The sequence below is a fragment of the Aeromonas sp. QDB11 genome, assembly GCF_027705265.1.
GTDB lineage: Bacteria > Pseudomonadota > Gammaproteobacteria > Enterobacterales > Aeromonadaceae > Aeromonas > Aeromonas allosaccharophila.
Genome location: NZ_JAPDBM010000009.1, coordinates 57,205 through 98,118, shown reverse-complemented (window position 1 = coordinate 98,118; position 40,914 = coordinate 57,205). Strand labels below are relative to the sequence as shown.

Sequence of the window (40,914 nt, the reverse complement as noted above, 5' to 3'; positions counted from 1 at the left end):
GGACCAATACGGATGGCATCATCTCGAGGAACCGGGTGTAACTGAGCAATTGAGGAAAATCCTGCATGTGATAGCGCTGGAGCAAACCGTTGTAGAAGTTTTTGAAATCCCGGTGGTGTGACATGTGGAAAGCAATGATGATGCACATTATCTCACTCGCGCTCATGCGCCCGGTACGCTGGCGTTGACGCTGACCGCTAACCAACAATTGCTGGTGCCATTGAGGCATAAATACGGCACAAAAATCATCAACATCACAGAAGAGTTCCAATAACTTGTCCATGCCCGTTCCTTTGTGGTCAGTGTCTTTGTCACTGCAGGATCAGATCTTGGAACGGGCATTGAGTTCATTTTTTACGCCGTTTTTTATCCCGAGTTCAGGTTTCTTACCTTCTTCTTTCACTGCTTCCTTGCGCGCCGCTGCTGGTGCCAGCACCTTTATTGCCGCGATGGCGGTAGGGAGCCTCGCTTTTTCTGCGGTTGCCGCCGATGCCCCCTTGCCGACCAAGCAGGAGATCGTGATTGGCACCACGGTGGGGGATTTTGCCGACATGGTGACCGACTCCATCAAGCCGCAGCTGGAGGCCAAGGGGTACAAAATCAAGCTGGTGGAGTTCACCGACTATGTGACCCCCAATATTGCTCTGGCTGACGGATCACTGGATGTGAACTGTTTCCAGCACAAACCCTATCTTGAGAGTTTTGCCAAAGACCGCGGCTTGTCGCTGGCGCCCATTACCCAGGTACCAACCGGCCCGATGGGACTCTACTCCGGCAAGCTGGCGGCGCTCGACAAGGTGCAAGAGGGAAGTACGGTGGCCATCCCCAACGATCCCACCAATCAGGCGCGGGCGCTGTTGATGCTGCAGGATCTCGGTTGGCTCACCCTCAAGGAGGGGATAAACCCGCTCAAGGCGAGCGAGTTTGATGTGGTGAACAATCCGCACAATCTCAAGCTGGTGTTGCTGGAAGCAGCACAATTGCCCCGTTCGCGGGAGGATGTGGACTTCTCGGTGATCAACGGTAACTTTGCCGCTTCCAACGGTATCCCGTTCAGTGAAGGACTGTTTCTGGAGCGCAGCTACGACTTCATCAACTCGGCGGCGTTCAAAGCCTATGCAGCCAAGCGTTTCGTCGGCTACAAGTACCCGCAAGGGTGGGGTGGCTAACAGTCGTGAACGTGGCCCGGCTATAAAACGAAAAACGCCCCGAATTCGGGGCGTTTTTTATGGTATCAAGCCATCAGCGGGGGCTTCATTGGTTGCGATAGAAGCGGTTCAGCTCGTTCATCACCTGGATCATGGCGCCCATATCTGGGGTACCGTGCTTGATGGGGCGATAACTGTTGCGCTCCAGCAGTTCGAAGTCACCCTGCTTGTTGAAGTGGGTGATGGTGTCGCCCTGATAGATGGCAAAATCGTTCTGATCCCCTGCCAGCAGCCAGTTACGGGGCGTGGTATCGAACAGATTGCGACCAATGCTGTAATCGCGCGCCGGATTGCGTACCCCCAGCATCCCTTGCATCAGGGTCGGGGCCAGATCGAGATGGCTGCTCGGCTGTTCCAGTACCTGGCTGTCGCGACCCGGCCAGGCAATCACCATGGGCACTTGTACCTGATAGGGGGAGTAGTTGCTGCCCGCACCCCAGCTGTTGCTACGGGTGTCGTTGAACTCCTGACCGTGGTTGGCGGTAATGACGACGACGGTATTGCTGTCCATCCCCTGCGACTGCAAGCTGGTCAGCATCTGCTCAAGCAGCTGGTCGGTATAGAAGACCGAGTTCTTGTAGCGGTTCTCCAGCTTTTGCAGGTTCTCCGCCCGATAGGCGGTCGCCGGGTTGAAGTTGGCCAGCTCCGGCTGGAACGGCCCCTTCATGGTCGCGGGCAACTGGTAGTCACCTAGGCTCGAGAGATAGACCAGCGAGAACCAGGGACGCTCCGGCGTGCGCTTGCCGAGCCACTGCTGCCAGTCGGTCAGCAGCTTGCCATCATCGATCTGTTCGGAGACAAACACCTGCTTGCGCAGGCCGGAGAGGATGCTCTTGCGATACTTCTGGGCATCTTCCATCGCGCCGAACAGCCCGAACTGGTAATCCTGACGCAGCATCTCGTCGAACAGCACCGGCGGACGCTTGTCGCTGCTGATGTCCTTGTAGTAGTGGCCGGGCAAGCCGTAGAAGAGGCTGAACATCCCCATCAGATCGTCGTTGCCACCACTCATGTGGTTGCGGAACGTCAGGTGCTGATCCGCATAGCGCTGCAGATTGGGCATGTTGATGTTGTTGAGCATGTCAAAGCGCAGGGAGTCGACCACCACAATCAGCAGATTGCTGTGGGTCAGCGGCGCATTGACGTTGAGCGGGCGCAGCGGATAGTGCATCCGGCTGTCGCTGTCATCACCCTGGGAGGCCGCCTGCTTCTCGTACTGATCCAGATCCAGCCAGCCATGTTTGGCCAGGAAGGAGCGGGCCGTCATGGGGTAGGAGAGGGGGAAGTTGGCTCTCTGCATGGTGATGGGCTGATAGAGGGTCGCATCCGCCCAGCTGTTGACCACGTGGGTCAGAATAAAGCAGACCAGCAGGGCCAGCCCAACCTGATTGCCGTATTGGCGGCGCTTGCGCTTGTTGATCTTGCGCCAGACATAGGCCGACAGCAGCAGTTGCAGCAGGAAGATGGTCGGCACGGCGACGAAGATAATGCTCCAGATTGAGCCCTCTTCGGTCTGTGCCTGATCCAGCAGCAACTGCCATACCTGACTGTTGAGGTGAAACTTGAACAGCCGGAATACCTGGGTGTCGATCAGCAACAGCACCAGCGCCAGGGTGGCGATGATGGCCGAGATGAATCGCAGCGGTTTCTCTTTGGGCAGCACGAAGCTGAGCGGAAAGACCGTCAACAGGTAGGTGACGAAGCTCAGAAACGAGAAGTGGCCAATCCAGCTTACAACGAGATAGATCACGCCAAGCGTGGTCGATGGCCAGCCGATGGCACCCAGATAGCGGGTAGCGATAAGCATGGCCAGGATAATGTTGAAGAAGGAGAACCAATGCCCCCAGGTGATCAGGCGAGAGACATTATCACGATAGGGGTTACCGGTTTCGACCATAGTGATCCATCTGCGTTGAGAAACGTCAAATCAACAGAGTCGCAGGACTCAGTGTGCGTCGTGGCGATTATCGACCGATGCGGTCAGGGCCTGGACAAACTTTTCAGTGATGGCCTGGCGCTGGGCCGGTGCCATACCGTTGATGATATTGGTGGTCAGATTGCCAAGCACCATAAGGCTGAGATCCACCGGCGCTTTATGCTTTTCCAGCGCGGTGATCAGGTCGTTCATCAGGGCGTCAAATTGCTCGTTATTGTACTTTGATACGATAGGCATAATCTTCAGTTCATCTCGGTTCAAAGCGCCTTATAATACTTCACCCTTTCGGCTAACACTATGGCTTTGTGACATGAGTCTCGATATCGACAAGATCATTCTTCACTCCTTGCGCCAGGGCGGCGATGGTCAACCCCACGCCGATACCCGCAGCCAGACCCTGCCTCCTGATGAGGCGGTACAGGGGCTGATGGCGGAACTGCATCGGATCTATAACGGCAAGGGTGGCAAGGGCTTTGGCTTCTTTGCCGACCCTGAAACGGCCGTCGCCGAGCTGGCGGCGGGGGAAGAGGCCCCCAAGCAGCCCTCACCCGCGTTTCGTATCGCCCTCGAACAACTGCTCAGTGAGCAGACCGAATTCGTTCCCTTCTCGGTCAATGTGACCCAGATGCTGGTCAAACAGCTGGTGGAGCACGCCCTCGATGAGCAAGGGGTGCTGCTGTTTGCCAAATACAACTATGTCGGGGTCGATTATCTGCTGATTGCCCTGCTGGAGGGCAAGGAGAGCGTCACCGTCAGCGAAGCGCTGGAATTGCGTCATATCCAGTATCTGGATATCGGCAAACTCAATCTGGTGGCCCGCATTGATTTGACCGAATGGAAAACTCAGGCCGATTCGCGCCGCTATATCACCTTCAGCAAGGGACGCATCGGTCGCAAACTGGGCGACTTCTTTATGGATCTGCTGGGTGCCCGTGAGGGCATGGATGCCAAGGTGCAAAATAAAGGCTTGCTGCAGGCGGTCGAAGATTATTGCGACAGTCGCCAGCTCGAATCGACCGAGCGCAACGATTACAAAAAGCAGGTCTTCAAATATTGCACCGAACAGGCGAGTGCCGGTGAAGAGATCGAAATCAAGGAGCTGTCAGCAGAACTCTCCGCAAAAGATGGCGGCGACGGTGATCTCGATTTTTACAGCTTTATCGGTCAGGAGTATGAGCTGGAAGATCGCTTCCCGGCGGATCGCTCTACCCTGCGCGGCCTGACCAAGTTTGTTGGCTCCGGTGGAGGGCTCACGTTGAGCTTTGAGCAAAAGCTGTTGAACAGCCGCATTTTTTACGATCCCCAGACCGACACCCTGACCATCAAGGGCGTGCCGCCCAATCTCAAGGATCAGCTGCTGCGTCAGTCGTAGTGGGATCAGTAGTGTGATCAAGTCGTCATTTCTGGCAAAAAGAGACTCCGCCCCGGCGGGGTCTCTTTTTTTATTGCGCCGCGGCATGCCTCGAAACCGCTGCGGTACTTTGTTAACAAATCAAACAAAATAAATCACCTGAAAGGGTTTTCATTGAGGTGAAAACCCTTTCATTCGTGAAATTTTATTTCATTTTGGTAATTAATATTCTGCCATTGTCCGTAATTAAGCCGATAAATGGCCTTAACCCCCTGAAATAAGAAAATGTTTTCAAAACTTTCTGGAAGGAAATACGTAATTGCATTTCAAAAATGCGAGTTGCGTCATGTGAGCCGTTTGCCGCTTGGGATAATATTCATCTCGCACACAATGCTCTTACAGCGCGGAACTAATACAAGGAAAGGCTCATGAAAAAGAAATTGCTGTCATCCCTGATCGGTCTGGCCACTCTTGGCGTCGCTTGCTCTGCTACTGCTGCCATCGATGAAGGCCAGCTGACCATCTGGATCAACGGTGACAAGGGATACAACGGTCTGGCTGAAGTGGGTAAGAAGTTTGAAGCAGAAACCGGCATCAAGGTTACTGTGGCCCACCCGGATCAGGTTGAAGTGAAATTCCAGCAAGCCGCCGCCACTGGCAACGGCCCTGACATCTTCTTCTGGGCTCACGACCGTTACGGTGAGTGGGTCAAAGCCGGTTTGCTGGTTCCGGTAACGCCGAACGCTGCCACCAAAGGCAAATTTGAACAGCTGGCATGGGATGCCATGACTGTTGACGGCAAAACCTATGGCTACCCGGTTGCCATGGAAGCGGTCAGCCTGATCTATAACAAAGACCTGCTGCCCGAGCCGCCGAAAACCTTCGAAGAGATCGCCAAGATTGACGAGACTCTGAAGAAAAACGGCAAGCGCGCCATCATGTGGGCTTATGACACCCCGTACTTCAGCTATCCGCTGGTGGCTGCCAACGGTGGTTACGCCTTCAAGAAAACCGCTACCGGTTATGACGTTAAAGATACCGGCGTGAACAACGCAGGTGCCAAGATGGGCGTGGGCTACATCTCCGAGATGATCAAGTCCGGTCACCTGGAAAAAGGCATCGACTACGGTGTGATGGACGCCAAGTTCAACAAGGGCGAAGTGGCCATGATGATCAACGGTCCCTGGGCCTGGAGCAACCTGGACAAGAGCGGCATCAAGTATGGCGTAGCGCCGCTGCCGACCCTGAACGGCAAGCCGGCCAAAGCCTTCGTTGGCGTACTGGGTGCCACCATCAACGCCGCCAGCCCGAACAAGGATCTGGCCATCGAGTTCCTGGAAAACTACCTGCTGACCGATGCCGGTCTGGCACCGGTTAACGCCGACAAGCCGCTGGGTGCCGTTGCGCTGAAATCCTTCCAGAAAACGCTGGAATCCGATCCGCACATCAAGGCAACCATGCTGAACGCCCAGGCTGGCGAGCCGATGCCATCCGTTCCCGAGATGAGCCGTTTCTGGTCCTCCTTCGAAACTGCCCTCAAGAACGTGACCTCCGGTCGTCAGGGTGTTGACGAAGCACTGGATACCGCTGCCAAGCGTATCGTTCAGTAAGCACGCACTACCCGGGAGGCCGTAATGGCCTCCCACTCTCTCAAATCTCTCTTGGCGTTATAAAGGTTAATTGGCATGGAAGTAGTACCTTCTGTTGAGTCCTATGCCGGTCCGAAGGATAAGCACACCTGGCTTAAGTGGACCATAGCGGCCCTGGTCGCCATCCTCAACGGCTACGCAGCCGTGATGATGTACGCCAGTGGCGAGTGGGTATTCGCGCTGCTGGATCTGGTGGTGGTTTCCGTCGGTCTGTATGTCTTCATGAACAAGAAGACCTATGCCCATCGCTACATCTTTCCGGGTGTTGCGGGCATGGTTGTGTTTATCATCTTCCCTCTTGCCTACACGATTGGCATCGCCTTCACCAACTATTCGGGGTCCAACTTGCTCTCCGTGGAGCAGGCACGGGACTACCACCTGAAGAAAACCTACAAGGTGGCGGGCGGTGAATTCGATTTTACCCTGCTGGGTGGCGACAATGGCCAGTTCCAGCTGCTGCTGACACAGGATGATCAATCCTTTATCAGTCAACCTGTTTCCCTGATGAACAACAAGGCCCGTGAGCTGGCGTCCCGCGAGGGCCGTGTGCAGAACACCCAGCAAGTGGTCGAGCTGCAGCCCGTGACTGGCGAAGCCGCCAGCAAGGCCGCGCCGATCCGCGCCATTGTTGAGCATCGTACTCACCTGAGTGACCTGGATCTGGTGCTGCCGGATGGCGGTACCCACCTGACCCTGAGCAGCCTGCGCAAGTTTGCCGCCCAGAAGCAGCAGTACACCCGGCTGATGGATGGCGCCGTGCTCAAGTCCGGCGTGGTGATCAAAGACAGCAACCTGCTGCGTGATACCCAGAATGGCCAGCTGATGCTGCCCAACGGTGACACCGGCTTCTATCAGTACATCGACGAACAGGGTCAGTTTGTCGGCAAGGGCGTGGCTCCCGGCTTCGTGGTCAGTGTGGGCTGGAAGAACTTCGCGCGCATCGTCACCGATCCGGGCATCCAGTCACCCTTCCTGCAGATCTTTATCTGGACCGTGATCTTCTCCAGTTGTTCCGTTGCCTTCACCCTGGCTATCGGCATGGTGCTGGCCTGTCTGGTGCAGTGGGAGTCGCTCAAGGGGCGCGGTTTCTATCGGGTCATGCTGATCCTGCCCTATGCGATCCCGGCGTTTATCTCCATCCTGGTGTTCAAGGGGTTGTTCAACCAGAACTTCGGTGAGATCAACATGTTCCTGGAAGCGGCGTTTGGCATCAAGCCGGACTGGTATACCAACCCCTTCCTGGCCAAGGTAATGATCCTGATCGTCAACACCTGGCTCGGCTACCCCTACATGATGATCCTCTGCATGGGCCTGCTCAAAGCCATTCCGGAAGATCTCTATGAAGCGTCCGCCATGGACGGTGCCGGTCCGGTGCAGAACTTCTTCAAGATCACCGTGCCGCTGTTGATGAAGCCGCTGACACCGCTGTTGATTGCCTCGTTCGCCTTCAACTTCAACAACTTCGTGCTTATCCAGTTGTTGACCAACGGTGCGCCCGACATCATCGGCGCCAGCACCCCGGCCGGTACCACCGACTTGCTGGTGAGTTATACCTACCGGATTGCGTTCCAGGGATCGGGTGGTCAGGACTACGGTCTGGCCAGTGCCATCGCCACAGCTATCTTCCTCATCGTAGGTGCGCTGGCGCTGCTCAACCTGAAATTGTCCAAAGCCGACAAGCAGCTGTAAGGAGGCTTCAACATGGCAATCGTACAACCCAAATCAGTCAAATACCGGGTGTGGGCAACCCACCTGGTCATGTGGAGCTTCCTGGCGCTGATCATCTTCCCGTTGATCATGGTTATCGCCATCTCGTTCCGTAACGGTAACTTCGCGGTAGGGGAGATCATCCCCTCCAATCCGACGCTGGATCACTGGAAGCTGGCGCTGGGCATGTCCATCACCAACGCCGACGGCAGCATCACGCCGCCGCCGTTCCCGGTGCTGACCTGGTTGTGGAACTCCATCAAGATCGCCGGCATCACTGCCCTGATGATCGTGACGCTCTCCACCACCTGTGCCTACGCCTTTGCCCGCCTGCGTTTTCGTGGCAAGTCCACCATCCTGCAGGGCATGCTGATTTTCCAGATGTTCCCCGCGGTACTGGCGCTGGTAGCCATCTACGCGCTCTTTAACAAGATTGGTGACTACATCCCCTGGCTCGGTCTCAACACCCACGGTGGCCTGATCCTGGCGTACATGGGCGGTATCGCCCTGCACGTCTGGACCATCAAGGGCTATTTCGAGACCATCGACTCCTCGCTGGAGGAGGCGGCGGCCATCGACGGTGCGACCCCGTGGCAGGCATTCCGTCTGATCCTGTTGCCCCTGTCGGTACCCATCCTGGCGGTAGTGTTTATTCTGGCCTTTATCGGTTCCATTACCGAGGTGCCCATGGCCTCCATCCTGTTGCAGGATGTGAACAATCTGACCCTGGCGGTCGGGGCCCAGCAGTACCTCTATCCGCAGAACTATCTGTGGGGTGATTTCGCGGCAGCCGCAGTGCTCTCCGGTTTCCCCATCACAGTGGTGTTCCTGCTGGCACAGCGCTGGTTGGTGGGCGGTCTGACTGCTGGCGGTGTGAAAGGTTAAGTTTATGGCCGGGGGAGCTGACTCCCCCCGCTATCACGATTTGCAAAGATTCAAGAGCGGAGCTCGTCATGGCTGAAGTAGTACTCAACAACGTTCGCAAAAATTACGATCCGGCTGTTCACAAGGACACCCTGCGCAACATCAACCTCTCCATCAAGGAAGGGGAGTTCATCGTCTTCGTCGGCCCGTCCGGCTGCGGTAAATCCACCCTGCTGCGGATGATCGCGGGTCTGGAAGACATCACCAGCGGTGAGCTGACCATCGGCGGTCGTTACATGAACGACGTGCCGCCAGTCGAGCGCAACGTCGGCATGGTGTTCCAGTCCTACGCCCTCTATCCCCACATGAACATCTACGAGAACATGGCCTTTGGCTTGAAGCTCAAGAAGATGGATAAAGAGAACATCCACAAGCGGGTGATGCGCGCCGCCGAGATCCTGGGTCTCGAGCCGCTGCTGGACCGCAAGCCCAAGGCGCTCTCCGGCGGTCAGCGTCAGCGGGTTGCCATCGGTCGTTCTATCGTGCAGCAGCCGCAGGTGTTCCTGTTTGACGAACCGCTCTCCAACCTGGATGCCGCGCTGCGGGTCAAGATGCGGATCGAGATCGCCAAGCTGCACAAAGAGCTCAACTCCACCATCATCTACGTGACCCACGATCAGGTGGAAGCGATGACCCTGGCCGACAAGATCGTGGTACTGAGCCCGCTCAAGGGCGAGGCGGAAACCAACCTGGAGCAGTTCGGTTCACCGCTGGATCTCTACCACAACCCGGACAACAAGTTCGTGGCGGGCTTTATCGGCTCTCCCAAGATGAACTTCCTGGCGGGCGAGTTGCTGGAGATTGGCGAGCAGGAGTGTGTGGTCAAGCTGACCTCCGGCGATACCGTGCGTGCCCGGGTCGATGCCCGCAGTGGCGCGGTGGGTGACAAGGTGGAGCTGGGTATTCGTCCCGAACACCTGATGCCGCTGGATCACCCCCATGCGCACAGCAAGGTGAGCGGGATCGTGCAGGTGGCCGAGCACCTGGGCGCCGAGTCCTTTGTCTATATGGATGTGGATGGTCACGACTTTACCGTCAAGGCCACCTCGGATGTGGATGTGGCGACCGGTCAGACCTACAGCGTGGGTATTCCGGCCGAGGCCTGCTACCTGTTCGATGCCAAGGAGCAGGCGTTCCCCCGTACCGCCAAATATATCCGTACCTGATTTTTTGTTGTGCTGGTTTTCCTTATTATTCAATGCCTTTTTGCCGGTCGTCAGACCGGCTTTTTATTGCCTGTAATTCTGACCTAGGGGAATTCAGGCTAGGTGACAGGGCTCAGGCTTCGAGGTCGGCGGTAATATCGGGAACAAAGGTCTGGCTGGTCAGGGGTGGGCGCTCATAGCCTTCGGTCTTGATGGGGGGGAGCTTGATAGGCTCGTAGTGGATCGCCTCGTAGGGCACCTTGCCCAGCAGATGGGCGATGCAGTTGAGGCGGGCACGGCGCTTGTCATCTGCCTCCACTACAAACCAGGGGCAATCCTCGGTGTCGGTGTAGGTGAACATGTCATCCTTGGCGCGGGAGTATTCGACCCAGCGCGAGCGAGACTGCAAGTCCATCGGGCTGAACTTCCAACGCTTGATGGGAGTATTTATCCGCTCCTTGAAGCGCTTCTCCTGCTCTTCGTCGCTGACCGAGAACCAGTATTTGATCACCGTGATGCCGGAGCGGATCAGCATCCGCTCGAACTCGGGGCAGGCGCGCAGAAACTCGCGATACTCGGCATCGCTGCAAAATCCCATCACCCGCTCGACTCCGGCCCGGTTGTACCAGGAGCGGTCAAACAGCACCATCTCACCGGCAGCGGGCAGGTGGGCGACATAACGCTGAAAATACCACTGGGAGCGCTCCCGATCCGAGGGGGCGGGCAGCGCCGTGACCCGGCAGACCCGGGGGTTGAGCGGTTCGGTGATCGCCTTGATGACGCCCCCCTTGCCAGCTGCATCCCGTCCCTCGAACAGTACCACCACCTTCAGCCCCTCCTGCTTGACCCACTCCTGCAGCTTGACCAGCTCCTCCTGCAGATGGGCGAGATGGTGCTCGTAGCACTGTTTGTCCAGACGCGGCCGTTTCTTGATCTTCTCCTTCGCCATGCACATCTCCTTTTGGCATCCTTTCATGGGTGACTTCTTTGAGTCACTTCCAGCTTGCACCAGGGAGGCGTCCCCTGCCAAGGGGGACGTGATACACTGCCCCCCCATCGCTGGCAACAGGAGATAACATGAAGCATTTTATGGAGATAGCGGGCCGCCGGATGGCCTATCTGGACGAAGGGCAGGGCCCGGTGCTGCTGTTTGGCCACAGCTATCTGTGGGACAGCGCCATGTGGGCGCAGCAAATCGCCGCGCTCAAGGGCAGCTATCGCTGCATCGTCCCCGAGCTGTGGGGCCACGGTGATTCCGACCTGCTCCCCGATGGTGGCTGCACCCTGGCGACTCTGGTGCGCGATCATCTGGCATTGCTCGATGCCCTCGGCATTGAGGAGTGCGTGCTGGTGGGTCTCTCCATCGGCGGCATGTGGGGCGTTGAGCTGGCGCACATGGCGCCAGACCGTATCAAGGGTCTGGTGCTGATGGACAGCTTTGTCGGCCTCGAGCCGCAGATCACCTGCGAACGCTACCTTGGCATGCTCGCTGCGATCGAGCAGCTTGGTTCCATTCCGGCGCCCATCATCGAACAAGTGGCGCCTATCTTCTTTGCCAACCAGCCCGATGCCGCCTTGCTGGCCGAGTTCAAGGCGCGACTGGCCGCCTGGCCAAGCGAGAAGATTGCCGCCATGGTGGCGGTGGGGCGCAGCTTTGTGACCCGCGAAGATCGCATCGAATGGCTGGAGGAGATCACCATTCCCGCGCTGGTGATGACCGGTTGCGAGGACAAGGCCCGTCCGGTGCTGGAGGGCTATCTGATGGCCGAGGTGCTGGGTTGCCCGTTCAAGGAGATCCCGGCGGCCGGTCACATCTCTTCCATGGAGAACCCCGCCTTCGTCAATCAGGCGCTGGCCGAGTTTCTGGCCACGCTGTAAGCCGAACGCAAATGATAAACAAGGGAGCCATTGGCTCCCTTGTTGCGTTTGGTGATTGGGCCGGAGCCTATCGCTAGCTGACCTGCGTTACCAGATATAACCCAGCGCAAAACCTGCATAGAGCTCGCCATCGTGCTGGACGATGGGACTGTTTTTGATGTCCCGATCATACCATTCGTAGTTCATGGCAAACATGCCAATCCAGTTGGGGCTGAAGCGGTAGCTGGTGATGAGCGCCGCCATCGGGGAGAGGGTGGTACCGGTATCCCAGGCGGGCCGCTGGGCGGTCGCCTCACTCTCGGAGATGCCGCCGAAGTAGTAGTTGGCCATCTTGTCGCTGCGCAGCATCAGCCCCATGCCGGGCATGATCAGCAGGTTGTCGCGCAGGATGGGGAAATCGGCCCACAGCAGCAACTCCTGCCCCTTGCTGCGGCCGGTGACATCACTGTTGGCGCGGATGGTCAGCAGGGCGTAAGGGGTGACGATGTTGCCGCCAATTCCGCCCTCCAGCTGCCACTCACGCTGCTCCATGCCGCTGAAGGCGGGCGAGTCTTCGGGGTCCAGATTGCCAAAACGCACCCGGCCATAGCCGTAGAGGGCGACGTTCTCATCCTTGTGGAAGTAGTAGCGGGCCCGATCGCCCAGAAACATCAAGTCGTCGCCGAAGTAGATAAAGCCGGGGATGGCGTAGAGGGCGTTGTCCTGCGCTTCGTAGCGGGCCTGCCCCCCGATCAGGGTAGCGCCCACCACCAGCCCCTGTGGCACCGGGCTGGTGGGGCTGTCACTGGCCAGCATATCGACCGAGCCGAGATCGATCTCGGCCTGTGCCGGGGTCACGGTGGCAAGCAGCAGGGCCATTAGCCCGCCAAGGGTGGTGCGACGTGAAAGGGTCATAAGCGCTCTCTGGGGGTCAGTGGCTGAAGGCGTGGCCGCAGTGGCCGGTTATTTGACGGCATGGGCATTGTCTTCCCGTTTTGGCCAGGCGTTGATCACCGCCTTGACCAGGGTGGCGAGGGGAATGGCGAAGAAGACCCCCCAGAATCCCCACAAGCCGCCAAACACCAGCACGGCGATGATGATGGCCACCGGATGGAGGTTGACCGCTTCCGAGAAGAGCACCGGCACCAGCAGGTTGCCATCGAGGGCCTGAATGACCAGATAGGCCACCATCAGCCAGGCAAACTCCGGGGTGAGTCCCCACTGGAACAGGGCCACCATGGCCACCGGCACGGTCACTACGGCGGCGCCGATATAGGGGATCAGCACCGAAAAGCCGACAGCTACCGCCAGCAGCACCGAGTAGCGCAGCCCCATCAGGGCGAAGGGAACATAGGTGGCGATACCGACGATCAGGATCTCGATCACCTTGCCGCGGATGTAGTTGATGATCTGGTTGTTCATCTCGACCCACACCCGGTTGACCAGGGTGCGGTTACGCGGCAGGAAGCGGCGCAGGCTGCCCATCAGTACCCGTTTGTCCTTGAGCATGAAGAAGACCATCAACGGCACCAGAATGAGGTAGATCATGATGGCAACTACGTTCACCAGCGAGCTGAGGGAGGCGCTCACCAGATGCTCGCCGCCACTGAGGATGCGCTGGCGAATATTGTCGATGACGGTCTCCACCAGACTGACATCAATCAGCTCGGGGTATTTGTCCGGCAGGGTGCGCACATAATCCTGAGCGTGAGTCAGCATGGCGGGCGCCTCTTTGGCCAGATTGATCCCTTGACTCACCAGCGTCGGGATAAGACCCAGCAAGGAGGCCACCGCCACTGCAATAAAGAGGATCAGAATGACGCTGGTGGCCAGGGTGCGCGACAGCCCCGCTTTTTGCAGCCGGGCGACCGGCCACTCCAGCAGATAGGCCATTACCAGCGCCACCAACAGCGGGGCCAGCAGATCGCCAAACAGCCAGATGATGGTGAAGCAGAACACCAGCAACAGGAAAAGGGTAACGGCATCGGGATCGGAAAAACGGGTCTGATACCAGCGCTTCAATACTTCTAACATGACTGCATCCTTACATCACTGGGGCTCAAGATGGCTGTTTCGCCCCGACAACCAACTGCAAAGAGAGGGTATTGTCCGGTTGTTGCTGCATCTCGATATGGTGGCCCTGACGGTGCAGATAGGCCGGAATATCCTGCCGGGAGCCCGCATCGGCCAGCCGGATGGTGACGGTTTGACCGCTTTTGGCCTCCCGCAACCAGAGCTTGAGCCGGATCAGCGGCTCGGGGCAACGCCAGGGGGTCAGGTCGAGAACTTCCATGGGGACTCCATCAGGCAGGTGGCCGCTATTATGGCCGTGATAAGAGCGTGAAACAACGCTTGTAGCCCTTGATGGGCAAGGGTATTCTGCCGAGGCCCTTTCTGATGGAGATAGAGATAACGTGGCACGCTTTTCCCCCCTGATGGCATCGCTTCCCCTGCTGGCTTCCCTGATGGGCGCCACGTTTCATGCCGAGGCCAATAATCAGCTTCCCGACATCGGCACAGCCGGGGTGGCGGCCCTGCCCATCGAGCAGGAGGTACGTTACGGCAATGCCTTTATGCGCTTTGCCCGCGCGGGCCTGCCGATCATCGATGATCCGGTGCTGAGCCAGTACATCGACGATCTGGGTCAGCGACTGCTGACCAACGCAGATGGGGTGCGTTTCCCGTTTACCTTCTTCCTGATCAATGATCCCACCATCAACGCGGCCGCCTTCCTCGGCGGGCGGGTCAAGGTACACACCGGTTTGTTCCTCTACGCCGACAGCGAGAGCGAGCTGGCCTCGGTACTGGCTCACGAAATCACCCACGTGACCCAGCGTCACATCGCCCGTTATATGGAAGCGCAGGCGAGCAGCTCGGCGGTGACCCTGGCCGGTCTGGTGGGCTCCATCGCGCTGGCGGTGATCAACCCGACCGCCGGTATCGCTGCGCTGCAGACTACGCTGGGCCTCTCCATGCAGTCCGCCATCAACTACACCCGCGACAACGAATATGAAGCGGATCGCATCGGCATGAAGACTCTCTATGATGCCGGTTTCGACCCCATGGGGATGGCCAACTTCTTCCAGAAACTGGCCGCCGAGTATCGTTACGCCAGCAAGCCGCCGGAAATGTTGCTCACTCACCCGCTGCCGGAGACCCGGATCAGCGAGGCCCGCGCCCGTGCAGGCAGTTATGGCCGCCGCGACTTGCCGCCCAGCCTCGACTTCTGGCTGGCCAAGGTGCGTATTCAGGTCCGTTTTGGCACCGATACTCCGCAAGGGTTGCTGAGCTACTTCGATACCCGGATCCAGAAGGGGGATTACCCGCTCAAGGATGCGGCCATCTATGGCAAGGCGCTGGCGCTGATCCAGCTCAAGCGTACCGACGAGGCTGACACCCTGATGCAGGAGCTGGCGTCCCGTCATCCGGAAGATCTCTTTATCGTCGATGCCCAGACCGATATCGACTTGGCCAAGGGACGCAGTGCCCAGGCCATCGCGCGCCTCGAGAAGTTCCGCAGCCGGATGCCGGATAACGAAGTGGTGGTGGTCAACCTCGGCAACGCCTACCTCGAGAGCGGTAACTACAAGAAGTCCATCGCCATCCTCGACCCCTATGCCCGCGAGCATGAAGAGAACAATCTGGCCTGGAACCTGCTGGCCGATGCCTATCGCAAGGCGGGCCGGATGACCGAGCTGCATATGGCGCGAGCCGAGATGCTCTCGCTGCGCGGGGATTATCAGGCGGCCATCGACGAGCTGATCGTTGCACGCGGCACCACCAGCGACCGGATGACTCTGGCTCGTCTGGAGGCGCGCATCACCGAGCTGGAGCGGGCCAAGAAGGATCTCGACAGCCTCAAGGGCTAACGACAGCTGGCATTGACCAATCCAACAAGGGCGCACCACGGTGCGCCCTTGTTGTTTATGGCGGTGACGTTGATGTGGGTAACGGTGATAGCACGGCTCGTTAGTGACTCATGCGGCTGATGGTCGTCTTGAGCATTTCGATGTTCGACGGGTCCAGTTCACCGATCAGCGTCTGCTTGAGTTTGCCATCACTGTCGAGCAGATAGCTGGTGGGCAGGGCGCCCGGACGAGGGAAGGGGAGCTTGGCATCCTCATTGGCAATCAGCAGCGGCACCTTGATCTCATATCGGGTTGCCAGTTGCCCCAGCTCTGCCGGGGTCATCGGGTCGTAGTTGATCGCTACCACGGCGATCTCGTCCTCCGCTGCCAGCGCGTTGAGGCGCGGCATCTCCCGCAGGCAGGGGGCACACCAAGGGGCAAAGTAGTTGACCAGGAGCGGCTTGCCGACAAAGTGGCGCAAGCTGACCGGCTGCCCTTTGGCATCGGTAAATTCGGGGACAGGTGTGCAGGCGCCCAGCAGCCCAGCCACAATCAGCCAACAAATTCGTTTCAATTCCTTTCCACTGCCGCTTACCCTGACCATCACTTTCCCCTACAATAGCGCCGTTTCTAGTCCCATCTTGCGATTAATCAGGGAGTTACCATGAGCGAGACCCAAATCTACCACAATCCGCGCTGCTCCAAGAGTCGCGAAACCCTGGCCCTGCTGGAACAGCACGGGATCGCCCCTGATGTGGTGCTCTATCTGGAGCAGGCCCCGAGCGAAGATGAGATCCGCAACCTGCTCTCTCTGCTCGGTTTTAGCGATCCGCGCCAGCTGATACGCACCAAGGAGGATCTCTATAAAGAGCTGGGATTGGCCGATGTCAGCGGTGATGCCCTTATTCGCGCCATGCACCAGCATCCCAAGCTGATCGAGCGCCCAATTGTCATCAAGAATGGTCAGGCCCGCATTGGTCGCCCGCCGGAGCAGGTGCTGGAGATCCTCAAGTGAGCACCCGCTTCGCACGTTGGCTGACCCTGGTCGGCTTCTTTGGTCTGCTGGGCTGGGTCATCCTCTGGCATCTGTGGCTGTCACCCCACCCGGATCTCAATCCCTGGTTGTTGCCGGTGATCTGGACGGTGCCGCTGCTCTTCCCGCTCAAGGGGATAGTGCAGGGCAACCCCTACACCCACGCCTGGGGCAACTTCGTGTTGATGCCCTATTTCCTCCACGCCCTCACCCTGATCACTACAGATGAGGGGGAGCGGTGGCTGGCGGTGGTGGAGCTGCTGTTCACCACCCTCGCCTTTGTCGGCACCATCTATTACGCCCGCCTGCGTGGCCGGGAACTTGGCTTAAGCATTCGCAAGAAGAAAGATGAAGCCAGCTGATGACAAACGCCCCGCAAGGGGCGTTTTTTATGGCTCTGTCCCAATTACATGTTGAAAGGCTAAGCTTGACGTAGGCCATCACCTTGAGGTCTACCATCATGGATACCCCAGCATTTCAACACCTGCTATCTCTCTTTCCCCAGCTAACCCTGCGCCAGCGCAGTGTTGCTCAACAGGAACTCACAGCGCCCCATGCCATTACCTCTCTCAATGCACAGTTACCAGCATGCCGCGGTTGCCCTCATTGTCACGCCGATGCCGCCCAGCTGGCACCTTGGGGATGGAGTCGGGGACTGCGCCGCTATCGTTGCAAACTGTGTCTGCGCACCAGCTCCGTGCTGGGAAGAGTACGCGCAAGCCCTCATCGAAGGACTGACCGTCCGCCAGGCCGCGATGCGTTGCGGAGTCAGCAAAAACACAGCGTTCCTCTGGCGGCACCGTTTCTTGCGCGCGATGGCAACTCATCAAGCCACTCGTGAAGAAGGCATCGTTGAGGTGGATGAGACCTTCTTCCTCGAGTCGTTCAAGGGGCAGCGGGGACTGCCGCGTCCGCCGCGACATCGTGGTGGTAAAGGGCGAACTCGGGGAACCGGACGGGATTATATTCCGGTGATGGTGGTACAAGACCGGGCTGGCCACCATGCAGATTTTCAGTTGGAAGAGATGAATGCTGAAACAGTCATCGCGGTTTTAAAGCCCCTTGTCTCCAGGGATGCAGTGTTGTGTAGCGATGGCGCGGGTGTGTATACCAGCTTCAGCAAAGTGCAGGGGGTGACACATCAAGTGGTACGCAATCGTCAGGGTGAGCGAGTGGCTGGTGCGTATCACATTCAGCATGTAAATGGATATCACCATAGGTTGAAGGAGTGGATGGTACGCTTCCATGGCGTGGCGACCCACTATCTGAAGAACTATCTGGGTTGGCGCAGGATGCTGGAGCGTTACGGAAGGGGAGTGAATATCAAAGCGTGTTTGCATGAGGCGCTGGGGCACCCCATGCAACACGTAATTGGGACATAGCCTTTTTTATGGGGAAGCAGAACTATCCGCAGGGATCACTGTGCCCCTTGCGCTGCCCGATATTGGGCCAGCTGCTGCTCGCTAAAATCCATCAGCTGGGGATAGAAACGCAAAAATCCCGCCTCGCATGTTTGCCACTGCGCCTCATCGAGGGTCAGCAGCGCTTCTCCCAGTTGTATCGGGCGGCGGAGTCGGCGGCCGATGCCGTTAAGGGCTTGCCCCAGCCCCTCCCTGTGGCGATAGGAGGCGATCCAGTTCTGCTCGGCCATCCGCTTGAGGGGGAGCGGCAACCCGTCCGGCAGATGCGGGTGATCCGCCAATAGTTGGCGGTAGCTCTGCGATAAAAAGTCGGGCAGGGGCTCGGTACTGAACCGCCCCCAGTGCTGGCTCAGCCAGTGGTCGTAGATCATATCCACCACAATCCCGCCAAAGCGGCGCCAGGGGGCCTCGAAACAGGCGACGGCCGCCTTGTGTTCGGGATGGCTGTCGGTGAAGCCGTCGATTTTGCGGTGCAGCCAGATCCCCTCATCGAAGTGGGCAGCAAGAGCGGTGGGCAGCGGCCCCTTGACGAAATCCCCCAGCAGGTTGCCGGTGAGGGAGCTTCGGGTATGAGCAGCCAGATGGAGATGGGCCAGAAAATTCATGGAAAAGTCGCTTCGCAGAGGGACAGTGCCGCTGAGCCTAGCGGATCCGCTTCCCCTTGCCTATGGCTGCCATGACATCGTGATCGGCAGGAAGGGCTTTCACCGGACCGCCAATAGTGGGTAAATAGGGTTTTGCCTCGCGACATTTCACCGGATTGAGAGAAGGAGTAGCCATGATGTTGACCCTGATTGAGGGGGCCGAGATCTTCAGCCCCACCCACCTTGGCCAGCAGGATCTGCTGGTGGCCGATGGCCGTATTGCCTGGATGGGCAAGGGGTTGACGGTGCCTGCAAACTGGCCGCTGAATCGGGTCGATGGTCGTGGCAGTTATCTGGTGCCCGGGCTGGTGGATCCGCTGGCCCATATCACCGGCGGTGGCGGTGAGGGTGGCTTTGCCTTTCGCACCCCGGAACTGGCGGCGAGCGAGGCGCTCAAGGCCGGCGTCACTACCCTGGTGGCGGCGCTTGGCACCGACAGCCTGACCCGCACCCCCGCGCAGGTGCTCGGCAAGGTGCGCGAGTTTCGCGCCGCCGGGGTGAGCGCTTTTATGTATACCGGCTCCTACCATCTACCGGTCAAGACCCTGACCGGCACGGTGGAGTCGGACATCATCCTGATCCCCGAGGTATTGGGGGTGGGGGAGGTGGCCATCAGTGACCACAGATCCAGTGCGCCGACCCACGACGAGCTGGCCAGGCTTGCCAGCGAGGCGCGAGTGGCCGGGCTGCTTGCGGGCAAGAGCGGGGTCAGCTTCTTCCATGTCGGGGATGGAAAGGGGGCATTGGCCCCCCTGCGGGCGCTGCGCGATGAGACCGATATTCCGCTGCGCCAGCTCTATCCCACTCACTGCAACCGCAACCCCTGGCTCTTTGCCGAGGCCATCGAGTGGGGCAAGGCGGGAGGTTGGGTCGACCTCACTACATCGAGCTTTCCCGATCTGCTGGAGGATGGCGAGCGGCTGGCCGCCGATGCGCTCCTCGAGCTGCTGGCCGCCAACGTGCCTGCCGATCGCATCACCTTCAGCTCGGATGCCAACGCCAGCCTGCCGCGCTTTGATGGCGAAGGGCGGCTAATCGAGATGTGCTGTGGTCAGATTGCCAGCCTGTGGCTGCAGTGTGTGCGCGCGACCCGGCTCGGTGTCTCGCTGGAGAGGGCGTTGGCCGCGGTGACGAGCAATCCGGCACAGGCGCTGGGGCTTGGCAGCAAGGGGCGTATCGGGGTCGGGCAGGATGCGGATCTGCTGCTGGTGCACGACCGGACGTTTGCTATCGAAAGGGTGATGAGCGGCGGCCTGTGGCGCGAATAAGGCTGCGGGCAATATCGCAGCCAGTGCGAGTGCGTGGTTGCTCCAAACAGCAAAAGCCCGACAACAAGGTCGGGCTTTTTTATCTGCAATGTGGGAATCAGGCTTAGAGCGCCAGAAACCCGAGGATCAGGATGGGGCCGAGCAGGCTCAGGATAAAGCCGGAGACAATGGCCACCGGCACCACCTGAATGCCCCCTGATTTCTGGATGACCGGCAGGGTGAAGTCCAGCGCCGTGGCGCCGCCATAACCGATGGCTGCCGAGGGGTGGCGTCGCATCAGGACCGGGATGATCAGAATGGCGATAAGCTCACGCCCAAGATCGTTGATAAAGGCAGCAGAACCGAGCACCGGCCCCAGTTTGTCGGCCACCAGAATGCCGGAGAGCGAATACCAGCCGAAGCTCGAGCTCATCGCCAGACCATGGGCAAAGGGCATGCCCAGCAATTGGGCCGCCAGCAGGCTGCCCAGCCAGCTGCTGAGGATGACGGTGGCGGCTATCTTCATCCCCCAGGGGTTGAGCAGGATCTGGCGCAGCCGCATGCCGGAGTTGCGCATCTGCACCCCGATGAGAAACAGCAGCAGCATCAGGGCCCACTCGCTCCACTTGTCGATGGGCAGTGCGCGCAGATCCACCAGTAGACCCAGCAGCACACCGCCGAGCACCACAAAGCAGAGCTGCAGGGATTCCCACAACAGGTGCAACTTGCCCGGCATCTTGGCATCGCTCGCCTCGTGGGTCGGCGGCGTGCGTTTGTCGAGCCACCAGAGGGCCAGCAGGTTGCAGACCGTGATCGCGGTCAGCATCACCCCGGCGACCTTGAAGATCACCGCCAGATTACTGCCCAGGTTCTCCACATAGGCAAGCCCGAGCCCCATCAGAAACAAAATGAGGTAGACCATCTTGCCCAGACTCTGGTTGACCAGCTTGATCAGTCGGGCAGAGGAGAGGGGAACCAGATAGCCGATTGCCAGTGGCAACAGGATCAGCAACACATTGAGCAGCATCGAGGCCTCGATCACAAAAACTGATAAAAACACCACCTTATCATTACTTATTGGCTCTGTGTCACATATCTCTCGCTTTCATGGCCGAAAACAGCCCTTTTGGGGGCAGATTGTTACTTTTTTGCCACAACCTCTCTGTTTGATAAGGTTCTGTGCGAGCCCGAGTGCACCAATGAAATCAAGTTGATCCAATCGGGGTGCCGATATTTCGCTCGGCAAGGGGGTGCATAAAGCCATTTTGGTGCCGGTTTGGCACACATCACGCTTTTCTCTTGCCACTGATATGATTGGGGTATAAAAAGGCGTTATCGGAATAGCCATTGAAACGGCTGTTTATGCAAACAAAGTGCTGAAAAATACGCAAAGAGCGAATAAAAATAGAGCGAATCCCCTGAAGACCCTCGTTCTGTATTGTTTTTTCACTATCCGGGTGATATTTTCGCTGAAGGTTGCCATCGGTTAACTTTTTGTTAAATGGACGATGGTTGAGTCACGCCCCCTGCGGCGTCTAGGGACAGACAAGGTTGTAATGGATGAGCGACGTTGCCGCACTGGAAGTACGTGATCTGCACAAATATTTTGGCACCCACGAAGTGCTCAAGGGCATCGACATGACCGCCCACAAGGGGGATGTGATCTCCCTTATCGGCTCCTCCGGCTCGGGGAAGTCGACCTTTCTTCGCTGTATCAATCTGCTCGAAACCCCCTCATCCGGCACCGTCTCGCTCCATGGCGAGCTGATCCGGATGAAAACCAGTCGCGCCGGCGAGCGGTTGCCCGAGGATATGCGTCAGGTGGAGCGGATCCGCAGCCGGCTGGCCATGGTGTTTCAAAGTTTCAATCTCTGGTCACACATGACCATCATGCAGAACATCATCGAAGTGCCAATCCAGGTGCTCAAGGTGCCTCGCGCCGAGGCGATCGCCAGAGCCGAGCATCTGCTCAACCGGGTCGGGCTGTGGGAGCGGCGCGACTACTATCCCGGCCACCTCTCCGGTGGTCAGCAGCAGCGGGCCGCCATCGCCCGTGCGCTGGCGGTAGAGCCCGAGGTGATGCTGTTCGACGAACCCACCTCGGCGCTGGATCCCGAGCTGGTGGGAGAGGTGCTCGGCCTGATGCGCGAGCTGGCCGAAGAGGGGCGCACCATGCTGGTGGTGACCCACGAGATGTCGTTTGCCCGGGATGTATCGAACAAGGTGATGTTTCTGCATCAGGGGCGGGTGGAAGAGGAGGGCAACCCCAAGGAGATTTTCGCCCATCCCAAATCCGAGCGGTTCAAGCAATTCATCTCCTCCATCTACTGATGGCGGGATGCCTGGTTACCCAATCAACTGTTTTATCAAGGAGAGATACATGAACAAGCTGATGCTGGCGACAGCCGTAGTTACTGCCCTCGCGTCCGGTAGCCTGATGGCCAAGGAGTGGAAAGAGGTCCGGATCGGGGTTGAGGGTGCCTATCCCCCCTTCTCTTGGACCGAGCCCAGTGGCGAGGTGAAAGGTTTTGATATCGACATCGCCAACGCCCTGTGCGAAGAGATGAAAGTGAAGTGCACCCTGGTCAAGCAGGACTGGGACGGCATCATTCCGGCGCTGTTGTCGCGCAAGTTTGACGCCATCATCGCCACCATGGACATCACAGAAGAGCGCAAGAAGAAGGTGGACTTCACCCAGAAGTACCAGCACATTCCGGCCCGCTTCGCCGCCAAGAAGGGCACTGATGTGCAGCTCGACAAAGCCTTTATGGAAGGCAAGTCCGTCGCGGTGCAGCGTGCAACCTCCATGGATACCTTTATTACCGACAACTTCCCCAACGCCACCATCAAGCGTTACGGCACCGCCGATGAAGCCTATCTCGATCTGAAATCCGGTCGTGTGGACTATGTGCTGGCCGACTCTGCCGCCATCACCGACGGTCTGCTGAAGAAAGAGGGCGGTGATGCCTTCGAATTCGTCGGCCCGAAACTGACCGATCCCAAGTGGTTTGGCGAGGGTGCCGGTATTGCGGTGCGCAAGGCTGACAAGGATCTGAAAGAGAAATTCAACGCCGCCATTCTGGCGCTGCGTGCCAACGGCAAGTACAAGGAAATCAACGACAAGTACTTCGAGTTCGACGTTTACGGCGAATAAAACCAGAGGACGTTTACGGCGAGTAAAGGCAGTTCCCTCTCCCTTTGGGAGAGGGCAGGGTGAGGGGACTTGTGACGTTTTGCTCAACGACAAGTAACAGGCCGATCGGCTCACCTCGCCAGTAGTCCCGGGGCCCATGTTCTCTGTGTGGAGCAATGGGCCCTATTAATTGCAATGGAGCTGCATATGTTTGATTTGAAAGGATACGAAGCCTCGCTGCTGGAGGGCGCCTGGGTCACCCTGGAGGTGGCGCTGGCCTCTTTGCTGCTGGCTCTGCTGCTCGGCATGCTGGGGGCGCTGGCCAAACTCTCTCCCTACAAGTGGGCCCGGGCCATCGCCACCGGCTACACCACCATTATTCGCGGTATTCCCGACTTGGTGCTGATGATGCTGCTCTTCTTTGGCGGCCAGGTGCTGATAAACGGCATCTGCAGCTGGGTCAACGAGACTTACAACAGCTGGTTACTGGAGAGTAATCCCAATCAGGAGTGGGTCTCCCTGCTCCCGGACTATATCGACATCAGCCCCTTTGTAGCCGGTGTCGCGACCATCGGTTTTATCTTCGGCGCCTACATGACCGAGACCTTTCGCGGCGCCATTCTGGCGGTGGACAAAGGTGAGCTGGAGGCCGCACGGGCTTTTGGCATGCGGGCAACCCAGGTGTTTGTGCGGATCCTCTTCCCCCAGATGATGCGCCACGCGCTGCCGGGGTTTGGCAACAACTGGCTGGTGCTGCTGAAAACCACCGCGCTGGTCTCCATCATCGGCCTCGATGACATGGTGCGCAAAGCCTCGCTGGCGGCGGGCTCGACCCAGCAACCCTTCACCTTCTACATGGCGGTGGCGCTGATCTTCCTGATCTTCACCGCAGTCTCCACCTCGGCGCTCAAGTGGGCCGAGCGTCACTATGCCATCAAGACGAGGTAAGCCATGGATTTCTCAATCATTCTCAAAGAGTGGCCCACCTACTGGGAGGGGCTCTATACCACCGTCTGGCTGGTGGCCCTCTCTCTGATCCTTGGTCTGATGCTGGCGGTGCCCATGGGCATTCTGCGCAACAGCCGCAACTGGCTGATCAAGGGGCCAATCTGGGCCTATATCTACTTCTTTCGCGGCACCCCGCTGCTGGTGCAGCTCTTTATCATCTACTACGGCGCCGCCCAGTGGGAGTGGCTGAAGAACAGTGCCGCCTGGTCGCTCTTCTCCGAAGCCTGGTTCTGTGCGCTGCTGGCCTTCACCCTCAATACCGCCGCCTATACCGCCGAGATCGTGCGCGGGGCGGTGCACAATATGCCGCGCGGCCAGATTGAGGCTGCCAACGCCTTTGGCATGACTCGCTGGCAGACCCTGACCCGGATCATTTTGCCCAACTCGTTTCGTCGGGCACTGCCGGCTTACAGCAACGAGGTGATCTTCATGCTGCAGGGCTCGGCGGTGGCGGGCATCATCACCATCGTCGATCTGACCGGCGCGGCGCGGATCATCAACTCTCGCTACTACAGTCCGTTCGAGGCGTTTTTGACCGCAGGGCTGCTCTATATGCTGCTCACCTTTGTCATCGTCTGGCTGTTCAAGAAGTGGGAAGCGCGCTGGCACGCCCACCTGCGCCCGCGCAATGTGTAAGGGTTGAGCTGCCAAGATGAGCGAAAATGGCTCCGCCTGTTGCAGGCGAGGCCATTTTTTATCTTTATCCTCTGCCCGCCCGGTTTGCCAAATAGTGCCCGAGCAGGGAGAATGCAGCACTCCCGAGCGCCGCCAGTCGTTGGCTGTGAGCCTTATTCCCCAGTTCCCGAGGTTTTATGTACCGGATATTGTTTGAGCATCCCGCTTTCTTGGTTATCGACAAGCAGCCCGGCATCGGCATGCACGACGAGAAGGGCGACGGGGAGGCGGTCAATCCGGGACTGGTCAATCGCGTGAAGGCCGATACTGGGCTCACCCTCTATCCGGTACACCGGCTCGACAAGATGACCTCTGGGCTGGTGCTGCTGGCTCGCACCACAGAGGCGAATCGCGAGCTGAGCATGGCCTTTGCGGCCCGTGAGGTGAGCAAACAGTATCTGGCGCTCTCCGATCGCAAACCCAAGAAGAAGCAGGGCTGGGTGAAGGGGGATATGCAAAAGGGGCGTGGCGGCAGCTGGATGCTGGTGCGCACGCTGGATAATCCTGCCATCAGCTGGTTCGATTCGGTGTCGGTGCGCGAGGGGCTGCGGCTCTATCGCATCAAGCCCCAGACCGGCAAAACCCACCAGATCCGGGTTGCCCTCAAAAGTATCGGCGCCCCCATTCTCGGGGATGAGCGCTATGGCGGTACGCCAGCCGATCGCGGCTATCTGCACGCCTGGCGACTGAGTTTTACCCTGGCGGGCGAGCCGTTCGACTTTGTCTGCCCGCCCGATGTGGGGAGTGAATTTGTCACTCCCGAGCTCACGGCCGCCATCGCAGCCCTTGCGCCCTGATGCTGATGCGCCCAGCGTCTGACGCCATTATCCATTCAGCGAAAGAGCGTGAGCCTGACGGACGTGCGCCGCGCTGGATCCTGGCCGACTTTGACGACACATTGGCTCCAGGCGACAGCCACGCCGGTCTGCTGCACTATATTTTGCGCCGCCGGATCTGGCCGCTGCTGCTGTTGCCAGTGATTGCGCTCGGTGGTTTGGTCTATCTGGTGCCCAGCCAGCGGCGGCGCGGTATCTCCCTTATCTGGTGGGCCATCACGCTGGGGCTTTCCCCTTTGGGCTGGCGCAAGCTGGTGCGCGCCTATTGCCGCACCAGGCCGGGGCTGTATCGTCAGGCTCGCGAATTGCTGCAACGCGAGGGGGCGCGTTGCTGGGTGATCTCCGCCAGCCCCTGCGCGCTGGTGCGAGCCCAGCTCTATCAGCAACTGCCCGGCCAGTTGCCCCACCGGATCATTGGCTCGCAGATGCACTACCGTTTTGGCGGCCTGATGCCGCGCTTCTATTGCCACGGCCAGCACAAGCTGCTGCCGGAGATCTGCGCCCTCGATGCCGAGCTGGCCCTGAGCGACAGCCTGCACGATCTGCCGCTGCTGGCGTTGGGGAAAGAGGCGTGGTTGATCAATCCGACGCCTGTGCGACTGCAAAAGGCCCGGGCCTGCTTGCCCCATCTGATGGTCAGAAACTGGCAACTGTAAGCCAAAGCTGACAGCCATACTGGTCGTCACCGTTTGATCCGCAGGGCTGCCGCTTGAATGTCACAATCCATTTACATCTTTTGCTGCCAGCTGCGAAAAACTATCTGCAACCCGCCTCTTCTCTTCCTGCTACGCCCTGCTTCTAATGAAACAAGTTGTTAACACTTGCCGCGCCGCTGGGTGCCGCAATCCGTTTTAACCGAATCAAGAGCAAGGAGCGCCCGATGAATGCCACCTCTTCCGTCACCCATACCATCAATCCGTTAGGCACTGACGGTTTCGAGTTTGTCGAGTACACGGCCCCCGATGCCAAGGGGATTGCCGCCCTCAAGAGCCTGTTTGTTTCGCTCGGGTTTGCCGAGGTCGCCAAGCACAAACACAAGCAGTGCTGGCTCTACCGGCAGGGGGATATCAACTTTGTGGTCAATGCTGAGCCTCACTCCCAGGCGGAGCAGTTTGCCAGCCTGCACGGGCCGAGCGTTTGCGGCATGGCATTTCGGGTGAGCGATGCGGGCAAAGCCCAGCAGTTCGCCATCGCCAAGGGGGCCAAGCCCTTTGTCGGCAAGATTGGCCCGATGGAGCTCAATATTCCCGCCATCTACGGTATCGGCGAGAGCACTCTCTCCTTTGTCGACCGTTATGGCGACAAGGGCTCCATCTATGACGTGGATTTTGTCTTCTACCCCGACTGGCAGTCCCGGATGGCAGAGGTAGATGCCGGTCTTATGGAGATCGATCACCTGACCCATAACGTGCATCGCGGCAATATGGATGTCTGGTCCAACTTCTACGAGCGGATCGGCAACTTCCGTGAAATTCGCTACTTCGATATCGAGGGCAAGCTGACCGGGCTGCACTCGCGCGCCATGACCGCTCCCTGTGGCAAGATCCGCATTCCCATCAACGAGTCGGCGGATGACAAGTCCCAGATTGAGGAGTATCTGCGTCAGTACAAGGGGGAGGGGATCCAGCATATCGCCATGGCTTCCAGCGATATCTACCAGACCATCCGCACCCTGCGCAGCCGCGGTACCGGCTTTATGCCGACGCCGGATACCTACTACGAGAAGGTGAACAGCCGGGTCGAGGGGCATCAGGAGGATCTGGCGGCCCTGAAAGAGCTGCGCATCCTTATCGATGGCTCCCCCACCAAGGATGGCATCCTGCTGCAGATCTTTACCGATACCGTGATTGGTCCGGTGTTCTTCGAGATCATCCAGCGCAAGGGCAACGAAGGGTTTGGCGAGGGCAACTTCAAGGCGCTGTTTGAATCGATCGAGCTGGACCAGATCCGCCGTGGTGTGCTGGATGACGCTGAGCATGGCAAAGGAGATCCAAGTAATGCGTAACTGGATAAGTTTCCCCCATCGGGAGGGAACCCACTCCCGTCAGGCCCATGCCGACCTGCCGGAGCAGGCCATCTATGAGCGCGAGCTGGGGCGCAGCGGCTTTTTCGGCCCAGCTACCCACATGCACCACAAGCATGCCCCCACCGAGTGGAGCAGTTGGGAGGGGCCACTGCGGCCACGGCTGTTTGACCTCAATGCCCTGCAAGAGGAGGTGAGCTCCCTCTCCCCCTGGGTGGCCCCCGATATTCTCAGCAATCCACACTGTCGCTACCGTATCTGGCGGCTCTCCGAGGCGATGCCGTTTCTGGTGCGCAACGCCGACGGTGACGAGCTGCTCTTTATCCACGAGGGGGGCGGCGAGTTCTTCTGCGACTACGGCCACCTGACCCTGCGGGACGGCGACTATGTGGTGATCCCCCGTGGCACCATGTGGCGCATCGAACCCGGTTCGCCCATGTTCATCCTGATGATCGAGGCGACCAACGACAGCTATCAGCTGCCGGACAAGGGGCTGGTGGGCAATCACGCCATCTTTGACCCTGCGGCGCTCGATGTGCCCGCCATCAATGAGCGCTTTTTGGCTCAGCAGGATGAGAACCCCTGGTCGCTGCAGGTGAAACGCCACGATCAGGTGTCGGTCATCACCTGGCCGTTCAACCCGCTGGATGCGCAAGGTTGGCACGGGGATTTGTGCGTGGTGCGCCTCAACTGGCGGGATATCCGCCCGCTGATGAGCCACCGTTACCATCTGCCGCCGTCGGCCCATTCGACCTTTGTGGCGAGCCGCTTTGTGATCTGTACCTTCGTGCCGCGCCCCATCGAGAGTGACCCCGGCGCCCTCAAGGTGCCCTTCTATCACAGCAATGACGATTACGATGAAGTGCTCTTTTACCACGCGGGGGACTTCTTTAGCCGGGACAATATCGAGCGGGGCATGGTCACCTTCCATCCCGCTGGCTTTACCCACGGCCCCCATCCCAAGGCGTTTGCGGCGGGGCAGGCCTATGCCAAGAAGTTCACCGACGAGGTGGCGGTGATGCTCGATACCCGCGATGCGCTGAACGTCGGTAGCCTGTGTGAGGGGATCGAGAACACCCGGTATGTTTCCAGCTGGCAGCGCCCGGACGCGGCTGCCGGCAAATAAGGAATCGCTTATGAAATTGGCAACATTGAACAATGGCAAGCGCGATGGCGCTTTGGTGGTAGTGAGCCGGGAGCTGACCCGGGCGGTGCGGGTGAGCGAGATTGCCCCGACTTTGCAGGCCGCCCTCGATGAGTGGATCGAGGTTGTCCCCAAGCTTGAGGAAGTCTATCAGCAGCTTAACGAGGGCCGCGTGGCCGAGGCGTTCCCCTTTGACGAAGCGTCTTGTCTCTCTCCCTTGCCGCGTGCCTACCAGTGGGCCGATGGCAGCGCCTACGTCAACCATGTGGAGCTGGTGCGCAAGGCGCGCGGCGCCGAGATGCCCGATAGCTTCTGGCACGATCCCCTGATGTATCAGGGGGGCTCCGACAGCTTTCTCGCTCCCCGTGGCCCCATCGTGATGGGCTCCGAGGAGTGGGGGATCGATTTTGAGTCAGAAATCGCCATCATCACCGACGACGTGCCGATGGGGGTGAGCGCCCAGGGGGCCGCCAGTCACGTCAAGCTGCTGATGCTGGTCAACGATGTGAGCCTGCGCAACCTGATCCCGGGGGAGCTGGCCAAGGGATTTGGTTTCTTTCAGTCCAAACCATCCAGCGCCTTCTCGCCGGTGGCCATCACCCCCGACGAGCTGGGGGATGACTGGCGCGATGGCAAGGTGCTGCTGCCCCTGCGCACCCATCTGAACGGCACCCTGTTTGGCGCACCGGATGCCGGGGTGGACATGACCTTCAGCTTCTTCGAGCTGATTGCCCACGCCGCCAAGACCCGTCCCCTTGGCGCTGGTTGCATCATCGGCTCCGGCACCGTCTCCAATTACGATCGCAGCGCCGGTTCATCCTGCATCGCCGAGCGCCGCATGCTGGAAATTCTTGATTGTGATCAAGCTACAACCTCCTATTTGCAGTTTGGTGATAGAGTGTCGATCGCGATGGAAGATCGCTCTGGCCAAAACCTGTTTGGCACCATCTCTCAACAAGTGGTGCCTGCGAGCGGTCAGGGAGGTTGATGGCCAGCGCCGGTTGGCGGCAAGGGTATTCCGGATTTGTCTGGATAACTGTGTGCTGCCAACCGGTGCCGGATACACAAGGAGGCAGGTGGCGAGCACCTGCCGGGCTTCGGGCCCAGATAAAAAGCAGGGACAGATTATGTTGCAGTTGTTTGGCTATTGGCGTTCGTCGGCAAGTTTTCGGGTGCGGATCGTGTTGCAGCTCAAGGGGCTCGCCTACGAGCAGCACCCGATCAATTTGCGGCAGGGTGAACAGCGCGAGAAGGCCTATCGCCGCCTCAATCCGCAGGGGTTGGTGCCGTTTCTGGTGGATGGCGATCTGCAGATCGGTCAGTCCGTCGCCATCATGGAGTACCTCGACGAGACCTATCCCGCCTACTCCCTGATGCCCTCTGCCCCCGAGGCGCGGGCCCGGGTGCGCCAGATCGTCAACATGATCGCCTGCGATATCCACCCGCTCAACAATCTGCGGGTGCTGGGCTATCTGGAAGAGCAGGTCAGGGCCAGTAAAGCACAGCAAGCTGACTGGTATCGCCACTGGATTGACGAGACCTTCACTGCCCTCGAGCAGCTGTTGATGACCACAGCCGGTGTCTACTGCGTCGGCAATGAAGTGACCCTGGCCGACTGCATGCTGGTGCCGCAGGTCTACAACGCCCGCCGTTACGAGATGACCCTGGACGATTACCCCACCATCTGCCGCATTGTCGCCAACTGCGAGCAGTTACAGGCCTTTATCAAGGCCGCCCCCGCAAACCAGCCGGATGCGCAGTGATCCGCTGACACTGCTGAAAATGACGGGATGATGTGATCAGGTCATCCCGCTATCTGCCCCCATCTTGATTGATCTCATCGCTGGTTTGCCTCCGGGGCTGCTGGTGAATCGACTTATTGTCAAAAACTCCGCTCTTGTCACAGTTATCAATATTTTGAGTTGTAGCGCGCTTCATTGTTGGTGTTTTGCGTTATTAATCACACTCCCATTAGTTGATTAAGCCTAGTATCGCCACGCCTGAGGTATAGGCGAAGGGGAGATGCGAACAGGTCGCTTATCATGGGCGCCTAGGTTTCTGTCGATTGTCCCGCGATTTGTCCGCACCTCTCTTTTTCATTTTTTAAGGTTTGATGGCCCGCACTGCCCGGCCGCTGTCACTGTGGCTATCCCTTGTGACAGAGGCAGGTTGACTGGCGAGCCACCGTTTATTTGCAACCACTCTGTGCAACAAGGAGATCTCATGCATTCCTTCAAAAAGTGCGTCGTCGCACTCTCCATCAACCTTGCCCTCTTCTCATCGGCGTTCGCTTGTACCACCTTGCTGGTTGGCAGTGAGGCCAGTGCCGATGGCTCCATGATGGTGGCCCGCAGCGCCGACAGCGATGCCCTGAAAGCCCAGCATTTCGTGATCCATCCGGCCAAGCAGGGGCAAAGTGGCGTGCACAGCTCCAGGGCTCACAACGGCGCCAATGATTTCAGCTACCCCTTGCCGAAAAACTCCCTGCGCTATACCACAGTGCCGAACTGGAAGACCCAGCTGCACGGCGCCACCGGGTTCAATGAGAAGGGGGTAGGGGTGAGCGGCACCGAGTCCATTTTCGCCTCACCCGAAGCGCTCGCCGTTGATCCCTATGTGGAAGACAAGGGGATCACCGAAGATGACATTCCCGATGTGCTGCTCTCCCGGTCCACCTCGGCCCGCGAGGCGATCGCCTTGCTTGGCAACATCATCGAGACCATAGGCGCGGGAGAGGGATTTGGTGTCGCCGTGGTGGATGACAACGAGCTCTGGTATCTGGAGACCGCCACCGGCCACCACTGGATGGCGCAGCGTCTGCCGAAAAATCACTATTTTGCCACCGGCAATCAGGGCCGCCTGCAGCAGTACGATCCGGCCAGTGCCGACATGATGGGCTCGAAAAATCTGATTGAATTTGCCACCGAGAAGGGGCTCTACCATCCGCAAAAGGATGGGGCGTTCAACTTCTCGAAAGCCTATACCCGCGATGATGAGCGGGATCGCACCTATAACGATCCGCGGGTCTGGACCATCCAGCAGATGTTTAACCCCTCGCTCAAGCAGGCAGTGGATGCCGGTCGCCAGTTCCCGGTCACCCTCTCCCCAGAGAAGAAGATGACGCTGGAGGAGGTCAAGGCAGTGCTGCGCAATCACTATGACGGCACCGAGCACGATCCCTACAGCAAGGGGTTGAACGGTCAGGAGCCGTGGCGCCCCGTCAGCGTGTTTCGCACCTACGAGTCCCATGTGATGCAGGTACGCCCCTGGATGCCGCGCGAGGTGGGGGAGGTGACCTATGTGGGCCTCGGCATGGCGGATCTGACCGCCTTCGTTCCCTACTACAGCGGTCTGGAAGCCTATCCGGCGCACTATGCCATGGGCAGCGACAAGGCCGACAGCGACTCCATCTACTGGAAATATCGCAAGCTGCAGACCCTGGTGATGACCGATTACCCCAAGTTGGCTCCCATGGTGAAGCAGGCGTACCAGAGCTGGGAGGCGAAGATCGCCAAAGAGCAGAAAGAGATGGAAGCCAACTATCTGAAAACGGCCAAGACCGACAAGGTTGCCGCCAACAGCATGCTCAACGACTTCAATCTGCGGGTGATGCAGGAGGCCGAAACGCTGACGGAAGATCTGACCAACCAGATCTTCACGGTGCGCACTCAGGATATTCAGGCCGATATCTTCTTCGCCAACAAGGCGAAAAAGGATTAATCGCGACGCACTCATCATGCCAAAGAGGGGCCCAGATGGTCAGCCTGAGCGGCCGCCGGGCTGATCGGTTCCTCTGATCACTTTCCCACTCTCGATGCCGGAGCCTGTGCTCCGGCATTTTTCCTCTATGACATCCTGCCAATGTGTCTGGCCCGGGCAGTGGATTTCGCTACCCGATACGAAAGCAGAGACTTTCATTCAGGTTTTTATTTCGCCTTTCAGCATATCAGGCATGTGATCAGCTACCCACTTTTGGTTATCTGATGGCTTTTATGCAGCTTTTCTGTGTTATTTATCACTACCCGTTGATTCGACTGTGATGGGCACTCTCTTTATCCATCTCATTTTTTCTCGTTAATCCAAGGTTTTATCGCTTCATCAGACGGCTGTTTGCAGAAAAAGGCGGCTGCTTTCTGAATAAGGTGACCGCGCCGCCGGATCTCGTCACGGCATCATATCCGTCACTACTCACAGGACTACCGCAATGCAGATTGTCGACCGATTTTTGGGATACACCGCCATCAATACCACCACCAACCGTGAAGCGGGCGCCGCCGGGGTGATGCCCTCCTCCCCGGGGCAGCGGGTGCTGGCTGACAAGGTGGCGCAGGAGCTGATTGCGCTGGGGCTGACCGTGGAGGTGGCGGACAACGCCATCCTGACCGCCACCCTGCCTGCCAATGTGGCGGGGGATCTGCCCACCGTGGCCTTCTTTGCCCATCTCGATACCAGTGCCGAACACACCAACGATACCCATGCCCAAGTCGTGGCCTATGAAGGGGGGGATATCTGCCTCAATGCCGAGCAGCAGATCACCCTGCGCCAGAGCGAGTTCCCGGAGCTGGCCAACTATGTTGGCGATCACATCATCGTGACCGACGGCACCAGCCTGCTGGGGGCCGATGACAAGGCGGCCATCGCCGCCATCGTCAATGCGGTGGCCTATCTGCAGGCACACCCGGAGATCCCTCACGGCACCATCAAAATTGGTCTGGTACCTGACGAGGAGCAGGGGCTGCGCGGGGCCAAGGCGTTTGATACCGAACGTTTTGGCGCTGACTTCGCCTATACCCTCGACTGCTGCGGGATTGGCGAGCTGGTCTATGAGAACTGGAATGCGGGGGATGCGGAGTTTGTCTTTCACGGTGCCTCGGCCCACCCCATGTCGGCCAAGGGCAAGCTGAAAAACTCCCTGCTGATGGCCCACAAGTTTATCGCCATGCTACCGGGGGGCGAAGCGCCTGAATATACCGAGGGGCGTGAAGGTTACTACTGGGTCAAGCAGATGCAGGGCAACAGCGCCCAAACTGTGCTGAAACTGGATGTGCGCGACTTCACTCAAGAAGGTTATCAGCAGCGAATGACACTGCTCGACACCCTCGGCAAGAGCTGTCAGGCCCTGTGGGGAGAGCAGAGCGTGAGTTACCACTTGAGCGATCGCTACAGCAATGTCTTCAACAGTTTGCAGGGCGATAATCGTTATCCCATCGAACTGGCGCTGGCCGCTTATGAAACGCTGGGGATCACCCCAAAACCCATCCCTATGCGCGGCGGTTATGATGGTGCCGTGCTCTCCCAGAAGGGATTGCCCTGCCCGAACCTCTTCACCGGTGCCCACAACTTTCACTCCATCTACGAGTACCTGCCGGTCAGCTCCCTCGAGGCGGCCAGTGCCGTAGTGGTCGAGATCATCAAGCTCACCCACGCCCGTTTCAGCCGCTAAGGAGTCGTCATGTTTCAGGTAGTGATTGCAGTGCTGGTCATCGTGCTGGTGGCCAGACTGATCCTCAAAGGCTATCGGGCCGAGCCGGTGCTGTTTGCCGCCGGTCTGGTGCTGATGGTGGCAAGCCAGCTGGCAGGGTGGGGGAGTGTGCTGCCCAAAGGGGTCGAGAGCACCGGGATTGCCCTGTTCGATCCGTTTGAGGTGATGCGGGATCTGTTCAGCTCGCGGGCGGCCGATCTTGGTTTGATGATCATGGCGCTGATGGGCTTTGCCCATTACATGGATCATATCGGTGCCAATGATGCGGTGGTGCGCATTGCGATTCGTCCACTGCGCCGGTTGCGCTCCCCCTATGTGTTGCTGTTCTTTTCCTATCTGCTGGCCAGCGCGCTGCAACTGGCGATCCCCTCGGCGACCGGTCTGGCGGTACTGCTGATGGCGACCCTGTTCCCCATCATGGTGGGGCTGGGGCTCTCTGCGGCCTCGTCGGCCGGGGTGATTGCCACCTCCCTCGGGGTGGCCTATACCCCGACTGCTATCGACGCCATCCGTGCAACCGATGCGGTGGGCATGGGCCATAACGTGATCGAGTATGTCTACACCTATCAGGGGCCAGCCGCACTGGCGACCGTGCTGGTGGTGGGCTTGATGCACGTATTCTGGCAGCGGCGCTGCGATCTGCAGGAGGGGCACCTTCATCAGGGCGCGGCTGCGGTGGACGACTCAGAGCAACAGGTCGGAGTCCCCGGCTTTTATGCCATCTTGCCTATGCTGCCCATCATCATGGCGGTGGGCTTCTCTTCCCTGTTTGTCGATCACATCAAGCTCAACGTCATCACCATAGTGATGATCTCGATGTTTATCAGCATGGTGGTAGAGGCGGCCAGAACCCGTGACATGAAGCAGGTGTGCGGCGGTTTCAGCCACTTTCTCAATGGCATGGGGTCAGCGTTCAGCAACGTAGTGGGGCTGCTGGTGGCGGCGGGGATCTTCGCTCACGGCATCAAGGTGTTGGGGGTGATCGATATCCTGATCGTCGGCGCCGAACATGTGGGGCTGCCCGCCTTTGCCATGGCGATCGTTTTTGCACTGGTGACGCTGGTTGCCGCCATCATCATGGGCTCCGGCAATGCACCCTTCCTCGCCTTTGTCGAGCTGATCCCGCAGATCGCTGCCAGCATGGGGGTCAATACCGCCGCCATGATCCTGCCGATGCAGCAGGCCTCCCACATGGGGCGCGCCATGTCGCCGGTCTCCGGGGTGATCATCGCGGTCTCCAGCGGTGCCAAGCTGACCCCGTTCGCGGTGATCAAGCGCACCTCGGTGCCCCTGATGGTCGGTTTTGTCTTCCATACCCTGATCGTGGGGATCTTCTATCTGTAACTGCTCCTTCGGTTATCCGGAGATGAAATAACGAAAAGCCCTTCACCATGGTGAAGGGCTTTTTGCTATCTGGCGTTATCCGCTCGGGTGAACCCGTTCGGGCTTAGTAGCCCTGCTGGTGCACGTCCATCACGGCGCGGCCAGATGGGTCGGCCATCTCCTTGAACTTGGCATCCCACTCCAGCGCGGTGGGGGTGGAGCAGGCGACCGACTTGCCGTAGGGCACGGTGCGGGCGGCGGCTTCCAGCGGGAAGTGCTCGTCGAAGATGGCGCGGTAGAAGTAGGCCTCTTTGGTGAGCGGGGTGTTGATGGGGAAGCGGAATTCCGCCGCCTCGAACATCTGATCCGTCACTTCCTGTTCCACCATGGCTTTCAGGCTGTCGATCCACGAATAACCTACGCCGTCGGAGAACTGCTCCTTCTGGCGCCATGCCACTTCGTGGGGCAGCAGATCCTCGAACGCTTCGCGCAGGATGTGCTTCTCGATCTTGCCGTTGCCGCACATCTTGTCGGCAGGTTGCAGGCGCATCGCCACGTCCATGAACTCCTTGTCGAGGAAGGGCACACGACCTTCCACGCCCCAGGCGGCCATCGATTTGTTGGCGCGCAGGCAGTCATAGAGGTGCAAGGAGGCGAGCTTGCGCACGTTCTCTTCGTGGAATTCTTTGGCGTTGGGCGCCTTGTGGAAGTAGAGATAGCCACCGAACAGCTCGTCGGAACCTTCACCGGAGAGCACCATCTTGATCCCCATCGCCTTGATATAGCGGGCCATCAGATACATCGGCGTGGAGGCACGGATGGTGGTGACGTCATAGGTCTCGAGGTGATAGATGACATCCCGCAGGGCATCCAGACCCTCTTGCACGGTGAAGTGGATCTGGTGGTGGATGGTGCCCAGATGATCGGCCACTTTACGGGCGGCAGCCAAGTCAGGCGAGCCTTCCAGCCCCACGGCAAAGGAGTGCAGTTGCGGCCACCAGGCTTCGCTCTTGCCATCGTCTTCCACCCGACGGGCGGCGTAGATCTTGGTGATGGCGGAGATGACGGACGAATCCAGCCCGCCGGAGAGCAGCACGCCATACGGCACGTCGCACATCAGCTGGCGTTTGACCGCCGCTTCCAGCGCTGCTTTCAGCTCGGCCTTGTCGCTGACGTTGTGCTCGACCGCGCTGTACTCCATCCAGTCGCGCTTGTACCACTGTTTAAGCTCGCCATCCTTGCTCCACAGGTAGTGTCCCGGCGGGAAGGTTTCAACACTCTTGCAGACCGGCACTAGCGCCTTCATCTCGGAGGCGACATAGAAATTGCCGTGTTCGTCGCGACCGGTATAGAGGGGGATGATCCCCATGTGGTCACGACCAATCAGGTAGGCATCCTGTTCGGCGTCATAGAGGATAAAGGCGAAGATGCCGTTGAGATCGTCGAGAAACGCCGGGCCCTTCTCCTTGTAGAGGGCCAGCAGCACTTCACAGTCTGATTTGGTCTGGAACTGGAAATCGACCTTGAGGTTCTTCTCCAGCTCTTTGTGGTTGTAGATCTCGCCGTTGACGGCCAATACGTGAGTGCGCTCGGGGTTGTAGAGCGGCTGGGCGCCATTGCCCGGATCGACGATGGCCAGGCGCTCGTGCACCAGAATCGCTTTGTCGGAGCTGTAGACGCCGGACCAGTCTGGCCCGCGGTGACGAAGTCGCTTGGACATCTCCAGCGCCGATTTGCGCAATAGAGCCGGGTCGGTTTTGATGTCCAGAATGCCGAAAATAGAACACATTGGCGGTAATCCTCTTGATTTTTATATGAGCCCCCCACGTCCGGGCTCGAAATTCCATTTACATTCCTCGTCAGACACAATGCCTAGCGGAAAAACCTTTTGCAAGCGGGAAAACCGCAGAAAATCATGCCGTAAGCGTCAAGCGGATCAACGGGATAAGGGGGCCGGTAGTGGCACCGGTCGTGGTACAGGGAGTGGGGCAGGGTGACGTGAACGTCAAGCCGAAGCGGGTTCGAAGATCACATAGACCTTGCGACAGGGGGTGAGGGTCTCCCACTCGCCGACAAAGCCGGCGGGAATGACGAATTGATCGCCGGGTTTGAGGGCAAGCTGGCCGCCCTGACTGTCGTGGATCACCACATCCCCCTCCAGCAGTTGGCAATACTCGTGCTCGGTGTAGTGAATGGCCCAGCGGCCGGGCTCGCAGCTCCAGAAGCCCACGTGAAACTGCTGGCTGGGGTCGGAGTAGTGGTTCCACACTGTCTGGCTCGGGTTGCCCGCTTTAATGCGCTCGGGGGCGGCCATCAGCGGAGTGGGGGCCGCTTCGTGGCGGTCGAGCAAAATCCAGTCGTTAAGGGTCTTCATGGTGCCTCCCTGGCAATGGGGATATGAAAGCGGGGCCATCCCGGCCCCGCGTTTGTTCGTTTTATTAAACGAGGTTGAGCATAACTTAAACGATGCACATCCCCTTGCCAAGGGCCCTCGCCAAGCCCCTGATGCCAGCTCTCAGCGCGGCTGCAAGCGGCGGATCACATGGCGGGCAAAGCCGCTGCCCGCTTCGTTGTAAACATTGAACACCGCATCCACACCTTGTTCTTGCAGGGAGGCGATATCGTCCTCGAAGCGGACGATGGCGGCGATTTTGCCGTTGAAGCCGTGGCTGCGAAGCTTCTCGATGGCGTAGAGGTTACCAGAGTGGTGGGGCATCGCCAGCAGCACCAGATTGACCTGATTGGAGAGCAGCACCTTGTCCCAGAAGTCGGTATCGGTGGCGTCCCCCTCGATGACGTTCATCCCCTGGGCGCGCAGGGTGGGCAGCTTCTCGCTGTCGTTCTCCACCCCGAGGATGACGTTGCCGTATTTGTTCTCCAGCTCGAAGTAGGCCCCCTGACCAATCCGTCCCATGCCGAGGATGATCACCTCGGCATCGCCCAGCTCGATGGGTCTGTCTTCCGGATGGAGGTTGCTCGCCTGCAATCCCCGCAGCCAGTGGCCAATGCGGTGGTAAATGCGCTCGCTCTGGGCATTGAGCGGGGCCGAGATCATAAAGCTCGCCGCCAGCGCCAGCGAGACCGCCACCAGCCACTCGTGGGAGATCCAGCCCGCCTTGGCGGCGATGGCCGCGACAATGAGGCCAAACTCCGAGAAGTTGGTGAGCGCCAGGGTAGAGAGCAGGGCGGTACGCACCCGCAGGTGAGCACCACTGTAGACCAGATAGTAGAGCGCGCTTTTCAGCGGCAGGGCCAGCACCAGCGCCAGTGCCAGCAGCATGGTGTCGTGGGTCGGCAGGCCGTTGAGGCCGATGGTGAGAAAGAAGCAGACCAGAAAGAGGTCCTTGAGGTTAAAGAGCGCCTTGGCCAATCCTGCCGCCGCCGGATGGGAGGCGAGCAGCATGCCGATGATCAGCGCCCCGAGATCCGGCTTGAGGCCAACCACTTCAAAACCGGCGGCCCCCACTACCAGTGCCAGAAACACCCCGAACAGCACCTGCAACTCGCCGTGACCGGCCCGCTCCAAGAGCTTGAACAACAGCGGGCGCAGCAGCGGCAATCCCAGCACCCAGAGCGCCCAGATACTGGGCAACTTGCCACTGGAGAACGCCAGAAAGGCCACGGCGAACACATCCTGCATCACCAGCACCCCGATGGCGATGCGGGCGTAGAGGGCATTCATGTCGCTGCGATCTTCCAATACCTTGACCGCGAAGACAGTGCTGGAGAAGGAGAGGGCAAAGCCCAGCAGCAGCGCCAGCTTCCAGTCCAGCGACAGGGCGAGGTGGAGCCCCAGCCCCTTGCAGACCAGCAGCACCACGGTAAAGAGCAGGGTGGAGAGCAGCAGGTGCAGGCTGGTGGTGCCCCACACATCGCGCCGCATCAGGGTCTTGATATTGAGCTTGAGGCCGATGGTGAACAGCAGCAGGGTGACGCCGAGATCGGCTACCTCGCTCAGGGCGGGGGTGTTTTCATACCCCATGCCATTGAGGATAAAACCGGCGGCCAGAAAGCCGAGCAGGGGGGGCAGGCCAATCAGATTGACTACCATGCCGCAGCCAAAGGCCACGGCGATCAGAATGGGTTCCATAACAGATCCTGCATGGGCAGGATAGACCTGCCCTGTTTAACGCTTGGGTGGTGATTAGACGATATCGATGTCGACCACGGAGTCGAAAATATGGTTCGGGCGAAACGGCATGCGGTCGATATCGGCGACCTTGCTCACCCCGGAGAGCACCAGCACCGTCTCGAGACCGGCCTGAAAGCCTGCCAGAATGTCGGTGCGCAGGTTGTCGCCGATGATGATGGTGTCGTCGGAGTGGGCCTCCATCCGGTTCAGCGCCGCACGGATGATCCAGGCGCTCGGCTTGCCGACATAAAACGGCTTCTTGCCGGTCATCCGCTCGATGGGGGCGCACAGGGCGCCGCAGGCCGGGTGCATCATGGGGCCGTGGGTGTCGGGGTTGGTGGCGATAAAGCGGGCCCCCTGATCGACGAACTTGGCGCCCAGCTGCATCATGGTCCAGTTGTAGTTGCGGGTCTCGCCCACCACCACGAAGTCGGGGTCGATGTCGGTGATGGTGAAACCGGCCTTGTAGAGCTCGTGGGTCAGCGCCCCTTCGCCAATCACATAGGCCTTCTTGCCATCCTGGCGCTTGAGAAAATCGGCGGTGCCCATGGCGGAGGTGTAGAAGCACTCTTCCGGCACCTCAATCCCGGCTGAGCGGAAGCGGTTTTGCAGATCTTTCTGGGTCTGGGCCGGGTAGTTGGTGAGGAACAAGAGCTTGCTGCCCTGCTCCAGCAGGCGGTGGACGAAACGGTCGGCACCGGGGATGAGATCGTTATTGTGCAGGATGACACCGTCGATATCGCAGATGACGTTCTTCTTCATGAAAACTCCTTGTCAGGGCGCAGGCGAGCCGCCAATCGTTAAGATGTTCAATCATTTATGATTTTTGTGACGCCATTATAAGTCTGTTTGATGACAAGTCTCCCCTGTCTCGCCACTTCGGTGCACAATAAAGCTGCCGTCGGGTCAGTCTGGTGGAGGGGCTGACGCCGGATCACTTTGCTGATGGAGCCGTCGCTATGGACACCCCAATTCCCAAGCCAGTCACACCCGAACACCTCACCGCCGCGCAATTTATCGCCGGACTGCCGAAACTGGAGCTGCACCTGCATATTGAGGGCAGCCTCGAACCCGAGCTGATGTTTGAGCTGGGCCACCGCAATAATGTGCCGCTGCCCTGGCCCGATGTGGCCAGCGTGCGCGCCGCCTATGACTTTGACTGCCTGCAATCCTTTCTCGACCTCTACT

At 59.0% G+C, this 40,914-nt stretch carries 38 protein-coding genes and 2 pseudogenes (1 of these 40 only partly in view); 26 read left to right on the top strand and 14 right to left on the bottom strand.

What is annotated here, in order from left to right; all coding sequences use genetic code 11:
• Positions 1-283: pseudogene (locus tag OKC40_RS04965) on the bottom strand (IS982 family transposase); the annotation flags it as partial.
• A gap of 166 nt (positions 284-449) precedes the next feature.
• On the opposite strand from OKC40_RS04965, the gene OKC40_RS04960 reads away from it, so the two are divergent.
• Positions 450-1,169 carry a MetQ/NlpA family ABC transporter substrate-binding protein gene (locus OKC40_RS04960; protein WP_270794348.1) on the top strand — a complete coding sequence of 240 codons (720 nt, stop codon included), beginning with the start codon at positions 450-452 and terminating at the stop codon, positions 1,167-1,169.
• Positions 1,170-1,254: 85 nt separating this feature from the next.
• Here the strand turns inward: OKC40_RS04960 and OKC40_RS04955 are convergent, their stop codons facing one another.
• Both OKC40_RS04955 and OKC40_RS04950 read right to left on the bottom strand, forming a co-directional pair.
• The gene (locus tag OKC40_RS04955) at positions 1,255-3,105 is read right to left on the bottom strand and encodes a DUF3413 domain-containing protein (RefSeq protein WP_270794340.1); all 1,851 of its coding nucleotides are present in this window, start codon (positions 3,103-3,105) and stop codon (positions 1,255-1,257) included.
• A gap of 48 nt (positions 3,106-3,153) precedes the next feature.
• The gene (locus OKC40_RS04950) at positions 3,154-3,381 is read right to left on the bottom strand and encodes a YejL family protein (protein ID WP_005333874.1); all 228 of its coding nucleotides are present in this window, start codon (positions 3,379-3,381) and stop codon (positions 3,154-3,156) included.
• A 73-nt stretch (positions 3,382-3,454) separates the two neighbouring features.
• Here OKC40_RS04950 and yejK point away from each other — a divergent pair, with 73 nt between their 5' ends.
• The 5 genes from yejK (at position 3,455) to OKC40_RS04925 (ending at position 9,941) form a co-directional block, all read left to right on the top strand.
• Positions 3,455-4,516, top strand: coding sequence for a nucleoid-associated protein YejK (gene yejK / locus OKC40_RS04945; protein WP_234606199.1), 1,062 nt, complete (start codon positions 3,455-3,457; stop codon positions 4,514-4,516).
• A gap of 407 nt (positions 4,517-4,923) precedes the next feature.
• Positions 4,924-6,105, top strand: coding sequence for a maltose/maltodextrin ABC transporter substrate-binding protein MalE (gene malE, locus OKC40_RS04940; RefSeq protein ID WP_005333871.1), 1,182 nt, complete (start codon positions 4,924-4,926; stop codon positions 6,103-6,105).
• A 75-nt stretch (positions 6,106-6,180) separates the two neighbouring features.
• The gene (malF, locus tag OKC40_RS04935) at positions 6,181-7,833 is read left to right on the top strand and encodes a maltose ABC transporter permease MalF (protein WP_042059282.1); all 1,653 of its coding nucleotides are present in this window, start codon (positions 6,181-6,183) and stop codon (positions 7,831-7,833) included.
• 12 nt (positions 7,834-7,845) lie between these two features.
• Positions 7,846-8,736 carry a maltose ABC transporter permease MalG gene (gene malG / locus OKC40_RS04930; protein WP_042059283.1) on the top strand — a complete coding sequence of 297 codons (891 nt, stop codon included), beginning with the start codon at positions 7,846-7,848 and terminating at the stop codon, positions 8,734-8,736.
• Between the two features lie 68 nt (positions 8,737-8,804).
• A complete protein-coding gene (locus OKC40_RS04925) occupies positions 8,805-9,941 on the top strand; it encodes an ABC transporter ATP-binding protein (protein ID WP_042059286.1) in 1,137 nt (378 codons plus the stop codon).
• A 112-nt stretch (positions 9,942-10,053) separates the two neighbouring features.
• Here OKC40_RS04925 and ppk2 read toward each other — a convergent pair whose 3' ends face one another.
• Entirely contained in the window at positions 10,054-10,869 is an 816-nt protein-coding gene (gene ppk2, locus OKC40_RS04920; protein ID WP_042059288.1) for a polyphosphate kinase 2, read from the bottom strand.
• Between the two features lie 128 nt (positions 10,870-10,997).
• Between ppk2 and OKC40_RS04915 the strand changes: the two genes are divergently transcribed.
• Positions 10,998-11,798 (top strand): alpha/beta fold hydrolase, encoded by an 801-nt coding sequence (locus OKC40_RS04915; RefSeq protein WP_042059290.1) that lies wholly within the window; start codon positions 10,998-11,000, stop codon positions 11,796-11,798.
• Positions 11,799-11,885: 87 nt separating this feature from the next.
• Here the strand turns inward: OKC40_RS04915 and OKC40_RS04910 are convergent, their stop codons facing one another.
• Genes OKC40_RS04910 through OKC40_RS04900 form a run of 3 tightly spaced genes read right to left on the bottom strand, consistent with a single transcriptional unit; the run spans position 11,886 to position 14,070 of the window.
• Positions 11,886-12,692 carry a MipA/OmpV family protein gene (locus OKC40_RS04910; protein ID WP_234664542.1) on the bottom strand — a complete coding sequence of 269 codons (807 nt, stop codon included), beginning with the start codon at positions 12,690-12,692 and terminating at the stop codon, positions 11,886-11,888.
• 48 nt (positions 12,693-12,740) lie between these two features.
• Entirely contained in the window at positions 12,741-13,811 is a 1,071-nt protein-coding gene (locus OKC40_RS04905) for an AI-2E family transporter (protein ID WP_042059293.1), read from the bottom strand.
• 25 nt (positions 13,812-13,836) lie between these two features.
• Positions 13,837-14,070, bottom strand: a complete 234-nt coding sequence (locus OKC40_RS04900) for a sulfurtransferase TusA family protein (RefSeq protein ID WP_270794332.1) — start codon at positions 14,068-14,070, stop codon at positions 13,837-13,839.
• Positions 14,071-14,191: 121 nt separating this feature from the next.
• On the opposite strand from OKC40_RS04900, the gene OKC40_RS04895 reads away from it, so the two are divergent.
• Positions 14,192-15,646 carry a beta-barrel assembly-enhancing protease gene (locus OKC40_RS04895; RefSeq protein ID WP_362799333.1) on the top strand — a complete coding sequence of 485 codons (1,455 nt, stop codon included), beginning with the start codon at positions 14,192-14,194 and terminating at the stop codon, positions 15,644-15,646.
• Between the two features lie 100 nt (positions 15,647-15,746).
• On the opposite strand, the gene OKC40_RS04890 is transcribed toward OKC40_RS04895, so the two are convergent.
• Positions 15,747-16,229: a TlpA family protein disulfide reductase gene (locus OKC40_RS04890; protein ID WP_270794331.1), complete on the bottom strand. Its 483-nt coding sequence runs from the start codon at positions 16,227-16,229 to the stop codon at positions 15,747-15,749.
• A gap of 60 nt (positions 16,230-16,289) precedes the next feature.
• Here OKC40_RS04890 and arsC point away from each other — a divergent pair, with 60 nt between their 5' ends.
• The 3 genes and pseudogenes from arsC to OKC40_RS04875 all read left to right on the top strand — a co-directional run bounded on the left by arsC (position 16,290) and on the right by OKC40_RS04875 (position 18,040).
• Positions 16,290-16,640, top strand: coding sequence for an arsenate reductase (glutaredoxin) (gene arsC, locus OKC40_RS04885; RefSeq protein ID WP_270794329.1), 351 nt, complete (start codon positions 16,290-16,292; stop codon positions 16,638-16,640).
• The gene (locus tag OKC40_RS04880; RefSeq protein ID WP_197930549.1) at positions 16,637-17,020 is read left to right on the top strand and encodes a DUF2069 domain-containing protein; all 384 of its coding nucleotides are present in this window, start codon (positions 16,637-16,639) and stop codon (positions 17,018-17,020) included. The genes arsC and OKC40_RS04880 overlap by 4 nt, the downstream gene beginning before the upstream one ends.
• A 98-nt stretch (positions 17,021-17,118) precedes the next feature.
• A pseudogene (locus OKC40_RS04875) lies at positions 17,119-18,040 on the top strand (IS1595 family transposase).
• A 35-nt stretch (positions 18,041-18,075) separates the two neighbouring features.
• On the opposite strand, the gene OKC40_RS04870 reads toward OKC40_RS04875, so the two are convergent.
• On the bottom strand, positions 18,076-18,684 hold the full coding sequence (locus OKC40_RS04870; RefSeq protein ID WP_270794324.1) for an acyl carrier protein phosphodiesterase: 609 nt from the start codon (positions 18,682-18,684) through the stop codon (positions 18,076-18,078).
• 176 nt (positions 18,685-18,860) lie between these two features.
• Between OKC40_RS04870 and iadA the strand changes: the two genes are divergently transcribed.
• Positions 18,861-19,991 carry a beta-aspartyl-peptidase gene (iadA, locus tag OKC40_RS04865; protein ID WP_270794345.1) on the top strand — a complete coding sequence of 377 codons (1,131 nt, stop codon included), beginning with the start codon at positions 18,861-18,863 and terminating at the stop codon, positions 19,989-19,991.
• A 103-nt stretch (positions 19,992-20,094) separates the two neighbouring features.
• Here the strand turns inward: iadA and OKC40_RS04860 are convergent, their stop codons facing one another.
• Positions 20,095-20,997 carry a lysine exporter LysO family protein gene (locus tag OKC40_RS04860; protein ID WP_227343036.1) on the bottom strand — a complete coding sequence of 301 codons (903 nt, stop codon included), beginning with the start codon at positions 20,995-20,997 and terminating at the stop codon, positions 20,095-20,097.
• A gap of 533 nt (positions 20,998-21,530) precedes the next feature.
• Between OKC40_RS04860 and OKC40_RS04855 the strand changes: the two genes are divergently transcribed.
• From OKC40_RS04855 to dcuC, 13 genes are all read left to right on the top strand, one after another.
• A complete protein-coding gene (locus OKC40_RS04855; RefSeq protein ID WP_270794323.1) occupies positions 21,531-22,301 on the top strand; it encodes an ABC transporter ATP-binding protein in 771 nt (256 codons plus the stop codon).
• Between the two features lie 49 nt (positions 22,302-22,350).
• Positions 22,351-23,124, top strand: a complete 774-nt coding sequence (locus OKC40_RS04850) for an ABC transporter substrate-binding protein (protein ID WP_005337307.1) — start codon at positions 22,351-22,353, stop codon at positions 23,122-23,124.
• A 186-nt stretch (positions 23,125-23,310) separates the two neighbouring features.
• Complete coding sequence (locus OKC40_RS04845) at positions 23,311-24,051, top strand: ABC transporter permease (protein WP_042022322.1); 741 nt, start codon at positions 23,311-23,313, stop codon at positions 24,049-24,051.
• A gap of 3 nt (positions 24,052-24,054) precedes the next feature.
• Complete coding sequence (locus tag OKC40_RS04840) at positions 24,055-24,747, top strand: ABC transporter permease (RefSeq protein ID WP_005337302.1); 693 nt, start codon at positions 24,055-24,057, stop codon at positions 24,745-24,747.
• A gap of 176 nt (positions 24,748-24,923) precedes the next feature.
• Complete coding sequence (locus OKC40_RS04835; RefSeq protein WP_270794321.1) at positions 24,924-25,583, top strand: TIGR01621 family pseudouridine synthase; 660 nt, start codon at positions 24,924-24,926, stop codon at positions 25,581-25,583.
• On the top strand, positions 25,583-26,278 hold the full coding sequence (locus tag OKC40_RS04830) for an HAD family hydrolase (protein WP_270794320.1): 696 nt from the start codon (positions 25,583-25,585) through the stop codon (positions 26,276-26,278). Before OKC40_RS04835 ends, OKC40_RS04830 begins: the two co-directional genes overlap by 1 nt.
• A 224-nt stretch (positions 26,279-26,502) precedes the next feature.
• Positions 26,503-27,627 carry a 4-hydroxyphenylpyruvate dioxygenase gene (gene hppD / locus OKC40_RS04825; RefSeq protein WP_270794318.1) on the top strand — a complete coding sequence of 375 codons (1,125 nt, stop codon included), beginning with the start codon at positions 26,503-26,505 and terminating at the stop codon, positions 27,625-27,627.
• Complete coding sequence (locus OKC40_RS04820) at positions 27,620-28,771, top strand: homogentisate 1,2-dioxygenase (protein WP_270794316.1); 1,152 nt, start codon at positions 27,620-27,622, stop codon at positions 28,769-28,771. Before hppD ends, OKC40_RS04820 begins: the two co-directional genes overlap by 8 nt.
• A gap of 10 nt (positions 28,772-28,781) precedes the next feature.
• Positions 28,782-29,777, top strand: coding sequence for a fumarylacetoacetate hydrolase family protein (locus OKC40_RS04815; RefSeq protein WP_270794314.1), 996 nt, complete (start codon positions 28,782-28,784; stop codon positions 29,775-29,777).
• A 139-nt stretch (positions 29,778-29,916) separates the two neighbouring features.
• Positions 29,917-30,552 carry a maleylacetoacetate isomerase gene (maiA, locus tag OKC40_RS04810; protein ID WP_234604619.1) on the top strand — a complete coding sequence of 212 codons (636 nt, stop codon included), beginning with the start codon at positions 29,917-29,919 and terminating at the stop codon, positions 30,550-30,552.
• 460 nt (positions 30,553-31,012) lie between these two features.
• Positions 31,013-32,509 carry a C69 family dipeptidase gene (locus OKC40_RS04805; protein WP_270794312.1) on the top strand — a complete coding sequence of 499 codons (1,497 nt, stop codon included), beginning with the start codon at positions 31,013-31,015 and terminating at the stop codon, positions 32,507-32,509.
• 484 nt (positions 32,510-32,993) lie between these two features.
• Positions 32,994-34,232, top strand: coding sequence for a peptidase T (gene pepT / locus OKC40_RS04800; RefSeq protein ID WP_270794310.1), 1,239 nt, complete (start codon positions 32,994-32,996; stop codon positions 34,230-34,232).
• A gap of 9 nt (positions 34,233-34,241) precedes the next feature.
• Positions 34,242-35,615, top strand: coding sequence for a C4-dicarboxylate transporter DcuC (gene dcuC / locus OKC40_RS04795; protein WP_270794309.1), 1,374 nt, complete (start codon positions 34,242-34,244; stop codon positions 35,613-35,615).
• Between the two features lie 103 nt (positions 35,616-35,718).
• On the opposite strand, the gene asnB is transcribed toward dcuC, so the two are convergent.
• From asnB to OKC40_RS04775, 4 genes are all read right to left on the bottom strand, one after another.
• Entirely contained in the window at positions 35,719-37,383 is a 1,665-nt protein-coding gene (asnB, locus tag OKC40_RS04790) for an asparagine synthase B (RefSeq protein WP_270794307.1), read from the bottom strand.
• Between the two features lie 216 nt (positions 37,384-37,599).
• Entirely contained in the window at positions 37,600-37,968 is a 369-nt protein-coding gene (locus OKC40_RS04785; protein WP_270794306.1) for a cupin domain-containing protein, read from the bottom strand.
• Positions 37,969-38,109: 141 nt separating this feature from the next.
• Positions 38,110-39,684 carry a cation:proton antiporter family protein gene (locus OKC40_RS04780; protein ID WP_270794304.1) on the bottom strand — a complete coding sequence of 525 codons (1,575 nt, stop codon included), beginning with the start codon at positions 39,682-39,684 and terminating at the stop codon, positions 38,110-38,112.
• A 54-nt stretch (positions 39,685-39,738) separates the two neighbouring features.
• The gene (locus OKC40_RS04775) at positions 39,739-40,488 is read right to left on the bottom strand and encodes an HAD-IIA family hydrolase (protein WP_043164926.1); all 750 of its coding nucleotides are present in this window, start codon (positions 40,486-40,488) and stop codon (positions 39,739-39,741) included.
• A gap of 197 nt (positions 40,489-40,685) precedes the next feature.
• Here OKC40_RS04775 and OKC40_RS04770 point away from each other — a divergent pair, with 197 nt between their 5' ends.
• A protein-coding gene (locus OKC40_RS04770) for an adenosine deaminase (protein WP_270794302.1) crosses the window boundary here: on the top strand, positions 40,686-40,914 show its start. The gene runs 836 nt beyond the window's last position; only the first 229 of its 1,065 coding nucleotides appear in the window; the start codon lies at positions 40,686-40,688; its stop codon lies off the right edge, out of view.

Coding starts and splice junctions, on each gene's coding strand:
- dcuC (WP_270794309.1), top strand. CDS start 34,242: ATGTTTCAGGTAGTGATTGCAGTGCTGGTCATCGTGCTGGTGGCCAGA.
- OKC40_RS04910 (WP_234664542.1), bottom strand. CDS start 12,692: ATGACCCTTTCACGTCGCACCACCCTTGGCGGGCTAATGGCCCTGCTG.
- OKC40_RS04915 (WP_042059290.1), top strand. CDS start 10,998: ATGAAGCATTTTATGGAGATAGCGGGCCGCCGGATGGCCTATCTGGAC.
- OKC40_RS04925 (WP_042059286.1), top strand. CDS start 8,805: ATGGCTGAAGTAGTACTCAACAACGTTCGCAAAAATTACGATCCGGCT.
- OKC40_RS04950 (WP_005333874.1), bottom strand. CDS start 3,381: ATGCCTATCGTATCAAAGTACAATAACGAGCAATTTGACGCCCTGATG.
- OKC40_RS04780 (WP_270794304.1), bottom strand. CDS start 39,684: ATGGAACCCATTCTGATCGCCGTGGCCTTTGGCTGCGGCATGGTAGTC.
- OKC40_RS04905 (WP_042059293.1), bottom strand. CDS start 13,811: ATGTTAGAAGTATTGAAGCGCTGGTATCAGACCCGTTTTTCCGATCCC.
- OKC40_RS04900 (WP_270794332.1), bottom strand. CDS start 14,070: ATGGAAGTTCTCGACCTGACCCCCTGGCGTTGCCCCGAGCCGCTGATC.
- hppD (WP_270794318.1), top strand. CDS start 26,503: ATGAATGCCACCTCTTCCGTCACCCATACCATCAATCCGTTAGGCACT.
- OKC40_RS04815 (WP_270794314.1), top strand. CDS start 28,782: ATGAAATTGGCAACATTGAACAATGGCAAGCGCGATGGCGCTTTGGTG.
- malE (WP_005333871.1), top strand. CDS start 4,924: ATGAAAAAGAAATTGCTGTCATCCCTGATCGGTCTGGCCACTCTTGGC.
- OKC40_RS04840 (WP_005337302.1), top strand. CDS start 24,055: ATGGATTTCTCAATCATTCTCAAAGAGTGGCCCACCTACTGGGAGGGG.
- OKC40_RS04805 (WP_270794312.1), top strand. CDS start 31,013: ATGCATTCCTTCAAAAAGTGCGTCGTCGCACTCTCCATCAACCTTGCC.
- OKC40_RS04845 (WP_042022322.1), top strand. CDS start 23,311: ATGTTTGATTTGAAAGGATACGAAGCCTCGCTGCTGGAGGGCGCCTGG.
- ppk2 (WP_042059288.1), bottom strand. CDS start 10,869: ATGGCGAAGGAGAAGATCAAGAAACGGCCGCGTCTGGACAAACAGTGC.
- maiA (WP_234604619.1), top strand. CDS start 29,917: ATGTTGCAGTTGTTTGGCTATTGGCGTTCGTCGGCAAGTTTTCGGGTG.
- OKC40_RS04890 (WP_270794331.1), bottom strand. CDS start 16,229: ATGGTCAGGGTAAGCGGCAGTGGAAAGGAATTGAAACGAATTTGTTGG.
- malG (WP_042059283.1), top strand. CDS start 7,846: ATGGCAATCGTACAACCCAAATCAGTCAAATACCGGGTGTGGGCAACC.
- OKC40_RS04835 (WP_270794321.1), top strand. CDS start 24,924: ATGTACCGGATATTGTTTGAGCATCCCGCTTTCTTGGTTATCGACAAG.
- OKC40_RS04850 (WP_005337307.1), top strand. CDS start 22,351: ATGAACAAGCTGATGCTGGCGACAGCCGTAGTTACTGCCCTCGCGTCC.
- iadA (WP_270794345.1), top strand. CDS start 18,861: ATGTTGACCCTGATTGAGGGGGCCGAGATCTTCAGCCCCACCCACCTT.
- malF (WP_042059282.1), top strand. CDS start 6,181: ATGGAAGTAGTACCTTCTGTTGAGTCCTATGCCGGTCCGAAGGATAAG.
- asnB (WP_270794307.1), bottom strand. CDS start 37,383: ATGTGTTCTATTTTCGGCATTCTGGACATCAAAACCGACCCGGCTCTA.
- OKC40_RS04820 (WP_270794316.1), top strand. CDS start 27,620: ATGCGTAACTGGATAAGTTTCCCCCATCGGGAGGGAACCCACTCCCGT.
- OKC40_RS04870 (WP_270794324.1), bottom strand. CDS start 18,684: ATGAATTTTCTGGCCCATCTCCATCTGGCTGCTCATACCCGAAGCTCC.
- OKC40_RS04960 (WP_270794348.1), top strand. CDS start 450: ATGGCGGTAGGGAGCCTCGCTTTTTCTGCGGTTGCCGCCGATGCCCCC.
- yejK (WP_234606199.1), top strand. CDS start 3,455: ATGAGTCTCGATATCGACAAGATCATTCTTCACTCCTTGCGCCAGGGC.
- OKC40_RS04855 (WP_270794323.1), top strand. CDS start 21,531: ATGAGCGACGTTGCCGCACTGGAAGTACGTGATCTGCACAAATATTTT.
- OKC40_RS04955 (WP_270794340.1), bottom strand. CDS start 3,105: ATGGTCGAAACCGGTAACCCCTATCGTGATAATGTCTCTCGCCTGATC.
- pepT (WP_270794310.1), top strand. CDS start 32,994: ATGCAGATTGTCGACCGATTTTTGGGATACACCGCCATCAATACCACC.
- OKC40_RS04830 (WP_270794320.1), top strand. CDS start 25,583: ATGCTGATGCGCCCAGCGTCTGACGCCATTATCCATTCAGCGAAAGAG.
- OKC40_RS04775 (WP_043164926.1), bottom strand. CDS start 40,488: ATGAAGAAGAACGTCATCTGCGATATCGACGGTGTCATCCTGCACAAT.
- OKC40_RS04860 (WP_227343036.1), bottom strand. CDS start 20,997: ATGCTGCTCAATGTGTTGCTGATCCTGTTGCCACTGGCAATCGGCTAT.
- arsC (WP_270794329.1), top strand. CDS start 16,290: ATGAGCGAGACCCAAATCTACCACAATCCGCGCTGCTCCAAGAGTCGC.
- OKC40_RS04785 (WP_270794306.1), bottom strand. CDS start 37,968: ATGAAGACCCTTAACGACTGGATTTTGCTCGACCGCCACGAAGCGGCC.